General features: G+C 61.4%; 42 protein-coding genes and 1 riboswitch (2 of these 43 only partly in view). Of the genes, 32 read left to right on the forward strand and 10 right to left on the reverse strand.

Annotation, left to right across the window (positions count from 1 at the left end; translation table 11 throughout):
* On the reverse strand, positions 1 to 278 hold the beginning of the coding sequence (locus FFM53_RS23785; RefSeq protein ID WP_173883635.1) for a glycine betaine ABC transporter substrate-binding protein. Its footprint begins 724 nt before the window's first position; 278 of the gene's 1,002 nt are visible here — the first part of the coding sequence; it begins with the start codon at positions 276 to 278; its stop codon lies beyond the left edge, outside the window.
* 638 nt (positions 279 to 916) lie between these two features.
* Here FFM53_RS23785 and FFM53_RS23790 point away from each other — a divergent pair.
* The 9 genes from FFM53_RS23790 (at position 917) to FFM53_RS23830 (ending at position 25,953) form a co-directional block, all read left to right on the forward strand.
* Positions 917 to 2,371, forward strand: a complete 1,455-nt coding sequence (locus FFM53_RS23790; protein ID WP_138387509.1) for a cobyric acid synthase — start codon at positions 917 to 919, stop codon at positions 2,369 to 2,371.
* 531 nt (positions 2,372 to 2,902) lie between these two features.
* Positions 2,903 to 3,418 carry a hypothetical protein gene (locus FFM53_RS36490; RefSeq protein WP_246413055.1) on the forward strand — a complete coding sequence of 172 codons (516 nt, stop codon included), beginning with the start codon at positions 2,903 to 2,905 and terminating at the stop codon, positions 3,416 to 3,418.
* Between the two features lie 1,023 nt (positions 3,419 to 4,441).
* Positions 4,442 to 6,613: a peptidase domain-containing ABC transporter gene (locus FFM53_RS23800; RefSeq protein ID WP_173883648.1), complete on the forward strand. Its 2,172-nt coding sequence runs from the start codon at positions 4,442 to 4,444 to the stop codon at positions 6,611 to 6,613.
* Positions 6,610 to 8,055, forward strand: coding sequence for an HlyD family type I secretion periplasmic adaptor subunit (locus FFM53_RS23805; RefSeq protein WP_138387465.1), 1,446 nt, complete (start codon positions 6,610 to 6,612; stop codon positions 8,053 to 8,055). Before FFM53_RS23800 ends, FFM53_RS23805 begins: the two co-directional genes overlap by 4 nt.
* Before the next feature lie 35 nt (positions 8,056 to 8,090).
* Positions 8,091 to 8,729: a hypothetical protein gene (locus FFM53_RS23810; protein WP_138387466.1), complete on the forward strand. Its 639-nt coding sequence runs from the start codon at positions 8,091 to 8,093 to the stop codon at positions 8,727 to 8,729.
* A gap of 2,189 nt (positions 8,730 to 10,918) precedes the next feature.
* On the forward strand, positions 10,919 to 22,939 hold the full coding sequence (locus FFM53_RS23815; protein ID WP_425504959.1) for a DUF4214 domain-containing protein: 12,021 nt from the start codon (positions 10,919 to 10,921) through the stop codon (positions 22,937 to 22,939).
* 146 nt (positions 22,940 to 23,085) lie between these two features.
* Complete coding sequence (locus tag FFM53_RS23820) at positions 23,086 to 23,496, forward strand: hypothetical protein (RefSeq protein WP_138390951.1); 411 nt, start codon at positions 23,086 to 23,088, stop codon at positions 23,494 to 23,496.
* Positions 23,497 to 23,754: 258 nt separating this feature from the next.
* On the forward strand, positions 23,755 to 24,525 hold the full coding sequence (locus tag FFM53_RS23825) for an SDR family oxidoreductase (RefSeq protein ID WP_138390952.1): 771 nt from the start codon (positions 23,755 to 23,757) through the stop codon (positions 24,523 to 24,525).
* Between the two features lie 378 nt (positions 24,526 to 24,903).
* On the forward strand, positions 24,904 to 25,953 hold the full coding sequence (locus FFM53_RS23830; RefSeq protein ID WP_246413057.1) for an adenylate/guanylate cyclase domain-containing protein: 1,050 nt from the start codon (positions 24,904 to 24,906) through the stop codon (positions 25,951 to 25,953).
* Between the two features lie 28 nt (positions 25,954 to 25,981).
* Here the strand turns inward: FFM53_RS23830 and FFM53_RS23835 are convergent, their stop codons facing one another.
* Positions 25,982 to 27,772: a chloride channel protein gene (locus FFM53_RS23835; RefSeq protein WP_138390954.1), complete on the reverse strand. Its 1,791-nt coding sequence runs from the start codon at positions 27,770 to 27,772 to the stop codon at positions 25,982 to 25,984.
* 258 nt (positions 27,773 to 28,030) lie between these two features.
* A riboswitch (cobalamin riboswitch) is annotated at positions 28,031 to 28,427 on the forward strand.
* Positions 28,428 to 28,804: 377 nt separating this feature from the next.
* Here FFM53_RS23835 and cobU point away from each other — a divergent pair.
* The 4 genes from cobU to cobO are packed head-to-tail and all read left to right on the forward strand — an operon-like array spanning position 28,805 to position 35,225.
* Positions 28,805 to 29,314: a bifunctional adenosylcobinamide kinase/adenosylcobinamide-phosphate guanylyltransferase gene (cobU, locus tag FFM53_RS23840; RefSeq protein WP_138390955.1), complete on the forward strand. Its 510-nt coding sequence runs from the start codon at positions 28,805 to 28,807 to the stop codon at positions 29,312 to 29,314.
* Positions 29,315 to 29,318: 4 nt separating this feature from the next.
* The gene (gene cobW / locus FFM53_RS23845; RefSeq protein ID WP_138390956.1) at positions 29,319 to 30,368 is read left to right on the forward strand and encodes a cobalamin biosynthesis protein CobW; all 1,050 of its coding nucleotides are present in this window, start codon (positions 29,319 to 29,321) and stop codon (positions 30,366 to 30,368) included.
* A gap of 4 nt (positions 30,369 to 30,372) precedes the next feature.
* Complete coding sequence (cobN, locus tag FFM53_RS23850; protein ID WP_138390957.1) at positions 30,373 to 34,560, forward strand: cobaltochelatase subunit CobN; 4,188 nt, start codon at positions 30,373 to 30,375, stop codon at positions 34,558 to 34,560.
* 14 nt (positions 34,561 to 34,574) lie between these two features.
* Positions 34,575 to 35,225, forward strand: a complete 651-nt coding sequence (gene cobO, locus FFM53_RS23855) for a cob(I)yrinic acid a,c-diamide adenosyltransferase (protein ID WP_138390958.1) — start codon at positions 34,575 to 34,577, stop codon at positions 35,223 to 35,225.
* A gap of 5 nt (positions 35,226 to 35,230) precedes the next feature.
* On the opposite strand, the gene FFM53_RS23860 is transcribed toward cobO, so the two are convergent.
* The 3 genes from FFM53_RS23860 to FFM53_RS23870 form a co-directional block, all read right to left on the reverse strand.
* A complete protein-coding gene (locus FFM53_RS23860) occupies positions 35,231 to 36,025 on the reverse strand; it encodes a helix-turn-helix domain-containing protein (protein ID WP_138390959.1) in 795 nt (264 codons plus the stop codon).
* On the reverse strand, positions 36,025 to 36,390 hold the full coding sequence (locus FFM53_RS23865) for a nuclear transport factor 2 family protein (RefSeq protein WP_138390960.1): 366 nt from the start codon (positions 36,388 to 36,390) through the stop codon (positions 36,025 to 36,027). The genes FFM53_RS23860 and FFM53_RS23865 overlap by 1 nt, the downstream gene beginning before the upstream one ends.
* Positions 36,391 to 36,499: 109 nt before the next feature.
* Entirely contained in the window at positions 36,500 to 37,285 is a 786-nt protein-coding gene (locus FFM53_RS23870; protein ID WP_138391009.1) for a TSUP family transporter, read from the reverse strand.
* A 100-nt stretch (positions 37,286 to 37,385) separates the two neighbouring features.
* Between FFM53_RS23870 and FFM53_RS23875 the strand changes: the two genes are divergently transcribed.
* The 8 genes from FFM53_RS23875 to FFM53_RS23910 all read left to right on the forward strand — a co-directional run bounded on the left by FFM53_RS23875 (position 37,386) and on the right by FFM53_RS23910 (position 44,122).
* Positions 37,386 to 37,805: a cobalamin biosynthesis protein gene (locus FFM53_RS23875; protein ID WP_138390961.1), complete on the forward strand. Its 420-nt coding sequence runs from the start codon at positions 37,386 to 37,388 to the stop codon at positions 37,803 to 37,805.
* Between the two features lie 70 nt (positions 37,806 to 37,875).
* Entirely contained in the window at positions 37,876 to 38,829 is a 954-nt protein-coding gene (locus tag FFM53_RS23880) for a nucleoside hydrolase (RefSeq protein ID WP_138390962.1), read from the forward strand.
* Positions 38,830 to 39,018: 189 nt separating this feature from the next.
* Positions 39,019 to 39,858: a uroporphyrinogen-III C-methyltransferase gene (cobA, locus tag FFM53_RS23885; protein ID WP_138390963.1), complete on the forward strand. Its 840-nt coding sequence runs from the start codon at positions 39,019 to 39,021 to the stop codon at positions 39,856 to 39,858.
* Positions 39,855 to 41,162 carry a cobyrinic acid a,c-diamide synthase CobB gene (locus tag FFM53_RS23890; protein ID WP_138390964.1) on the forward strand — a complete coding sequence of 436 codons (1,308 nt, stop codon included), beginning with the start codon at positions 39,855 to 39,857 and terminating at the stop codon, positions 41,160 to 41,162. Before cobA ends, FFM53_RS23890 begins: the two co-directional genes overlap by 4 nt.
* Positions 41,159 to 42,241 (forward strand): threonine-phosphate decarboxylase, encoded by a 1,083-nt coding sequence (locus FFM53_RS23895; protein ID WP_138390965.1) that lies wholly within the window; start codon positions 41,159 to 41,161, stop codon positions 42,239 to 42,241. The genes FFM53_RS23890 and FFM53_RS23895 overlap by 4 nt, the downstream gene beginning before the upstream one ends.
* Entirely contained in the window at positions 42,238 to 43,218 is a 981-nt protein-coding gene (gene cbiB / locus FFM53_RS23900) for an adenosylcobinamide-phosphate synthase CbiB (RefSeq protein WP_138390966.1), read from the forward strand. The genes FFM53_RS23895 and cbiB overlap by 4 nt, the downstream gene beginning before the upstream one ends.
* 136 nt (positions 43,219 to 43,354) lie before the next feature.
* The gene (locus FFM53_RS23905) at positions 43,355 to 43,555 is read left to right on the forward strand and encodes an ECs_2282 family putative zinc-binding protein (RefSeq protein WP_003540491.1); all 201 of its coding nucleotides are present in this window, start codon (positions 43,355 to 43,357) and stop codon (positions 43,553 to 43,555) included.
* Positions 43,556 to 43,693: 138 nt separating this feature from the next.
* On the forward strand, positions 43,694 to 44,122 hold the full coding sequence (locus FFM53_RS23910) for a L,D-transpeptidase (RefSeq protein WP_129420337.1): 429 nt from the start codon (positions 43,694 to 43,696) through the stop codon (positions 44,120 to 44,122).
* A gap of 32 nt (positions 44,123 to 44,154) precedes the next feature.
* Here the strand turns inward: FFM53_RS23910 and FFM53_RS23915 are convergent, their stop codons facing one another.
* The gene (locus FFM53_RS23915) at positions 44,155 to 44,877 is read right to left on the reverse strand and encodes a Crp/Fnr family transcriptional regulator (protein WP_138390967.1); all 723 of its coding nucleotides are present in this window, start codon (positions 44,875 to 44,877) and stop codon (positions 44,155 to 44,157) included.
* Positions 44,878 to 45,290: 413 nt separating this feature from the next.
* Here FFM53_RS23915 and FFM53_RS23920 point away from each other — a divergent pair, with 413 nt between their 5' ends.
* From FFM53_RS23920 to FFM53_RS23950, 7 genes are all read left to right on the forward strand, one after another.
* Positions 45,291 to 45,569, forward strand: coding sequence for an acyl carrier protein (locus tag FFM53_RS23920; protein WP_003540486.1), 279 nt, complete (start codon positions 45,291 to 45,293; stop codon positions 45,567 to 45,569).
* Between the two features lie 203 nt (positions 45,570 to 45,772).
* Positions 45,773 to 46,255: a 3-hydroxyacyl-ACP dehydratase FabZ family protein gene (locus FFM53_RS23925; RefSeq protein WP_003540474.1), complete on the forward strand. Its 483-nt coding sequence runs from the start codon at positions 45,773 to 45,775 to the stop codon at positions 46,253 to 46,255.
* Complete coding sequence (locus FFM53_RS23930; protein ID WP_138390968.1) at positions 46,252 to 47,457, forward strand: beta-ketoacyl-ACP synthase; 1,206 nt, start codon at positions 46,252 to 46,254, stop codon at positions 47,455 to 47,457. Before FFM53_RS23925 ends, FFM53_RS23930 begins: the two co-directional genes overlap by 4 nt.
* A gap of 12 nt (positions 47,458 to 47,469) precedes the next feature.
* Positions 47,470 to 48,756, forward strand: a complete 1,287-nt coding sequence (locus tag FFM53_RS23935) for a beta-ketoacyl-ACP synthase (protein WP_003540471.1) — start codon at positions 47,470 to 47,472, stop codon at positions 48,754 to 48,756.
* Between the two features lie 56 nt (positions 48,757 to 48,812).
* On the forward strand, positions 48,813 to 49,841 hold the full coding sequence (locus tag FFM53_RS23940) for a zinc-binding dehydrogenase (protein WP_138390969.1): 1,029 nt from the start codon (positions 48,813 to 48,815) through the stop codon (positions 49,839 to 49,841).
* 4 nt (positions 49,842 to 49,845) lie between these two features.
* On the forward strand, positions 49,846 to 50,781 hold the full coding sequence (locus FFM53_RS23945) for a lipid A biosynthesis lauroyl acyltransferase (protein WP_138390970.1): 936 nt from the start codon (positions 49,846 to 49,848) through the stop codon (positions 50,779 to 50,781).
* Between the two features lie 250 nt (positions 50,782 to 51,031).
* Positions 51,032 to 51,748, forward strand: a complete 717-nt coding sequence (locus FFM53_RS23950) for a PAS domain-containing protein (RefSeq protein WP_138390971.1) — start codon at positions 51,032 to 51,034, stop codon at positions 51,746 to 51,748.
* Between the two features lie 167 nt (positions 51,749 to 51,915).
* Here FFM53_RS23950 and FFM53_RS23955 read toward each other — a convergent pair whose 3' ends face one another.
* The 3 genes from FFM53_RS23955 to FFM53_RS23965 all read right to left on the reverse strand — a co-directional run bounded on the left by FFM53_RS23955 (position 51,916) and on the right by FFM53_RS23965 (position 53,533).
* The gene (locus FFM53_RS23955) at positions 51,916 to 52,275 is read right to left on the reverse strand and encodes a VOC family protein (protein ID WP_138329151.1); all 360 of its coding nucleotides are present in this window, start codon (positions 52,273 to 52,275) and stop codon (positions 51,916 to 51,918) included.
* Positions 52,276 to 52,674 carry a polyketide cyclase gene (locus FFM53_RS23960; RefSeq protein WP_020050326.1) on the reverse strand — a complete coding sequence of 133 codons (399 nt, stop codon included), beginning with the start codon at positions 52,672 to 52,674 and terminating at the stop codon, positions 52,276 to 52,278.
* Between the two features lie 70 nt (positions 52,675 to 52,744).
* A complete protein-coding gene (locus tag FFM53_RS23965) occupies positions 52,745 to 53,533 on the reverse strand; it encodes a helix-turn-helix domain-containing protein (protein ID WP_138390972.1) in 789 nt (262 codons plus the stop codon).
* A gap of 231 nt (positions 53,534 to 53,764) precedes the next feature.
* Here FFM53_RS23965 and gndA point away from each other — a divergent pair, with 231 nt between their 5' ends.
* Together gndA and FFM53_RS23975 are read left to right on the forward strand one after the other, a co-directional pair.
* Positions 53,765 to 55,195, forward strand: coding sequence for an NADP-dependent phosphogluconate dehydrogenase (gene gndA / locus FFM53_RS23970; protein WP_138390973.1), 1,431 nt, complete (start codon positions 53,765 to 53,767; stop codon positions 55,193 to 55,195).
* An 84-nt stretch (positions 55,196 to 55,279) separates the two neighbouring features.
* The gene (locus tag FFM53_RS23975; RefSeq protein ID WP_138390974.1) at positions 55,280 to 56,044 is read left to right on the forward strand and encodes a carbon-nitrogen hydrolase family protein; all 765 of its coding nucleotides are present in this window, start codon (positions 55,280 to 55,282) and stop codon (positions 56,042 to 56,044) included.
* A 73-nt stretch (positions 56,045 to 56,117) separates the two neighbouring features.
* Here the strand turns inward: FFM53_RS23975 and FFM53_RS23980 are convergent, their stop codons facing one another.
* The gene (locus tag FFM53_RS23980) at positions 56,118 to 56,495 is read right to left on the reverse strand and encodes a VOC family protein (protein ID WP_138390975.1); all 378 of its coding nucleotides are present in this window, start codon (positions 56,493 to 56,495) and stop codon (positions 56,118 to 56,120) included.
* 248 nt (positions 56,496 to 56,743) lie between these two features.
* On the opposite strand from FFM53_RS23980, the gene FFM53_RS23985 reads away from it, so the two are divergent.
* Positions 56,744 to 57,238 carry a GNAT family N-acetyltransferase gene (locus tag FFM53_RS23985; RefSeq protein WP_138390976.1) on the forward strand — a complete coding sequence of 165 codons (495 nt, stop codon included), beginning with the start codon at positions 56,744 to 56,746 and terminating at the stop codon, positions 57,236 to 57,238.
* A gap of 56 nt (positions 57,239 to 57,294) precedes the next feature.
* Positions 57,295 to 57,671: the 5' portion of a GNAT family N-acetyltransferase gene (locus tag FFM53_RS23990; protein WP_138329157.1), read on the forward strand. 133 nt of this gene lie beyond the right edge of the window; 377 of the gene's 510 nt are visible here — the first part of the coding sequence; its start codon is at positions 57,295 to 57,297; its stop codon lies beyond the right edge, outside the window.

The following is a 57,671-nucleotide window of genomic DNA, read 5'->3' on the forward strand; positions in this document are numbered from 1 at the left end:
AGGGACCTGACGGAATTGATCCAGTATTCCGAGGCGATGTCGGGGGTGCCTTTCTCATTCATCGAGGCGAAGGTCGGCAAGGTGTCGCCATCGACAATGGTGACGGAACAGCCGTATCCCTTTTCCAGGATGATCTTGTCGAAGCTCGCCGCAATGCCTGCCGAGGCCCATTTCATTTCGGCGATCGAAACGCTGCCGCATTCGGCGGCTTCGGCCGGCGCGACGGTAGAAAGAGCCGCGGCAAAGACGGCCGGAATCAGAAACGTCTTCATCGTCATTCCCCGAATTCTTCTTAGGCGGACGTGCAGCAGGCTCTGAAATTCACCGACAAATCCCTCCGGCACCCGAATGGAAAATGCCTGCCGGGGCGATACCGCAACAGGCTTTCCGGTTCATGGGCAAGCCATGTTCAACAATGGCGCGTTATGATGGAGCCTACGCGTTCGCTCGCAGAAATCAACCATCTTCTGCTCATGGTTGCGTGACTAAATTATTGAATTCGAAGAATTTATGTCAGCATTCCGAAATTGGCGCCCTCGGGCGAAAAGCACGCTCTTGGCGATCGGCAGCGGATCTTCGGCAGAAATTTCGGCGAGAATGTCAAAAAAGATCAAAATTAACATTTGCGTAAGCCTTCAATAACTCTCCGGTAAGAATGTGCCGTTATCAGTTGGGCGTGGCAGCAATGACCGCCGCTTCTCCGGTTCAGGTAGTGCGTACCGGAGAAAGCGAGCTTCGCCGTGTAAGGGCGAAGACGCCTGAGTTTTCGGCAAACCGCGCAGAGCCAAAGGCCATGCGCGGTTTTCGCGTTTGCGTGAGAACTTGCCCCAAGCCAAGTCTTGACCCGAGCCAAGCTTGACCCGAGGTTGCCGCCCATTGTAGGCCTCGCCTGAACGAGAGGCGAATGCGGGCCATCATGGCAAGAGCGATCATGCTGCAGGGAACCGGCTCCGATGTCGGCAAGACGGTGCTGGTTGCGGGCCTCTGCCGGCTGGCGGCCAATCGCGGGCTGACGGTCCGGCCGTTCAAGCCACAGAATATGTCGAACAATGCGGCGGTCGCCGATGACGGCGGCGAGATCGGCCGGGCGCAATGGCTGCAGTCGCTGGCCGCGCGCACGCCGTCCTCGGTGCACATGAACCCGGTGCTGCTCAAGCCGCAATCGGAAAATGGCAGCCAGATCATCGTCCAGGGCAGGGTGTTCGGACAGGCGAAGGGGCGGGACTACCAGCGGCTGAAGCCACAGCTGCTCGGCGCCGTGCTCGAAAGTTTCGAAAAAGTGGCTGCGGGCGCCGACCTCGTTATCGTCGAGGGCGCCGGATCGCCGGCCGAGATCAATCTCAGGGCCGGCGATATCGCCAATATGGGCTTTGCGACGCGGGCCGGCGTGCCTGTCGTGCTCGTTGGCGATATCGACCGCGGCGGTGTCATCGCCTCGCTGGTCGGCACGCATGCGATCCTCGAGGATGACGACCGGGCGATGATTGCGGGCTATATCATCAATAAATTCCGCGGCGACGTCTCGCTGTTTGACGACGGCATCCGCGCCATCGAAGGTTTTACCGGCTGGCCGTGTTTCGGCGTCGTGCCGTGGCTGCCGGGTGCTGCGCGCCTGCCGGCCGAGGATTCGGTCGTGCTTGAACGGTTGGCAAGGGGCGGCGCGCGCGCGCTGAAGATCGCCGTGCCGGTCCTGCCGCGCATCGCCAATTTCGACGATCTCGATCCGCTGAGGACTGAGCCGGATGTCGAGCTGGTCTTCGTACGATCAGGCGAGCGGATACCTGCCGATGCGGGCCTCGTTGTGCTTCCCGGTTCGAAATCGACGATATCGGATCTCGCCGACCTCAGGGCTGAGGGCTGGGACCGCGATCTCCAGGCGCATGTCAGGCGCGGCGGCCGGGTGATCGGCATCTGCGGCGGCTATCAGATGCTCGGCCGCATGGTGCATGATCCGCTCGGCATCGAGGGCGGGACGCTCGAGACGCCGGGGCTTGGGCTGCTCGACATCGAGACCGAGATGGCGCCGGAAAAGACCGTGCGCAACAGCCAGGCTCGCTCGACCGAATATGATGCGCCGCTTGCCGGCTACCAGATCCATCTCGGCATCACCCGCGGCCCGGATTGCGATCGGCCTTCGGCAATCATCGACGGCGCGCCCGACGGGGCGTTGTCGGCCGACGGTCGGATCATGGGCACCTATCTGCACGGCCTCTTCGGCAGCGACGCCTACCGCGCCCGGCTGCTTCAAAGCTTTGGGCTCTCGGGTGAGCGGAGGAATTACCGCGAGAGTGTCGACCAGGCGTTGGACGAGGTCGCGAGCGGGCTAGAGAAACATCTCGACCCGCGCTGGCTTGCGGGGCTGGTTGGATAGAGTAGTTCCGCTATCTCTGAAGCGAGCCGAGACTTCCCTCTTTAGGGTTTTGCCGATTCCCTAGCATCGTTTGGTGATTTGCCTGGAAAGGATATTTGCGCTTACGCAATTTACAATATGGTTATCGTATCCAATACTATTACCGGACGAGATGCGACAAAATTGCATATGGCTTTTGTTAAGAGGCCTTCATACGAAAAGAAGTCGTCGGAGGACATGAATTAAACGCTGTGAGCGAGCGCTCTTCACAGCCGTCGAAGGACAGTAACCTCCGTATGAGCAGCATCCCGCCTGGCATTGCAACGGTCCCGTTTAATCGGTCGACTCTGGTCTTCGAGTGCTTTGCCGCGTTGCGGCGTTTCATCGGATCTCCGCTGATCCGTCCCTGCTTCATCACGAACTTGCATTGGGTGGGAGCGTTTTGGGAGAGAGCGAGCCGGATGCCGAGCGCCGAGAGGAAGACGCTGCTGCGGCACCACAGACGTCGCTGTTTTTGCCGGTGCCGAGCGGACGCAGAATATCGTTTTCGCAGTGACGCCGAAGCTTGACCGAAATGCGGTGCTAGCGGATGGCTCAGATGTCCCGCGTTTACCCCGAATGTCAGCAACGGCTGAGGGAGGGGCGACGGCTATGTCCACCTCTTGCCAGGCCGGCTACAAAACTCATGGTGGTTCTCAGTGGTGGAAACAAAGAGCGAAGAAGATGGCGCCGGAAACACAATCCGCTCAACCCGATAATGGAGGTCCTTTAATGAGGTTATTCGCTAAGGTCATTAGCAACTTTAAGGATATTTTATCGGCGCGGAAATACGGAGGGGAGCTAATATACAGTATAGACATATCGGTGAACAAAAATAGAAGATCATGTATATACATAATAAAAGGAGGTGATGAAAATTATTACGGAATGATCCGTCTTCATGTAAATGAAGCGTCATTTCTTTATAAGATTTCCATCGATGAGCTGAAACTTCTTGCGATCGACATTCCAAAAGCACTCGATGCGGTAAAAACTGAAAAATCTCGAACGCTGGCACAAGGGCAATAAAAATGGGCTTCTCGTACTCGAGCAGCTTTCGGACGCAGAATTATCCTTTCCAGTTAGGAGGAGTAATATCAGGACAAGCATCGTATTGACGAAACGGTGACGGTGACAAGCGCCGATGGCCGCGGCAAGAGCGTAACCACCGATCTCGGCGGCGATGGGCTAACGGATCAGCTTGAGTATGAGTCGTTTATACTAACTATTTTGTCGATGTGTGCGGCTTATGGTTACGTTGTGGCGATTAATCCACTTTTTTCTATAACTGGGAAATCCAATAAAAATACTGAGATTGGAGATGACAATGAGCGGTAACGATCAACGAGACTCCTTTAGTGCAGCCGGTAATGCGATCGCCTTTTCCAGTTGGGCGTTTGACAATCCTCATGAAGTTTGAAGGAAGACCGCACGCATGATCTGACAGCAAGCAACTGGTCGCTTCCGCGGTGAGGTGCGCAGGGATCAAACTTGTACAAGAGTCACATTGCCTACATGCGACAAAATAGCCTCAGGACCAAAACGCACACAATATCACAGAGCCGTGATTTGACCGATAATTCTCTCCGATTAAACGTGAGGCACGCAAAACAAAATCACAGGTAGTCCTTTCTGGAAAGAATGATTACCCCACCTCTAAGTTATGAAATAACCAACTGGCGTTGACGAGCGGGGGCTCGGAGTAACCAATTCTTCTGCGCGTAGGGTCGCGGCGGGATTAGTCAGAGCCGGTTGTTTTAGGAACCTTTGTCAAAGCCGAAGGTAAACGTTCCTTTACAAGAAGAAGAGAGCCCCACCAATAAATGGAAACCCCTAAAAACCAATCAAAATAGTCAATATCTTGTGCGAGCTAGAGCGCATTTTTGGCGCTTTGCTTTTGCTCCGCACTGGATTTTCACGCCACGTCATCAACCGAGAGCGTCGCGGGTCAAAGTATCTTTCGTCAGCCTGGGCAACGGATTTTATCTCGTGTCGTACGACCCCGGGATTGTGATTGCAATATTTATACAGTCAATAGGATGTGATCTTCGTATGGGCAGCCTCGACCCCGGCATCGCAAATGCGGCCGCGCAACCGGTGGATTCCGGCCTGCGTGCTTTGTGCGGAATTGCAGCCTTTTACCGGATTGCTGCCGATCCGAACCAGCTTCATCATGAGCTTGCAATTGGCAGCGGGGTTGCTTCCGAGCTGGATCTTCTGCGGGCGGCATCAGCAGTCGGATTGAAGGCAAGGGCTGTCCGCGAATTGACCGAAGCACGCCTCAGAAATCTGCCTGTTCCCGCGATCGTGCATATGCCGGAAGGCACATTCGCCATTCTCGGCGGACCGACCCCGGCCGGCCGATACAGGGTCATTGATCCCGTAACACGCGCCGATCGTGAATTATCGGCAGCCGAGCTGCTGATCGAGACAGGTGCCCGCGCGCTTCTCGTGGCCCGGAAATTGGGAGGGGCAGGAACAGATCCCAGGACCTTCGGACTGAAATGGTTTCTGCCGTCCCTCTGGCGCTACCGCAAGCCACTTGCACACGTCCTCGTCGCCTCGCTCTTCGTTCAGATTTTTGCCCTGGTAACGCCGCTCTTCTTCCAGGTAGTCGTCGACAAGGTTCTCACGCACAAGGGCTATTCGACGCTGTTCGTTCTGGTCGCCGGAATTGCGATCATCGGTCTCTTCGATGTCGTCTTACAGTACCTGCGAACCTATGCGTTGTCGCACACGACCAACCGTATCGACGTCGAGCTGGGACAACGGCTTTTCCGTCACCTGCTTCGCTTGCCGCTCGACTATTTCGAAACGCGGTCTGCAGGCCAGACGGTCGCCCGTGTCCGGGAATTGGAAACGATCCGGAACTTCCTCACGGGGCAGGGGCTGTTTGCCGCAATCGACCTGGTATTCGCCATCGTCTTTCTCTGCATCCTGTGGCTCTACTCGTGGAGCCTGACGCTGATCGTTCTCGGCTCGATCCCGCTCTACGCCCTCGTTGGCTTTCTCGTGCGCCCACCGCTTCGCGACATGGTCAAGGAGAAGTTCAACCGTGGCGCGGTCAGCCAGCAGTTGCTCGTCGAGGCGATCATCGGCATACAGACCGTAAAAGCGGCGGCGGTCGAACCGGTCATGCAGGCGCAGTGGGAAGAAAAGCTCGCCGCCTACGTGAAGACTGCGTTTCAGACGACGCTGCTCGGCGCCGGCGGGCAGAACGTCATCCAGTACATCAGCAAGCTTACGACGGCGCTGCTGTTGCTGTTCGGTGCGCGCGCTGTCATCAACGGCGAGCTGTCGGTAGGCTCGCTCGTCGCCTTCAACATGATCGCCAGCCAGGCCACCGCACCCGTCCTCCGGCTCTCGCAGCTCTGGCAGGACTTCCAGCAAGTCCAGATCTCGATCGACCGTCTCGGCGACATTCTGAATACGCCGATGGAGCGAACGCCGGCAACGCGGCTTGCCCTTCCCGCTCCGAGAGGCCTCATCGAATTCAAGAATGTCAGTTTCCGCTACCGCCCCGGCGGTCAGGATATCCTGAAGAGCATCAACCTGCATGTCCGCCCAGGCGAGGTGGTCGGTATCGTCGGTGCTTCGGGGTCGGGTAAATCGACGCTGACGAAGCTCATCCAGAGGCTCTATCTTGCCAACGAAGGCCAAGTCTTGCTCGACGGGATGGATCTTTCGCAAATGGATCCGGCGTGGTTGCGAGGTCACATTGGCGTCGTTCTGCAGGAGAACCTGCTCTTCAATCGCACGATCCACGAGAATATCGCGCTCGCCAATCCCGCATTGCCGCGCGCCCAGGTCCTGGCGGTGGCCCGTCTTTCCGGTGCCGACGAATTCATATCGAAACTGCCGCAGGGCTATGACACCGTCATCGAGGAACGGGGCGCCAACCTGTCGGGTGGGCAGCGGCAGCGCATAGCCATCGCAAGGGCGCTCGCCACCAACCCGCCGCTCCTCATCTTCGACGAGGCGACGAGTGCCCTCGACTATGAAAGCGAGCGCGTCGTCCAGGAAAACATGCGCCACATCGTCCAGGGTCGAACCGTGATCATCATCGCCCATCGCCTTGCCGCCGTTCGAAACTGCCACAGGATTATCGGCATGGCAGACGGCCGGGTTGTCGAGATGGGAACGCATGACGAGCTTCTGCAAAAGAAGGATGGTCTCTTTGCGCGGCTCTGGACGTTGCAGCACGATACAAGGGTTCCGGCATGACTGTTGCCGCCCGCACCATCGCTGCCTCGCCTCCGCCGACACGGTCTAGATCCGACAACCAGTTCCTGGCGCCTGCACTCGAGGTACTTGAAACGCCGCCGTCCCCGGTCGGAACGGCGCTCCTTTTGATTATCTGTCTGCTCGCGGCCGTCGCGCTTGCCTGGGCATATCTCGGCAGGATCGACATCATCGCGACGGCACAGGGCAAAATCCAACCGGTCGGACGGGTCAAGGTCGTTCAGCCGCTTTACGGTGGCAAGGTCGTTGGTCTGCCGCCCGCCAATGGAACCGAAGTGCATCGCGGCGATGTGCTGTTCCAGCTGGACTCGACCGAAGCCATTGCCGACGAACGGGATGCCGAAACCGCGCTCGCGTCCGTTCAGGCAGAAGCCACGCGTCGGCGTGAGGCGCTTGTTGCCGGGGCTGCAGCGGGTGATCCGCGCGGCGCTCGCATCGACTGGGCAGCAGACGTGCCCGCGAAGCTTCGCAAACGGGAGGACGCCATTCTCGCCAGCGAGCTCGGTCAGCTCGACGCGTCGCTGACGTCATTGCGTTCCCAAATGCGCCAGAAGGAAGGGGAGCGAGACCACCTTCAGGATACGCTCGACGAGCAGGCGTCGCTCGTCGATACGCTACAACAGCGGGTCGCGATGCGCAACACGCTCGTCGGTGAGAACGCAGGGCCGATCGCCGGCGTCATCGACGCGACCGAAACCTTAAAGACGCAGCGGACACAGCTCGCGATCCAGAAGGGTCAACTTGCCGACGCCGTAGCCGGGATCGATGTCCTCGGCGCCGAGATCGAAAAGGCCCGCAGCACGTTCATCAGTGACCAGACCGAAAAACTCGGCGATGCCGAGCGGCAGGCCGAGGATCTCGAACAGCGCCTTGCAAAGAGCCGCGCCGAACTAGCGCAAATGACGGTGCGCAGCCCGATCGACGGCGTCGTCCAGGCCTCCGCGATCTCCACCGAAGGTCAGGTGGTGACGGCGGGCGAAGAGGTTCTGAGGGTCGTCCCTGCAGGGGCCACACTGGAACTCGAGGTTTATGTTCCCAATCGCGATATCGGCTTCGTTCATGTCGGCCAGCCGGCGGTGGTGAAGCTGGATGCCTTCCCGTTCACCCAATACGGCACGGTTCCGGCAACGATCACCAAGATAGCAACCGATGCCATTCCGGAGCCGGACGCCGAGCGCCGAGAGGAAGACGCTGCTGCCGCACCGCAAACTTCGCTGTTTGCGGGTGCCGAGCGGACACAGAACCTCGTTTTCGCGGTGACGCTGAAGCTTGAGCAAAATGCGGTGCAGGCGGATGGCGCGGATGTTTCGCTTTCACCGGGAATGTCGGCAACGGCCGAGGTCAGAACCGGTTCGAGGCGGATACTGGCCTACGTGTTTTCGCCTCTCGTTGAAGTGGCGAGCGATGCAATGAAGGAGCGGTAATTTGATAAAAGCAATGCGCCCCCGCAGCAACCGAGATGGTCGGTATTTTCCGTCGTCTCGTCATATTGATGGAGGATCCGAGCGTGAACGGTGATTTTGTACCTGCAAGCCCGCTTTCCCCGATCGGGCCCGTCCCCATCGTCCTGTTTCTGATCTTCCTGTTCTTAGTAGGTCGAATTCTACTTCGACGAAGCATTATTAGCTTAGATAGCGTTTTCGCGATTCTGATGGTCGCGGTGACAATTTCATCTCTCGCGTTATTTCACCGATTTCGAGCCCCTGACTATCTGCTCATCTTCTTGGTTGCGCAGATTGTAATCGCTTTGATCTTCTTCCCGATCGCCTGGTGGATGGCCCGTCGCGCTAAGGTGACTGATGAGGGATTTTTTTACCGACTCAGCAAGGTCCCGGTTGAAAGGAATATAAAGAGCGCATCGGTGGCGGCTTCAGTAGTAATAACGGCCTGCCTCGTCATATATGTCTCTGATTACAGATTAACTACGCCCTGTGAAAATGCGAAGTGTTATGCGATAGACTTTTTTATAGGATCCAGGGATAGCGGCTTCTTTAATCTTTACATGGCAAACATCTTAACGTCATTATTCTTTATTTTGTTTTTTGTGCATCTATATCACATCTATCGCAAGACAATAAAAGATCGCGAGAATTCCTGATGAACACTCTCAGTGTCACGTTCAGTTTCGATGACCTCAAGAACGAGTTCGATCAATTCAATAAAGAAGTTGGCAGAGCGGCATTTGCTGTTCAGTCGTTTATGGCCTACACAATCTCCGCAACTTACGCGGAAAGTACGCGCACTACCAAGCAATTGGGAATAAACGACATAGCTTCGGAGCTCGCCAACGGTGAGTTCGACCACATAGCGACGGCTGTCTCGGCGGACTCATCGATCAGTTCCTACGCGCGCATGGCGGCACGTTCTGATCTGCTGACCAAAAGTCTTCTCCCGGTGGACGCAATCTTCGATATCCTGTCCCATGATAAGCAATCGGCTCTGAATCGGTCTGTGGGAATTTACGTCGACGACAGCATAGCGCTCTCCGCTGGCCGCCTCGCAGTATCGCTCGCAAGCGGGGTGGCGGAAGTATCAGCCGCAGAAAATCCAGTCACTTTCGCTATTTTGGGAGGCGCAGCGGCACTCGCCTACAGTGAAGGACTCGGTCCTTCCGTTCGAAACTACGTCGCCGGACAACTCGACGCGCTGGACGAAGCCAAGTATTATGCAACCCAAGACTACAACGAGAAACAACTCGCCGCAGCAGTTCTCGATCGGCTCGGCATATCGCAGGCACCGTTATTAGATGCGGACACACTCGACGTGTACGACCCTTATGCTGGTCTTAGCGTCAGCAGTGGATTCGGATTGCCCGCGAACCAGGTGGCATCTACCGACTTTGCAGCCGATCCCAGCAGTAATTTCACCGACCCGGCGAATTTTGGCTTCACCACTCTAAGCAATACACCGAAATCTTGGGACTACTTCTATACGGACGACTGGACCAACGGCGGCTCCGATAATAGTGACTCCGCCCCCTCGATATCCGGCTCTTCATCAAGCAGCGAAGACATGGGTGACAATTACAGTTCGGATGACAGCGACGGACCGTCACAATCATCGTCTGGCGGGCAAAGCAGCCGCTCGACCGATAGGCAGGAAGACTATCTTGGAGGGCTCAATATCGGCGACTACGAGCCTCCCCGCGATGCAACGCCAGACGTTGGCCCGCCTTCCTATGACGCCAACGGGAATTTTCCGGAGATCGACGACGGCGTCGGCGAAGATGATGAAGATCCAAGTGATGATGACGACGACAGTGGCGACGACGAACCAATCGTTCTCGACCTGGACGGCAACGGCATAAAGCTGACGCAGCAGACCTCGTCGATCACCTATTTCGACATGGCCGGGGATGGCAAGAAGCATCTGACCGCATGGGCAGCGGCCGGCGACGGCGTGTTGGCGATCGATGCGAACGGCGACGGCAAGATCGACCAGAAGAGCGAGATCGACTTTACGGCATGGGACCCGACGGCGGCGACCGACATGCAGGCGCTGCGCGATGTCTTCGACACCAATCATGATGGGAAGCTCGATGCCGGCGACAGCCGTTTTGCCGACTTCAAGGTCGTCGTCACGCAGGCCGATGGCACGCAACAGCTGAAAACCCTTTCGGACCTTGGTATCACGTCGATCGATCTTATCTCGAACAACCAGGCAACCACTCAGCCCGACGGCTCTGCCATCAGCGGCACCGCGACATTCCAGCGAAGCAACGGTTCGACCGGCACGGCGGCGGACGTGTCGCTGGCCTTCGACAAGACCGGCGTCGTCACGTCAACCTCGACGTCGCACTCCGCAGACGGGTCGACCGTCATCGACACGAAGGTCAGCGGCACTGATGGAAGCCTTCAGTCCGAGCGCATCCTGACAACCTCGGCAGACGCTCGGACCCGCACCCTGACGACCGATACGGATGGCGACGGCATCATCGACGAGCGGCAAACCGATGTGATCACCGTTGCAAGCGACGGCAGTCGGACGGAGGTGCTCGCCGACTTTGATCATGGCGGCTCGATCCTGACCGACCGCACGACCACAGTGACCAGCGCTGACGGCAAACTCGTTACCATCTCCAGAGATCAGACGGGAGGCGGCTTTACCACCCAGCGGGAGACCGATGCCACCGCAGCGAACGGTACGCTGACCGTTACAGTGACCGATCTGAATGCCGATGGCTCGGAGAAGGATCAGACGACAACGATAACCAGTGCGGATGGTTTGACAAAGACGAAGACCGTGGACTCCACAGGACGCGGCATCGTCGATGCCACCACGACCGATATGATATCGGTGGCGAACGGCGGAGCACGAACTGAAGACGTCAGCGAATATGCCGGCACGGGTACGGCAGGCGCCAGCCGTATCGACGAAACGGTGACGGTGACAAGCGCCGATGGCCGCAGCAAGAGCGTAACCACCGATCTCGACGGCGATGGGCTAACGGATCAGCTTCAGTCAAACGTCATTGTCGTCAACACCGATGGTACGTCCGAGGCCACGCAGATTGTGAAGAGCGCTGACGGAACCCTGCTCAGCAAGACCGTCACGACGCTCACCGCCGACTCCCTCGTTCGTTCAACCAACACGGATGCCGACGGTGACGGTGCCTTCGAACTGACCCACCAGGACAGCACTGTGATTGCCGCCGATAGCAGCCGGGTCGAAACTGTCACTGACAAGAACGACGATCTGACGTTGCGGAATCGAACAGTGACGGCCTGGAGCGCAGATGGGCGCAGCAGGACGGTTCAGACCGATGCGAATGGTGACGGAGGATCCGATTCCGTCGAAACGATCGTGGTGGCCGGCGACGGAACGATCACGGATACGCTCTCGACCTTCAACCCGGCAGGAACCGTTTTATCATACGAGACGGTGACGACGACGTCGGCCGATGGATTGTCAAAGAACATACGGTCCGATGAGAATGGCGACGGGAGTTTCGACAAGCAATTGGATACCGCGACCGTCATCAACACCGACGGCTCCTCGACGACCACGGTTACGAACTGGAACGGCGATCACAGTGTCCAGACGGGCAAGACCATAACCACGGTCAGCGCCGACGGAAAAACCACCATCGTCGATACTTATCTTGGCGCCGGCAGTTCGAAAGATACTTCAGAACGAGATACGACCGTACTGAATGCAGACGGTTCCCAGACGCATATGGTCGTCAAAGCCGCTGGCGCCACGTCGGCGCAAATCGGCAAGACGGTCACCGTCACCAGCGCCGACCGCCGGAACGTCACGACCAGCACCTATCTCGATCAGTTCTCCAGTCCCGAACAGGTCACGATTTCAAACATCGCCGCCGATGGCAGCGAAACGACCTCGTCGTCGACTTACAGCGCCGATGGACAGCATTTGCTCCAATCTTCGTTGACGACGACGAGCGCCGATCGCCTGACGACCATTGCCACGACGGACAGCGATGGGGATGGAGACATCGACCGGCACAGCAGCGACGTGATGGTGCTCAACGCGGACGGAAGCCGGGTTGAGACTGTCTCCGATTATGCCGGCACGGCTGTTGCTGCCGCCAATCTGACCGACAGGCGCGTGACCACCACGAGCGCGAATGGCCGCCAGATCACCGTTCAGTCCGATCTCGATGGCGACGGAACCTTTGACAGCGTGACCCGTGACGTCACTTCCTTTAACCCGGACGGGTCGAAGGTGGAGATAGTTTCGGACTATGCGGGCAACGGCACGACGCTTGTCGATCGAAACACCATCACGACAAGCCATAGCGGATATAGCAAGGTGACGACGCTCGATGCCGATGGTGACGGACTTGTCGACACGACCGTGACCGACGTCACGGCGCTTAACGCCGACGGCTCGACCACCGAAGTGATCACGGTTGAAGACGGCTCTGCACTCCGCAGCAAGGTGGTAACGATCGAGCAGGCAGACGGCCGAACGAAAACGTTCGATACGGATGCGAACGGCGACGGCGGGTTCGACACCGTCGAGGCGGTCACTGTTGCCGCCGACGGTAGCACGATCGATAGTGTCTCGACCTTCAGCCCGGACGGAACGATCCTCGAAAAACGCGTCGTCACGACGACGTCGGCCGACGGTCTTGTAAAGACGGTGGAAACTGATGCCGATGGCGACGGCGACTTCGACAGCCGGTCGGTGACGGCAACCACGACAAATGCCGACGGGTCATCGACGGTCACCATTACTCGCAGCAACGGGAATGGAAGCACGCAGACCGGAAAGACCGTGACGACGATCGGCGCGGATGGTCAAACACTCACGACCGACACCTATATCGGCAGCGACTCCGCCGTCGACAAAACGGTTCACGAGGCCCGCACGCGCAATGCAGACGGTAGTATCCTCGACATTCAGGACGGTGTCGCCGGTGTCAATCGCCTGAAATACGTCCATACGCTGACGACAGCGAGCGCCGATGGCCGCAGCAGTACAAGTGATCTCTCGAACGGTATTCCGCCAACCAATGCGCAGACGACCGTCAACTCGGTCAATAGCGATGGTTCGCAGGTCACGATCGTCGAAAGCTACGGCATCAACAATCCGGTCGCGTTCAACGAAATCAAGACGACGACCGTCAGTGCCGACGGGTTGACGAAAACGGTGAAGAACGATTTCACCAACAGCGATGACACCGACTCATACAGCGAAACGATTTTCGATGGGACGGTGCTCAACGCCGACGGCTCGCGTACCGAGACGCTGCGCGATACCAATACAACAGGCCAGGTTATCGACCAGGTCATCAAGACGACCTCGACCAATGGCGACCTTGTCACCCAGCAGTGGAGCGGCAATCATAGCTGGGCGACAAGCGCGCTTACGGTCCGCAATAGCGATGGCAGTACCACGACCACGACGAGCGCCGGCACGGCGCTGTCGGGTTCCGGCGTCACGGGGCTCGTCGACCAGGAGGTCCAGACGGTTTCGGCAAACGGCCTGACAAAGACCACTGCGATCGCGCTCTCAACGAAGAATGCGAAGACCGATACCTCGATCCAGAATGTCGACGGCAGCAAGACGGAGACTGTCCAACTTTCGAATACGGTCACCGGCCATCTGCTGCGTTCGGAGACGACCGCAGATAGCGCCGACGGCCTGTCGCATACGGAGAGCCGAGACAGCGATGGCGACGGCGTTGCCGATCACAGCGAAACGACTGTGACAGCCGGCAATGGTGTCAAGACGACGACGATCTCCAATTTCAATTCCGACGGCACTCTCAAGGATCGCTCGACGACGTCAGCCAGTGCGAACGGTCTGGAGACCGATTACAGTTTCGATTCGGACGGGGACGGCGTGATCGATCGCAGGCGAACGGATGTTGCCGTTCTCAACCCGGACGGCAGCCGTACCGAGACCATTACCGATCTCGCCCCCGATGGTATTGCCGTCCTCGACAAGGTGACCAGCACCACGAGCGCCGATGGGCTGAGCAAGACACAACTCTCTCAGCTCGACGCAGCCGGACGTGTCTCGGAATCACAGATCGACACCACGGCCGTCGATGCCAATGGAGAACTGGTCGAGTCGAGCACGACCAGTTACCAGGACGGCAGCAAGCGCAGCGGCTTTGTCCGTTTGACGAGTGCAGACGGACTCGAAATCGTCACCGATTTCGATCACGATGGTGACGGCGTCATCGACGAGAGCCAGCTGTTCAACACCGATGCGGCAGGAAACACCTATCAGTCGCTCGACTATCCGACCGGAAAGTCCTGGCGCACGGGGGCCGCGGACAGTTCGGCCGACGGCTTCGTTATCAACGTCGATGACGACGGGCGCAGCACCGACGTAACGATTTTGTCGCCGGACACGCCGTCCGATCCAACGAGCGCGCCTACCGATCTCGGCGACGAGTTCATCTCGGTCTCCGCCGAGGCGAACGGCTCCTATAGCTGGGAAGCGGTTTCGACAACCGGTTCGGTCACTGCCTATGTCCGGCACGGGATCGATCCGGATGGTATCGATACCATCACCTGGTCGAATGTGCGTGGTCTCAGCGGATCGGCGCAAATCGAGATGACCGAGGAAAACCTCGACGTCGCCGAGATGCAGCGGATCTACGATGTCGTCTTCGACCGCGACATGCAGAACTCCGAGCGCGAGCAGCTAGGGACCTACCTGACCCAGGGTGCGCTCAATACGACGCAACTTGCGACCGACCTCATCGCAAGCGCAGCCTTCACGTCGAACTACGGGACCTTGTCGAACGTAGGCTTCGTCGAAGTGCTCTATCAGAACGCCTATGGACGCAATGCATCCGTCAGTGAGATGCAAACATGGCTCGGCAAGCTGAGCTCCGGCGGCATTACGCGGGCGGGCCTGGTCCTTGCGATTTCGGAGAGCGCCGAACATCAGGTCGTCGGCAATGACCACGTCACGACCAATGTGACTTCGGGCAAATATCTACATTCGACAGACAAGGCCGCGGCGACCGAAACTGTTGATCGTCTTTATCGTGTCCTGCTCGGCCGCGATCCGTCAGGAAGCGAAGCCGCCACGAAGGCAACCGCAATCACCGGCGGTACCGAAACCCAGTTCCAGGTCGCCAATGACATTCTGGCCTCCTCGGCTTTCACGACGCTCTATGGCGGCCTGTCAACGGCAGATCTCGTCAATCAGCTCTTCCTCAATGCCCTCGGCAGGGTGCCGACCGCGTCGGAGGCATCTTTCTGGATGTCAGCACTCGGATCCGGCACCACCAAGGCTGACTTCGCGGTCGCTCTTGCGGTCAATCAGTCCTATCTGTCATCGACGACGGGGAGCGGCATCGACGTTGTCGGCACCGCCGGCACCGATATTCTGACGGGCGGGACCGGCGACGACACGATCGATGGCGCGGCCGGCAACGATGTGATCCTCGGCTTCGCCGGAAATGATACGATTGTCGGGGGAGCGGGTGCCGATACGATGATCGGCGGCGCTGGCGACGACACCTATGTCGTCGACAATGCGGGCGATGTGGTCACGGAGAATGCCGGCGAGGGCAATGATACGGTGAAGACGGCGCTGGCGAGCTACACGCTCGGCGCCAATGTCGAGAACCTCGTCTACACCGGGACGGCAGCCTTCACCGGCACCGGCAACGAGCTTGCCAATGCGATCACGGGCGGGGCAGGCGCCGATACGCTCGACGGCGGGGCGGGGGCCGACACGCTGACCGGCGGCGCTGGCAACGACACCTATGTCGTCGACAATGCAGGCGACGTGGTGGTCGAAGCAGCCGGGGCCGGGACCGACACGATCAAGACCACGCTCAACAGCTATTCGCTGGCATCTCTAGCGAATGTCGAGAACCTGACCTTCACCGGCACGGGTGACTTCATCGGGTCAGGCAATGCTGCGGTCAATGTGATCACCGGTGCCGCCGGCAACGATATCCTGGACGGCGGCGCAGGTGCCGACACGATGGTCGGCGGTGCGGGCAACGACATCTATATCGTCGACAATACAGGCGATGTGGTGACGGAAGCGGCCAGTGCCGGGACCGACACGATCGAGACGAGCCTGGCGATCTACTCGCTGGCCGCACTCGCCAATGTCGAGAACCTCACTTACACCGGCACAACGGCCTTCACCGGCACCGGCAATGCGTCTGCGAACGTCATCACCGGTGGAGCCGGCAACGATACGCTCGACGGCGGAGCAGGTGCCGACACGCTGATCGGCGGCACCGGCGACGACATCTATGTCGTCGACAATGCCGGTGATGTGATCACGGAGAATGCCGGCGAGGGCACCGACACGGTCAAGACGGCGCTCGCCTCCTACACGCTGGCCGCCAATGTCGAGAACCTGGTCTATACAGGCACCGGAACGTCGGCGATCTTTGCCGGCACAGGTAATGCGCTCGACAACGTCATCACCGGAGGTGCGAATGCCGACACGCTGTCTGGCGGGGCGGGCAATGACACGCTGGACGGCGGGGCCGGAGCAGACCACCTGATCGGCGGCACTGGCGACGACATTTATGTCGTCGACAATGCCGGCGATGTGGTGACGGAGAATGCCGGCGAAGGCAATGACACGATCAGAACGAGCCTGGCGACCTATTCGCTGGCCTCGCTCGCCAATGTCGAGAACCTGGCCTACACCGGGACCGCTGCCTTCACCGGCACCGGCAATGCCGTGGCCAATATCATTACCGGCGGCTCGGGCAACGATACGCTCGACGGCGGCGCGGGGGGCGACACGCTGACCGGCGGAGCGGGCAACGACACCTACATTGTCGACGATGCGGGCGATGTGGTCGTGGAAGCGGCGGGCGGCGGCACCGACATCGTCAAGACGGTGCTTGCAAGCTATACGCTGGCAGCCAATGTCGAGAACCTCACCTATACCGGATCGTCAGCCTTTGCCGGCACCGGCAACGAGCTCGCTAATGCGATCACGGGTGGCGCTGGTGCCGATACGCTTGCGGGCGGAGCCGGCAACGATACGCTCGATGGCGGCGCAGGTGCCGACACGCTGATCGGTGGCAGCGGTGACGACACCTATATCGTCGACAATGCCGGCGATGTCGTCACCGAGAATGCCGACGAGGGCACCGATACGGTCAAGACCTCGCTGACCACCTATACGCTCGGCGCCGATGTCGAGAACCTGACCTATACGGGCACGGCGGCCTTCACCGGCACCGGCAATGCGCTCGACAACCTCATCACCGGTGGGACCGGCGCCGATCACCTGGCAGGTGGCCTCGGCAACGACACCTATGTCGTCGACAATGCTGGCGACGTGGTGACGGAGAATACAGGCGAGGGCATCGACACGGTCAGGACCTCGCTTGCCAGCTACACGCTGGCCGCCAATGTCGAGAACCTGATCTATACTGGTGCTGCAGCCTTTGCCGGGACCGGCAATGGCCTCGACAACATGATCACCGGCGGTGCCGGCGCCGACACGCTGACGGGTGGGGCCGGCAACGACACGCTCGACGGCGGGGTTGGTGCCGACAAGCTGATCGGCGGCACGGGCGACGATACCTATGTCGTCGATAATGCCAGCGACGTGGTGACCGAGAATGCCGGCGAGGGCACCGACACGATCAGAACGAGCCTGGCGACCTATTCGCTGGCCGCGCTCGCCAATGTCGAGAACCTGACCTACACCGGCACGGCCGCCTTCACCGGCACCGGCAATGCGTCTGCGAACATCATCACCGGTGGAGCCGGCAATGACACGCTCGACGGCGGAGCCGGTACCGACACGCTGATTGGCAGCACCGGCGATGACACTTATGTCGTCGACAATGCCGGCGATATCGTCGTCGAGAACACCGGCGAAGGCATGGACACCATCAAGACATCCCTCACAAGCTATACACTCGGGGCCAATGTCGAAAACTTGACCTTCACAGGAACGGTGGCCTTTACCGGCACGGGTAACGAGCTCGACAACGTCATCACTGGTGGGACCGGCGCCGACCATCTCATTGGCGGGCTTGGAAACGACACCTATGTCATCGACAATGCCGGCGACGTGGTTACTGAGAATGCCGGCGAGGGCAATGATACGGTGAAGACGGCGCTTGCGAGCTACACGCTCGGTGCCAATGTCGAGAGCCTCGTCTACACCGGGACGGCAGCCTTTGCCGGCACCGGCAACGAGCTTGCCAATACGATCACGGGTGGGGCGGTCGCCGATACGCTCGACGGCGGAGCGGGTGCGGACACGCTGACGGGCGAGGCTGGCAACGACATCTATGTCGTCGACAATATCGGCGACGTGGTGGTGGAGGCCGCGAGCGCCGGCACGGACACGATCAAGACCACGCTGAACAGCTATTCGCTGGCGTCGCTGGTCAATGTCGAGAACCTGACCTTCACCGGATCGGGCGACTTCACCGGGTCAGGCAATGCCGCGGTCAACGTCATCACCGGTGGCACCGGCAATGACATCCTCGACGGCGGAGCAGGTGCAGACACGCTAGTCGGCGGCGCGGGCAACGATATCTATATCGTCGACAATGCTGGCGATGTGGTGACGGAAGCCGCAAGTGCGGGAACCGACACGATCGAGACGAACCTTGCGACCTATTCGCTTGCGAGCCTGGCCAATGTCGAGAACCTGACTTTTGCCGGTACCACACCCTTCACCGGCACCGGCAATGCGTCGGCGAACGTCATCACCGGTGGAGCCGGCAACGATACGCTCGACGGCGGAGCCGGTGCCGACACGCTGATCGGCGGCACCGGCGACGATATCTACGTTGTCGACAACGCCGGCGACATCGTCACCGAGAATGCCGGTGAAGGCACAGACACGGTCAAGACTGCACAGACGAGCTATACGCTTGGATCGAATGTCGAGAACCTGGTCTATACCGGGACGACGGTTGCCTTTGCAGGCACCGGCAACGAGCTCGACAATGTCATCACTGGTGCCTCGGGTGCCGACACGCTAACCGGCGGCGCCGGTAACGACACACTCGATGGTGGAGCAGGAGCAGACCACCTGATCGGCGGCACTGGCGACGACATTTATGTCGTCGACAATGCGGGCGACGTGGTGACGGAGAATGCCGGTGAAGGCAATGATACGGTGAAGACGGCGCTGGCGAGCTACACGCTCGGCGCCAATGTCGAGAACCTCGTCTACACCGGGACGGCAGCCTTCACCGGCACCGGCAACGAGCTTGCCAATGCGATCACGGGCGGGGCAGGCGCCGATACGCTCGACGGCGGGGCGGGGGCCGACACGCTGACCGGCGGCGCTGGCAACGACACCTATGTCGTCGACAATGCAGGCGACGTGGTGGTCGAAGCAGCCGGGGCCGGGACCGACACGATCAAGACCACGCTCAACAGCTATTCGCTGGCATCTCTAGCGAATGTCGAGAACCTGACCTTCACCGGCACGGGTGACTTCATCGGGTCAGGCAATGCTGCGGTCAATGTGATCACCGGTGCCGCCGGCAACGATATCCTGGACGGCGGCGCAGGTGCCGACACGATGGTCGGCGGTGCGGGCAACGACATCTATATCGTCGACAATACAGGCGATGTGGTGACGGAAGCGGCCAGTGCCGGGACCGACACGATCGAGACGAGCCTGGCGATCTACTCGCTGGCCGCACTCGCCAATGTCGAGAACCTCACTTACACCGGCACAACGGCCTTCACCGGCACCGGCAATGCGTCTGCGAACGTCATCACCGGTGGAGCCGGCAACGATACGCTCGACGGCGGAGCAGGTGCCGACACGCTGATCGGCGGCACCGGCGACGACATCTATGTCGTCGACAATGCCGGTGATGTGATCACGGAGAATGCCGGCGAGGGCACCGACACGGTCAAGACGGCGCTCGCCTCCTACACGCTGGCCGCCAATGTCGAGAACCTGGTCTATACAGGCACCGGAACGTCGGCGATCTTTGCCGGCACAGGTAATGCGCTCGACAACGTCATCACCGGAGGTGCGAATGCCGACACGCTGTCTGGCGGGGCGGGCAATGACACGCTGGACGGCGGGGCCGGAGCAGACCACCTGATCGGCGGCACTGGCGACGACATTTATGTCGTCGACAATGCCGGCGATGTGGTGACGGAGAATGCCGGCGAAGGCAATGACACGATCAGAACGAGCCTGGCGACCTATTCGCTGGCCTCGCTCGCCAATGTCGAGAACCTGGCCTACACCGGGACCGCTGCCTTCACCGGCACCGGCAATGCCGTGGCCAATATCATTACCGGCGGCTCGGGCAACGATACGCTCGACGGCGGCGCGGGGGGCGACACGCTGACCGGCGGAGCGGGCAACGACACCTACATTGTCGACGATGCGGGCGATGTGGTCGTGGAAGCGGCGGGCGGCGGCACCGACATCGTCAAGACGGTGCTTGCAAGCTATACGCTGGCAGCCAATGTCGAGAACCTCACCTATACCGGATCGTCAGCCTTTGCCGGCACCGGCAACGAGCTCGCTAATGCGATCACGGGTGGCGCTGGTGCCGATACGCTTGCGGGCGGAGCCGGCAACGATACGCTCGATGGCGGCGCAGGTGCCGACACGCTGATCGGTGGCAGCGGTGACGACACCTATATCGTCGACAATGCCGGCGATGTCGTCACCGAGAATGCCGACGAGGGCACCGATACGGTCAAGACCTCGCTGACCACCTATACGCTCGGCGCCGATGTCGAGAACCTGACCTATACGGGCACGGCGGCCTTCACCGGCACCGGCAATGCGCTCGACAACCTCATCACCGGTGGGACCGGCGCCGATCACCTGGCAGGTGGCCTCGGCAACGACACCTATGTCGTCGACAATGCTGGCGACGTGGTGACGGAGAATACAGGCGAGGGCATCGACACGGTCAGGACCTCGCTTGCCAGCTACACGCTGGCCGCCAATGTCGAGAACCTGATCTATACTGGTGCTGCAGCCTTTGCCGGGACCGGCAATGGCCTCGACAACATGATCACCGGCGGTGCCGGCGCCGACACGCTGACGGGTGGGGCCGGCAACGACACGCTCGACGGCGGGGTTGGTGCCGACAAGCTGATCGGCGGCACGGGCGACGATACCTATGTCGTCGATAATGCCAGCGACGTGGTGACCGAGAATGCCGGCGAGGGCACCGACACGATCAGAACGAGCCTGGCGACCTATTCGCTGGCCGCGCTCGCCAATGTCGAGAACCTGACCTACACCGGCACGGCCGCCTTCACCGGCACCGGCAATGCGTCTGCGAACATCATCACCGGTGGAGCCGGCAATGACACGCTCGACGGCGGAGCCGGTACCGACACGCTGATTGGCAGCACCGGCGATGACACTTATGTCGTCGACAATGCCGGCGATATCGTCGTCGAGAACACCGGCGAAGGCATGGACACCATCAAGACATCCCTCACAAGCTATACACTCGGGGCCAATGTCGAGTTCCTCACCTATACCGGGACTGCCGCCTTCACAGGGACCGGCAACGAACTCAGCAACACGCTGACGGGCGGCGCCGGCGCCGATACGCTTGTTGGCGGCGGCGGTGATGATTTCCTCGACGGTGGGGCGGGAGCCGATCATCTGATCGGCGGCATCGGCGACGATGACTATGTGGTGGACAATGTCGGCGACGTGGTGACGGAAAATGCCGGCGAGGGAAGCGATACGATCTTCACAACGCTTGCGACCTATTCATTGGCAGGCGTCGCCGATGTTGAGAACCTGACCTACACCGGGACGGCGGCGTTTAACGGTACAGGCAACGCGCTGAATAACGTCATCAGGGGTGGCGATGGTGTAAACATTCTGGATGGTGGCGCCGGTGACGACACATTGATGGGCGGCTTTGGCAACGACACCTTCATCGTTGACAGCCTGAACGACGTAATCATCGAAAATGCCGGAGCCGGGACCGATGTGATCAAGACGGCGCTTGCCAGCTACTCGCTGGCCGCAATCAGCAATGTCGAAAACCTCATCTATACCGGGGCCGCTGATTTCATGGGGACGGGCAATGAGCTTGCCAATACGATTACTGGCGGCGTTGGCAACGATGTCCTGGATGGGGGAGCCGGCATCGATACGCTGATCGGCGGTGCGGGCAATGATACCTACATCGTCGACAAAGCCGGCGATGTGGTCACCGAAGCTGCCAACGCCGGGATTGATACGATCAAGACGGCGCTCGCCAGCTATACTCTGGCCTCGCTCACGAATGTCGAGAACCTCGTCTATACCGGCTCCTCGGATTTCGTGGGAACCGGAAATGCGTCTGCGAACGTCATCTCGGGCGGGTCGGGCAATGACACGCTTGATGGTGGAGCCGGCGCCGATACGCTGACGGGTGGTACCGGAAATGACATTTATGTCGTCGACAATATTGGCGACATCATCGTCGAGAATGCCGGCGAAGGAACCGATACGGTCAAGACGTCTCTGACGAGCTATACGCTTGGATCGAATGTCGAAAACCTGACCTATACCGGAACGGCGGCGTTCACCGGCACCGGCAACGCGCTCGATAATGTCATAACCGGCGGCAGCGGCGCCAATCGACTGTCAGGTGGTGGGGGTGACGACATCTTGATCGGCGGCGCGGCTGCGGACACGTTCGCCTATGGCGCCAACGGTGGCATAGATACGATCGTGGGCTTTACCGCTTCCGGAACTGCCCACGATGTGCTCGCTGTCGATAGCTCGGTCTTCGCCGACTGGGCGCATCTTTTGGCTGCCTCCACACAATCGGGCAGCGACATGATCATCACGGCAGACTCGGACGACAAGATCATCCTCAAGAACGTGGCGGTTGCGAGCCTGCAGCCGGCGAACGTTCAGTTCCTGTGAGGAGGAAAGGGGCAATCATCCGGCATGTCAGAACCTGGCTGGTCTATCGAGTGCAGTGGAGCGCGCGGCCAAATGCCTCACCAAGTTGCCCTGAATTCCGAGCGTAGTTATCGAGAGCAGCATTGAGTGAAGGAGTTCACAGTCGCATGTTTAAGTTCGCCGCCTTCTTTCCCGTCGCACTCGGTTTATCGTTGGCCAGTTGCTCAACCGTCTCCGGCGGCATTAAAGAAGCAAGCCATCGGTTCACCGCGGTCAGCGGGGAACGCACACGCCTGCATCAAGCCTGGCATGTGAAGCGTGACTGCAGCGCCGATACGCCACCGAACGTTCGCGTGATGACGCCGCCAGCCCATGGCAAGATCGACCTCGTGGTTCAGGATGTTTATCCGAACGCCAAGGGCGAGGCAGCGAAATGCAATGGGATAAAAACCGGCGGCGTGGTCTCCTATTACACCTCCGCGCCTGGCTACGTGGGAATGGACAAGGCAACGGTCCGGGAGTCCTACGGCAATGGTCGAGTATTCGACCTCGAGCTTGAATTCAACGTTGTTCGGTGAATTTATCTCGATCGAGATACCCGCTATTGCCAAGGGCCGGCGTTCCGCGCCACCGACGTGGCCGACCATCCGACCCTTGGGCCACCGACCTGGGTCGAGCCGCGGGTCTCAACCCGTCCTTCGGACCCCGCTGGGGAGAAGAGGGAGCCAAGCCAGACCTCCTGATGCCACAGCATAACATCTCGTTCTGCTATTGCCAAATTAGTTGACTGAGTCCATTAATTGCAGCGATGGACGAGGTCGAGAGCGACGAAAATCATGAGCATATTGGACAGATTTTCACTGGCAGGTCAGGTGGCGCTGGTGACCGGCGGCGGGCGTGGTCTGGGCTTCGAGATGGCGCGCGCCCTTGCCGAGGCCGGCGCGCATGTCATCGTCAACGGACGCACGGCGGCGACGCTGGAAGGCGCCGTAAAGACCATCCGTGCCGCGGGCGGCACGGCGGAGGCCGCCGCATTCGATATCGCCGAGCGCGAGGCACAGCGTGCTGCGATGGCCGATATCGACAAGATCCATGGTCGCCTCGATATTTTGATCAACAATGTCGGCGCCCGCGACAGGCGGCCGCTGGCCGAATTCGACGATGATTCCATCATCGAGCTGCTGCGCACCGACCTGGCGGCGGCGATGACGCTGTCGCGGGACGCTGCCGTGCTGATGAAGCGACGCAATCACGGCCGCCTGATCGCGGTGACCTCGATCAGCGGCCATGTCGTCATGCCCGGTGACTGCGTCTATCCGGCAGCCAAGCAGGGACTGACCGGACTGATGCGCGGCATGGCGGTCGAATTCGGCCCGCACGGCATCACCAGCAACGCAATTGCGCCCGGCTGGTTTGCCACCGAGACGAACGCGGCGATGGCTGCGAACGAGGAATTGATGCCCTTCGTGCGCCAGCGCATCCCGGTCCAGCGCTGGGGACGGCCGGACGAGATCGCCGGCGCGGCGCTGTTTCTGGCAAGCGACGCCGCTTCCTTCGTCAATGGCCACGTACTGACGGTGGACGGCGGCATGACGGTGAGGATGTGAGATATCCGCAGGCGCTGCGGCACCGTCTTTCATTTCTGCCGCACTCTCCACCGCTTCTCGTCGGCAGGCAATAACGGCAACGGCAGGTATTATTCCTTCAGCATGCCCTGTGGTTGTCGTTGCCGGAGTCAGTGGCTAGAAATATCTGCCTGACTCGACTATTGGTTGACTTGGCGCCGCCCCGGTTGGCCATCGCCGTCCATTTGCCCGATTTCCGACCATAAACTGCGTCGGTCATTTGGAGGTTCGGAAATTAACAATCATATTCAGTGGCTTATAGAACACGGAATCACAGCTGAGCATATTGGCGAGCTGATAGCCGGATTGTGCGATCGGCTGATCGCGGATGGCTTTCCGATCTGGCGGGGAAGCATTTCAATGCCGTCAATTCATCCCATGTATGGCGGCGTCTCGGCCAATTTCGTGCGCGGCGGTGCGACCACGATCGAGAATGCCGAATATGGCACTGCGGGAGTGCTGAATTTCGAGAAGACCCCGATCTATTTTCTTTTGGGTCGTGGCGAAACGTCAGGTCGATGGAACATCGCCAAGGGCGAGGGTGTCGATAACTACCCGCAGCTTGCGGAATTCGCGCATGGCGGCGGCACGGATCACCTGGTCAGCCTGCTGGAGTTTCCGAAGGAGGCTGCGCTGCGCGGGGTCAGTCTGTCTCTCACAAGCGACAGGCCGGGCGGATTTTCTGATGATCAACTGGCGATCGTCGCGAAGCTCTTCCCGGCGCTGGGGCTGGCTTGTTATCGTATCGCGGCAACGAAAACCGCATCGGATATCCTCGCCGTCTATACAGGCGCCAAGACAAGTGCACGCATCCTTGCAGGCGATATTCAGAGGGGAAAGGGAGGGGCGATCAATGCGGCGATCCTGCTTGCGGACCTGAGAAACTTCACGGCGCTGACCGAGGTTTATCAGCCGGGCGAAATCGCCGGGTTTCTGAATGAACACTTCGAGCTGATCGGCTGGCATGTCGAGGAAAATTCGGGCGAGATCCTCAAGTTCATGGGCGATAGCGTGCTGGCGATCTTTCCGACCGATGCTGAAGATCCGCAAAAGGCCTGCATGGCCGCACTGGCTTCCGCAAGGAATATTCTGGAAGCCAACAAGGTGCTGAACGGTCAGCGGAGGAATGAGGGAGGTCCTGACATCGGCGTCGATGTCGTGCTGCATCTTGGCGAGGTCTTCTATGGAAATATCGGCGCACGCGGCAGGCTTGATTTCACGGTGATCGGCAGCGCCGTCAACGAGGCCTCGCGCCTCGAAAAACTCTGCGGCACGCTCGGCCATCATCTTCTGATGTCGGAAAGCTTCGCCGTCACTTGCGCCGTCGCCAACGAATGTCTGGGATCCTTCGAGTTGCGCGGGGTTTCGAAAGCGGTAAACGTGTTCAAGCTTGCCGACGCCGTATCCTGAAGCGTCGATCCGATCGGCGCGACGGCGCTCAGATCTCGCCTGAGACCTCGCGGCGGCGGCGGTCGAGTTCTTCGCTGTAGCGGCGCAGCGTATAGCTTTCGCTGAGCTGGCCGATCACCTTGCGTTCGATCAGGTTGTTGACGACGGCGAGTGCTTCGCTTTCGCTCTTGTCGAAGATCGCCGCCGCCTGCTTGGCATTCATCTGCGGCTGCAGGAAGTCGTTGCGGTAGTGGATGAAATCGGCAAGCGTCTTGCCCTCGTCCTGGGCGTCGGTCGGGTTGGCGTAGATCTCCGGCACCAGCACGAGGCCTGCATATTTGTCGCTCTCCTCGACGAGGATGACGCGCTGGGTCGAGCCGATTGGGAAGGCCTGCTTGAATTCCTCCAGAGAGATGCCCGCCCTTGCCGTCTTGACGTCGGCGCGCATCAGCTTGTCGACCGTCAGGTTGCGGATCCAGCCGACGTCATGGGCGCTGCGGATGCTTTCTCCGCGCAGATGGAACCGCCATGTGGCGAAGGAGTAGCCGAAGGTCGAACGCACGACGAGCGAGGAGGTGATGACGGCAGCGAGCACCAGTGCCGTGATCGGAAAATCGCCGGTGATTTCGAGCGCCAGGAACGTCATGGTCAGCGGCCCGCCGATGACGGCGACGGCAAGCGAACTCATGCCGACCACGGCATAGATGACGGGCGTCAGCGTCGCATCGGCGAAATAGGGGCCGCAATAGGCGAAGAGCTTGCCGAGCAGGGCGCCCATGAATAGCGAGGCGAAGAACAGTCCGCCCCTGAAGCCGGAGCCGATCGAGATCGCCGAGGCGAAGGATTTCAAGAGGAAGAGGCCGATCAGCGTCGGGATCGCCACGTCACGGGAAAGGTTGAGATGCAGCGCACCGTGGCCGGCCGAGAGCACCTGAGGCGAGATCATCGCCAGCAGCCCGACGATGATGCCGCCAAGCGCCGGGCGGAAGGGTGGGGCGATCGAACTCTTGCGCGCCAGCTCCTCGACAAAGGCGACGCCCTGCATGATCAGGATGCCCACACCGGCGCAGAAAGCGCCGAGCAGAAGTGCTGGGATATAATCGGCCGGCACGACCGAACCGAAGCTGCCGATATCGATGGTGAAATCGCTGCCGGCGAGCAGCCTTGCGATCAGGGTGGAGACGAGGGCGGAGACGACGACAGGGGTCAGCGAGACGATCGTATAGGTGCCGATGATCAGCTCGAAAGCATAGAAGGCGCCGGTCAGCGGCGCGTTGAAGGCAGCGGCGATGGCGCCCGCCGCGCCGCAGCCAACGAGGGTGCGCAGGTCCGAGCGGCGAAGCTGCAGCTTCAGACCAAATTTGGAAGCGAGCCCGGCGGCAAGCTGGGTATAGCCGGCCTCCAGTCCGACCGAGGCGCCGAAACCGTTGGAGATCAGGTTCTGCACGGCAACGATGATGCTGTCGGTCAAGGACAGGCGGCCGCCATGCAGCGCATTGGCCTCGATCGGGTCGACCATCGGTTTCTTGCGGCGTTTCGCCAGCACTAGAAGCAACAGGCCGAGCAGAGCGCCGCCGATAACCGGGGCGGTGAGCAGCAGCAGCTTGTTCTCGATCTCGGACGAGCTCAACCGTTCGCTGTCGGCGATGCCGAAGACCAGCTGATGCAGCTCGTTGGAGACGTAGCTCATGCCGGTGACGGCGAGACCTGAGATGACGCCGACGACGGCGCCTGCCAGCGACAGGCCGACCTCGCTACGGCGGGCCAGCGCCCGCAGGCGTCCCGGATCGAAGAAAACACGCAGCGCGCGGAAACGGCGCCGATCCAATTTCATAAGCATGGCTAGACAACTAGGCGGGGAGAGGCCCGGTCAAGGGCAGAGATGGTCGCGCAGTCCGCTTGCGACGCAATTGCGGCGAAAAGCCGGCGGTTGGAACAAATTTCGATGAAGTAAGTCTCTGATAAATGACGATATTTTAGGTAGGGTAAGTCGTGTTTGGGTGGCCACACCTCGGAACCGGCGATCGGGCGGCCGCCAAGGCCGGTTGACTTCACCCCTGCGCTTGCCTAACCATCCCTCAACGGATGGTCTCCCGACCATCCTGACATAACGGATGGTTTCGGATCGGTGTTGCGCCCTTCCGGATGAAAAGGGAATGTGACGGGGCGGACCCAAGCCGGGCGCCTTCATCACAGCCGACCCCGCGACTGTAGAGCGGTCAGGGTCTTCCATCCGGCTTCTAGCTCTTCCGGCCGGCGGCTTGCAATAATGCAGGCGGGCGGGATGGGCGACATGCCGGAAAAGCCACTGGATATGCATGGTGATCAACCGGGGTCGGACGCCTCTCAAGTCTACGAATCGTCCACCTTTTCACCGATGCAGCCGGGAAGGCGAGGATGATCCGCTGGCACGATCAGGGCGACCGGTTTCCGGTCTGCCCCGATCGCGGCCGATAACCGCGAGCCAGGAGACCTGCCATGCGTGCCGGGCGAGAAGCCCACACCTGGGCAATATGCCCGTTGCCAGCACGGAGGTTGTCTTGGCTGAACGATTGAATTCGGCGCGGCCTGGTGCGGCGCACGCCACGCCTCCAAGCAGCGCTGCAAGAGGAGTGTTTTCGGCCGCTTATGTCGAATGCTGGGTACCCCCCTCTGTCCTGCCGGACATCTCCCCCACAAGGAGGGAGATCGGCAAGCAGCACGACCGTCGTGTTACATCAATTGTTTGGAGAAAAGCTCTCGGCGATTCAATCTCCCCCCTTGTGGGGGAGATGTCCGGCAGGACAGAGGGGGGCGTCACACCCTCAGTAGCCGAGAAAGGTGCATTCGGAGCAAGCCACGACTACGCACTCTCCCCGAGGGGCGTTTGAGTATGACCGCCACCTTCATCCTCGGCGGCGCACGCTCCGGCAAATCCCGTTTCGCCGAATCCCTCGTCACAGCGACCGGCCTCGACCGTCACTATGTCGCGACCGGGCGTGCCTGGGACGAGGAGATGCAGGCACGCATCACCCAACACAAGGCCGATCGCGGACCGTCCTGGACAACGCATGAGGAGCCGCTCGATCTCGTCGGCAAGCTCTCCGCCATCGACGGGGAGGGGCGCATCGTGCTCATCGATTGCCTGACGCTCTGGGTCACCAATCTGATGATGGAGGAGCGGAACACGGCGGTGGAATTTGCCGCCCTTGCCGATTTCCTGCCCGCCGCGAAAGCGCGGCTCGTTTTCGTTTCCAATGAGGTCGGTCTCGGCATCGTGCCCGACAATCGCATGGCGCGGGATTTTCGCGATCATGCCGGCCGGCTGCACCAATCGATCGCGGCGAAGGCCGCCGAAGTTTATTTCATCGCGGCAGGCCTGCCGCTGAAAATGAAGGGTTAAGTCTATGAACCAGCAGAAGATTCCCGCAACCGTCATCACCGGCTTCCTCGGCGCCGGCAAGACGACGATGATCCGCAACCTGCTCACCAATGCCGGCGGCAAGAAGATTGCGTTGATCATCAACGAATTCGGCGATCTCGGCGTCGACGGCGACGTGCTGAAGGGCTGCGGTGCGGAGAATTGCACCGAGGACGATATCATCGAGCTGACCAATGGCTGCATCTGCTGCACCGTTGCGGACGACTTCATTCCGACGATGACGAAGCTGCTCGAGCGCGAGCAGAGGCCCGACCATATCGTCATCGAGACTTCGGGCCTTGCTTTGCCGCAGCCGCTGGTCGCCGCCTTCAACTGGCCCGACATTCGCACCCAGGTGACCGTCGACGGCGTCATCACGGTGGTCGACAGCGCCGCCGTTGCCGCCGGCCGTTTCGCCGATGACCATGATGCCGTCGATGCGCGCCGCGCCGAGGATGAATCGCTCGATCACGAAAGCCCGATCGAGGAGCTGTTCGAGGACCAGCTGACCTGCGCCGATCTCATCGTGCTCAACAAGACAGACCTGATCGATGCCGCCGGTCTTATCAGGGTACGCGACGAGGTCGCCTCCCGCACGGTACGCAAGCCCGTGATGATCGAGGCGCGGAATGGCGAGGTGTCGGCCGGTATCCTGCTCGGTCTCGGCATCGGCACAGAGGACGATGTCGCCAATCGCAAGTCGCATCACGAGCTGGAGCATGAGGACGGTGCGCCGCATGACCATGATGAATTCGACAGCTTCGTCGTCGAGCTCGGACCCATTGCCGATCCCGCTGGCTTCGTCGAAGCGCTTAAGGGCATCATTGCCGCCCATGACGTGCTGCGCCTCAAGGGTTTCGTCGATGTCTCGGGCAAGCCGATGCGCCTCCAGATCCAGGCCGTCGGCAGCCGCATCGACCATTATTTCGACCGCGCCTGGACGCCAAGCGAAAAGCGCGCCACGCGCCTTGTCGTCATCGGCCTGCACGAAATGGATCAGGACGCGGTGAGGGCGGCGATCGAAGCGCTGGCATAGACCCATGCATCTGCTTCTGGCCCAGCAGGGAACGATCAGCGACGGCGAGGAGGCAATCGACCTCGGGCAGACGCCGGGCGATATCCTGTTCCTGTCGGCGGCCGACAGCGAGCTTGCCGCGATCGCGGCCGCCCATCGCGAGCGCGGGGCGGGGCCTTCGCTGCGGCTCGCCAGCCTGATGAGCCTGAAGCATCCGATGTCTATCGACACCTATGTCGAGCGCACCGCGCGGCATGCCAAGTTGATTGTCGTGCGGGCGCTCGGGGGCGCCAGCTATTTCCATTATGCGCTGGAAGCGCTGCATGCGGCAGCGTCCCGCGCCGGGGCGCTGATTGCGGTGCTGCCGGGCGATGCGAAACCGGATGCCGGGCTGGTTCCTTTCTCCAATATCGATCTCGATGATCTCAACGCGCTCTGGGCCTATCTGATTGAGGGCGGCGATGCCAATGCGCGGGCCTTTCTCGATTATGCCGGGGCGATGTTGGCAGGCACGGAGAAGCCGGCACCGGCGGCACCTTTGATGAAAGCCGGTATCTGGTGGCCGGGGCGTGGACTGATCGGGGTTGAGGAGTGGCGGCTGGTTTCTGCTGCCGTGGTGTCTTCGCGTGTGGCTGTCCGTTTGTCGGTTGAGCTAGGGACACCCCCCTCTGTCCTGCTGGACATCTCCCCCACAAGGGGGGAGATCGGCAAGTCGCTTGGGCTTCCCACAAAAGAAACGCTTGAAGACGCGGCATCTTCTGCCGAGGAGATGGAACGAGACCTCTCATCCTCGATCTCCCCCCTTGTGGGGGAGATGTCCGGCAGGACAGAGGGGGGTATCTCAAACTCGGCAGAGAAGATGGGATTCGAACCCACATCTTCCCCCATCGTCGCCATCAGCTTCTACCGCGCCTTGGTGCAGAGCGGCGAGACGGGGCCGATAGAAGCTCTCATCGGAGCGCTGACGACACTCGGCCTGCGCCCGCTGCCGGTCTTTGCCTATAGCCTGAAGGATTCGGTTTCGACAGGCATTCTCGAAAGCGTGTTTTCGGCGTTGAAACCCGATGTCGTCATCAACACGACCGGCTTTGCGGTCTCGGCACCCGGTGCCGACCGGCAGCCGACGGTGCTGGAGGCGAATGAGGCGATCGTGCTGCAGGCGATCCTGTCGGCCTCGTCGAGAGAGGCATGGGCGGCTTCCTCGCAGGGCTTGTCGGCGCGCGATCTGGGCATGAACGTGGCGCTGCCTGAAGTCGATGGCCGGGTGCTGGCGCGGGCGATCTCCTTCAAGACGGCGGCGCGCTACGATGCTGCCGTCGAGACGAATATTGTCGCCAGCGAACCGGATGCTGGCCGGGTGCGCTACACGGCGGAGCTCGCCGCCAACTGGGCGCGGCTGCGGAAGACATCAGCCGGCGACCGGCGCATTGCGCTCGTCATGGCGAATTATCCAAACCGCGACGGTCGGCTCGGTAACGGCGTTGGACTCGATACGCCGGCCGGGACCATCGAGGTGCTGAAGGCTATGCGGGCGGCGGGGTATCCGGCCGCCGAGATTCCGGCCGACGGCGACGCGCTGATACGGCATCTGATGGAAGGGCCGACTAATTCCGGTTCCGACGGAAAGATCATCCGCGAGACGCTTTCCCTGAGTCGCTACAACGGCTTCCTGGAATCTCTTCCCAATAAGATTCAGGATGAGGTGAGAGCCCGCTGGGGCGATCCCGAAGATGATCCGTATTTTCGCGAAGGCGTCTTCGCCCTGCCTTTCGCCCGTTTCGGCGATGTGCTCGTCGGCATCCAGCCGGCGCGCGGCTACAATATCGACCCGAAAGAGAGCTATCATTCGCCGGATCTCGTGCCGCCGCACGGTTATCTCGCCTTCTACGCTTTCCTGCGCCGCGCGTTCGGCGCCCATGCCGTCATCCATATGGGCAAACACGGCAATCTCGAATGGCTGCCGGGCAAGGCGCTGGCGCTGTCGGAAAGCTGCTATCCCGAGGCGATCCTCGGGCCGCTGCCGCATCTCTATCCCTTCATCGTCAACGATCCGGGCGAGGGTACGCAGGCCAAGCGCCGCAGTGCTGCCGTCATCATTGACCACCTGACGCCGCCCTTGACGCGGGCGGAGAGCTACGGGCCGCTGAAGGATCTGGAGGCGCTGGTCGACGAATATTACGAGGCCTCCGGCAGCGATCCCCGCCGCATTCGTCTGCTCAGCCGTCAGATCCTCGATCTTGTCACCGATATCGGCCTCGACCGGGATGCCGGGATTGCCAAGGGCGAAAGCGAGGGCGAGGCGCTGAAGAAGCTCGACGCCTATCTCTGCGACCTCAAGGAAATGCAGATCCGCGATGGACTGCATGTGTTCGGCGTTTCGCCCGAGGGGCGGTTGCTGACGGACCTCACCGTGGCTTTGGCGCGGGTGCCGCGCGGGCTGGGTGAGGGTGGGGATGCAAGTTTGCAGCGGGCGATCGCGGCGGATGCTAGATTGGGCGGCGGCGTGGGGGGGATACCCCCCTCTGTCCTGCCGGACATCTCCCCCATAAGGGGGGAGATCGGCAAGTCGCTTGGGCTTCCCGAAAAAGAACTGTTTGAAGATGCCGCAGCTTCGACGCATGAGATTGAGCGAGGCCTCTCATCCTCGATCTCCCCCCTTGTGGGGGAGATGTCCGGCAGGACAGAGGGGGGTGCCTCCATCTTCGACCCTCTCGATTGTGACATGGCCGCCGTCTGGACCGGCCCACGTCCTGATATCCTCGCAGATATTCTTGACGCCCCATGGCGGACCAACGGAGACACCGTCGAGCGCATCGAACTGCTCGCTGCAAAGTTCGTCTCCGGCGAGATAGAGTGCCCAGCCCTCTGGTCTCAAACCGGGTTGGTAGTCTCCGAGATTGAAACCCGCCTCAAACCTTCCATCCTCGCCTGCGGCCCGGCCGAAATCGTCGGCCTGCTCAAAGGCCTCGACGGCCGCTTCGTCGCACCCGGCCCCTCCGGCGCGCCGACGCGTGGACGGCCCGATGTGCTGCCGACGGGCCGCAATTTCTACTCGGTCGACAGCCGTGCGGTGCCGACGCCGGCCGCCTACGAACTCGGCAAAAAATCGGCGGAACTGCTTGTCCGCCGCTATGTGCAGGATCATGGCGAATGGCCTGTCTCCTTCGGGTTGACGGCCTGGGGCACGTCAAACATGCGCACTGGCGGCGACGATATCGCCCAGGCCCTGGCGCTGATCGGCGTCAAGCCGCTCTGGGACATGAGCTCGCGCCGCGTCACCGGCTATGAGATCATTCCGCCGGCGATGCTCAGGCGGCCGCGGGTCGACGTGACGCTCCGCATTTCCGGCTTCTTCCGCGACGCCTTTCCCGAGCAGATCGCGCTGTTCGACAAGGCGATCCGTGCCGTGGGCGCGCTTGAAGAGGACGAGGTCGACAATCCGATCGCGACGCGCATGCGTGGCGAAGCGGCAAGGCTTGCGGCTGCCGGTCTTGACGAAGTCGCGGCAAGGCGCCGGGCGGGTTACCGCGTTTTCGGCTCGAAGCCCGGCGCCTATGGCGCCGGGCTGCAGGCACTGATCGACGAAAAGGGCTGGGAGCGGCGCGCCGATCTCGCCGAGGCCTATCTCGTCTGGGGCAGCTATGCCTATGGTGCCGGCGAGGAGGGCAAGGCCGAACGCGGCTTGTTCGAGGAGCGGCTGCGCTCGGTGCAGGCTGTTATCCAGAACCAGGACAACCGCGAGCACGATCTGCTCGATAGCGACGACTACTATCAATTCGAGGGCGGCATGGCCGCCGCCGCCGAGCAGCTCGCCGGCGCGCGTCCTCCGATCTATCACAACGACCATTCCAGGCCGGAAAAGCCGGTGATCCGCTCGCTGGAAGAGGAAATCGGCCGCGTCGTGCGCGGGCGTGTCGTCAATCCGAAATGGATCGCGGGCGTCATGCGCCACGGCTACAAGGGCGCCGCCGAGATCGCCGCCACCGTCGATTATCTCTTCGCCTTTTCGGCGACGACGGGCGCGGTCGGCGAACACCATTTCGAGGCCGTCTACCAGGCCTTTGTCACCGATCCGGCCGTGCGTGACTTCATGATCGAGAAGAACCCGGCGGCATTCGACGAGATGAGGGAGCGGCTCAGCGAAGCAATCGACCGCAGCCTCTGGACGCCGCGCAGCAATTCGGCCCGGTTCGACCTGGCCGCCAGACAATAGAATGAGGTGAACCAATGAGCGACGAAGCACCAGAGAACGAGATCCCGGGAAACGAAACCGGAAAAGACGACGCGCGCCACGCCGAGAAGATGGCGAAGAAGAAAGCCGCGCGCGACAAGATCATGGCCACCAAGACGGATGGCAAGGGGCTGATCATCGTCCATACCGGCAAGGGCAAGGGCAAGTCCTCGTCTGCCTTTGGTATGATCTTCCGCCACATCGCCCATGGCAAGCCGTCAGCCGTCGTGCAGTTCATCAAGGGCGCGATGTGGACCGGCGAGCGCGACCTGATCGAGAAGCATTTCTCCGATCTCTGCCAGTTCCACACGATGGGCGAGGGTTTCACCTGGGAAACGCAGGACCGCGCCCGCGATGTCGCCGCAGCGGCCGCCGCTTGGGAAAAGGCCAAGGAACTGATCCGCGACGAGCGCAATTCCATGGTGCTGCTCGACGAGATCAATATCGCGTTGCGCTATGACTATCTCGACATCAACGAAGTCGTCGCCTTTCTGGAGAGCGAGAAGCCCCATATGACGCATGTCGTGCTGACGGGGCGCAACGCGAAGGAAGAATTGATCGAAATCGCCGATCTGGTAACCGAGATGGAGCTCGTCAAACACCCCTTCCGCTCCGGCATCAAGGGTCAACCGGGCGTGGAGTTCTGAGACGGTCAGTTGAGCGCGAGGCTGCGCAGGATGGCGGCCGTTTCGTCGTCTGCCGGGAAGAAGGATTCGACCGCGAGTTCCGACAAAGTGATGTCGACGGGGGTGCCGAAGACCGTCGTTGTCGAGATCAGCGAAAGCAAGCCGGCCTTGGTCGAAAGCTGAAGGGGAACAGCGATGCCGGCATAGTCGGCATGGACCTCGCCAGCAGTTTTAGGCGCTGGATAGGACAGCAACTCCTTCAAAAGCTTGTCCAGCATTGGATCACCCGAAGCCGAGAACTGTTGGCGCAGCCTGCCGATAAGGTGGGCGCGCCACTCGGAGAGGTTTTTGATATGGGGCGCCAATCCTTGTGGATGCAGGCTGAGGCGCAGTACGTTGACGGGCGGCGTGAGCAGGGACTGGTCGGCAACGGCTGAGAGCAGCGGAGCGATGGCCGCATTGGCTGCGATGAGTGTCCAATGGCGGTCGACGGCGATTGCTGGGAAGGGCTCGTGCCCTTTCAGCACCATGTCGATGGCGCGACGGGCCGGTTCCAGTGCAGGATCGTCGAGCGCGCGTTCGGCAAAAACAGGAGCGAAACCCGCCGCGAGCAGCAGCGGGTTCCGATCGCGAAGGGGCACGTCGAGCCGTTCGGCAAGATGCAGCAGCATGTCGCGGCTCGGTGTCGAGCGCCCGCTCTCGATGAAGCTCAGATGCCGCTGCGAGATCTCCGCCTCCAGCGCGAGGTCGAGCTGGCTCATGCGGCGGCGCTGGCGCCATTCGCGCAGATGGTCTCCAAGGGAGCGGGCGGTCGGCGTCATCAGGCGGCTTCCGGCAATTGGTCGATGAAACCGCGGACGGATTTCAGCTTGCCGCCTTCTAGCTCGGCGAAATCCGTGCCCTTGATCAGCGCTTCACCATTTTCCGGGCCGAGGCCCCAGGAGAAGCGCAGGTTGTCGCCGTAGCCGTCGGCCGCCCCGATCAGGGCGAAGCGGAAGCCGGGGAAGCGGCTTTGCACGGCCTCGACCAGCGAATTGATCTGCTCATGGCCTTCGCCGCGCATCAGTGGGTCGATATAGGTGGCGGCTTTGCTCCAGCTCTCGGCGATGAGAGCGCGGCGGCGGGCGGCGTCCGTCTCATTCCAGATGGCGAGATAGTGCTCTGCGTTGGTGTTTGCGTCGTTCATCAAGTCATCTCCTTTGATCGCCCGTCAATTCCAGGCAGCTCGATCATGCGGGAAGGCGATGCATCTTATCAATTACGCCAGAGGTAATGGAAGATGGTCGAGGGTTCGGTCAGACGCTGAGCCAGACACGCAGCGGATTTGCCGGGTCGGCGAGCAGCTTTACCGCAAGGGCGACGCAGACGATCACGAGCAGCGGCTTGATGAGCTTTGCGCCGATGCGCATGGCAAACCGCGAGCCCAGCTGCGCGCCGAGGAACTGGCAGGTACCCATCAACAGGCCGATCTTCCAGAGTATTGCCCCGAAGCTTGCGAAGACGATCAGCGCGCCGAAATTCGAGCCGAGATTGAGAAGCTTGGTGTGGGCCGTCGCCTTCAGCATGCCGAAGCCGGCGAGCGTGACGAAGGCCAGCATGAAGAAGGAGCCCGTGCCGGGGCCGAAGACGCCGTCATAGAAGCCAATGACAGGTACCAGCGTCAGGCCGAAGGTAAAGGGCGTCACGCGGCGGTGCGTGTCGAGGTCGTTGAGGTTCGGCTTGACGGCGAAGAAGATGGCGATCGCCACCAGGAGCACCGGCATGATGGCCTGCAGCGCTTGGCCTGGAACGATGGTGGCGAGTGCCGCGCCGAGCGCCCCGCCCATGATGGCCATCAGCGCCATCGGCAATTGTTCCGCAAGCTGCACATGGCCCTTGCGGGCGTAGGCGATCGTGGCCGAGGCGGCGCCGAAGAGGGACTGCACCTTGTTGGTGCCGAGGGTCTGGAGCGGCGGAATGCCCGCGATCAGCATGACGGGAACGGTGATGAGGCCGCCGCCGCCGGCAATAGAATCGACGAAACCGGCAAAGAAAGCCGCTGCGCAGAGCAGCAGAAGCAGATCGAAGGCGATATCGGGCAAGGTGGTATTCCGGGGAGGGATTTCGGACGGCCTTGTTGCATTTGCCGTCCCAAGCTGCAATGGCTGCAACGACATGGGCAGGGCGTATTTGACGGTTTCCATGAGCGATATCTCTTTCGATACGGCGAGGCTCCACGTGCTCGGCCTCGGCTGCGAGCGTGGGACGTCGCCTGCCGAGGTGCTGGCGCTTGCGATCGAGGCGCTCGATGTAGCCGGTATTGGCGCGGCGGAACTCGCAGCCATTGCCTCGATCGACAGCCGAAGACTGGAGCCGGCGATCCTTGCTGTTGCCGCGCATTTTTCCGTGCCTGCCGTCTTCTTCGGCGCGCCGCGGCTGGAGGAGGAGACGCCGCGGCTCGCGAATCCCTCTGCGATCGTCTTTGCCCGCGTCGGCTGCCATGGGGTCGCCGAGGCCGCTGCGCTTGCAGCTGCGGGACCGGATGCCGAGCTTGCTGTCGCCAAGATCAAATCTGCACATGCGACAGCGGCAGTTTCCCGCAGCGGGTTGCAGAAAGCCTAGTGGACGTTATGTTGGCGCCAATTCGCGGCGCCGTCCGGCAGCTTCACGGTTCACATCTAGAGGATATCTCATGCACAAGGTCATTTATGACACCGACCCTGGCGTCGACGACGCCATGGCGCTTCTCTTCCTGCATCGTCATCCCGAAATCGAGCTTCTCGGCATCACCACGGTTTTCGGTAATGCCTCGGTCGAGACGACGACGCGCAATGCGCTCTTCCTCAAGCGCGAATGGAATATTCCGGCACCCGTTTCCAAAGGCGCCAGCGTCACCATCGATTCCGCGCGCGCGGAGCGGCCGTGGCCGGCCATGGTGCATGGCGAGAACGGCCTCGGCGATATCGATGTGCCCGAGACGATCGACCTGCCGCTCGATCCGCGCCCGGCGCATCGCTTTATCATCGACACGGTGCGCGCCCATCCGGGCGAAGTACGCCTCGTCGCCGTTGGCCGAATGACCAATCTGGCGATGGCGCTGAAGGAAGACCCCGAGATTGCGACGCTGGCCAAGGACGTCGTCATCATGGGCGGCAATTTCTATGTGCCGGGAAATGTCTCGCCGGTCGCCGAGGCCAATATCCACGGTGATCCTGAGGCTGCCGACATCGTCATGACCGCACCCTGGAAGGTGGCCGTCATCGGCCTCGACGTCACCGCGATTACCACGATGAGCCGCAGCTATCTCGGCGAGATGGCGGCGAGGGGTGACAAGGCGGTCAAGCAGCTCGACGCACTCTCGCAGTCCTACATCGATTTCTACAAGCACGCGGTTGAAGACGGCATGATGGTGCATGACAGCTGCGCCTGTGTCTATGTCGTGGTGCCGGAGCTGTTCTCGTCAATATCGGGTGCGGTGCGTGTCGTCTGCGGCGGCATCGCCGATGGCCAGACGATCGTCAGGCCAGATGGGCGGCGTTTTCCGCCTGATGGCGCTTGGGATGGCTTGCCGAGCCAGGTGGTCTGCACCGGCATTGAGTCGGAGAGGGTCCTGGACCTCATCCGCAATACACTGCTTGCAGCCTGACTAGCTTGAAGGCCGGCAGCATCGCGGCCGGCCTTCGGGATATATTGCAATATATTCATTGCGTTATGAGGGTTCTCCGAGGATTTGAATCCGACACTTCACAAAGTGAGTCATGCTCATCTCAGCAACTTCAAGTGAGGTGATGGGCGCGGCGTTGACCTTGCCCTTTGCGGGGCCTAGATCAGCAACATGATCGATGCCGCATTCTCCCATCTTCCGGCGCTTGAGCCGGGCAGCGTCTGGCTCGTCGGGGCCGGCCCCGGTGATCCCGGCTTGCTGACGCTGCTCGCCGCCAAGGGACTTTCCGAGGCCGACGTCATCGTTCACGACGCGCTGGTCAACGAGGAATGCCTGGCGCTGGCAAGGCCGGAAACGCTGGTGGAATATGCCGGCAAACGCGGCGGCAAGCCTTCGGCGAAGCAGCGCGACATCTCGCTGCGGCTGGTGGAGCTTGCGCGCGCCGGCAAGCGAGTGCTGCGGCTGAAGGGCGGCGATCCCTTCGTCTTCGGTCGCGGCGGCGAAGAGGCGCTGACGCTGGTCGAGCACAACATCCCTTTCCGCATCGTGCCCGGCATCACCGCCGGCATCGGCGGGCTCGCCTATGCCGGCATCCCGGTGACGCATCGCGACATCAACCATGCCGTGACCTTCCTCACAGGCCATGATTCGTCAGGTATCGTGCCCGACAGGATCAACTGGGAGGCGATCGGACGGGGCTCGCCTGTCATCGTCATGTACATGGCGATGAAGCATATCGCCGAGATCAGCGCCCGTCTGATCGCCGCAGGCCGGCTGCCATCCGAGCCCGTCGCCTTCGTCTGCAATGCCGCCACCGGCCGGCAGCAGGTGCTGGAGACGACGCTCGGAGAGGCGACCGAGGCTGTTGCCGCTTCAGGGCTCGAACCGCCGGCCGTAGTCGTCGTCGGCGAGGTGGTGCGGCTCAGAGCTTCACTCGATTGGCTCGGTGCACTGGCTGGGCGGCGCTTGCTGCCCGATCCATTCCGCCGGTCCGGCAAGGTGCGGGCATGAGCGGCCTCCTGATCGCAGCACCTTCCTCCGGCGCCGGCAAGACGACGGTGACGCTCGGTCTGCTCCGGGCGCTTCGCCGGCGCGGCATCGCGGTCGCGCCCGGCAAGGCCGGCCCCGACTATATCGATCCTGCCTTCCATGCGGCAGCGAGTGGCACGCTCTGTCTGAATTTCGATCCCTGGGCGATGCGCCCGGAGCTGATCTCGGCCAATGCGGCCCTTCACCGCTCCGGCGACCGCATCCTCGTCATCGAGGCGATGATGGGGCTTTTCGATGGGGCGGCCGACGGAAAGGGAACGGCGGCCGATCTGGCGGCCCAGCTTGGGCTTTCCGTGGTGTTGGTCGTCGATGCCTCGCGCATGTCGCAGTCGGTGGCGGCGCTGGTTACTGGTTTTGCCGGTTTCCGTGCCGATGTGCGGGTTGCCGGTGTCATCCTCAACAAGGTCGGCAGCGAACGGCACGAGGCGATGCTGCGGCAGGCGCTCGAAGCTATCCGTATGCCTGTCATCGCCGTCATCGGCAGCGACAAGGCGCTTTCCCTGCCGGAGCGCCATCTCGGCCTCGTCCAGGCCGGCGAACATGCAACCCTCGACAATTTCATCGACCATGCGGCGGATGCCGTCTCCGAGGAATGCAATTTTGAATTCCTGCTGCGCATCGCCAGACAGGGGCTTAACCGGCCATCGGCCGCCAATATCGACCGGTTACCGCCGCTGGGTGCCCGCATCGCCGTGGCGCGCGATGTCGCCTTTGCCTTTTCCTACGAGCATATGCTGCTCGGCTGGCGCCGCCGGGGTGCTGCGATTTCCTTTTTCTCGCCGCTCGCCGACGAGGCGCCGGCTGGTGATGCCGATGCGATCTATCTGCCCGGTGGTTATCCCGAGCTGCATGCCGGGCGGCTGGCAGAGGCGCAGAATTTCCGCGCCGGCATGCTCGATGCGGCAGCGCGCGACATCCGGATCTATGGCGAATGCGGCGGCTACATGGTGCTTGGCGAGGGCCTGATCGATGCGAAGGGGCATCGCCACGAGATGCTCGGCCTGCTGCCCGTCGTCACCACCTATGCCGAGCGAAAGCGTCATCTCGGCTATCGCCGTGTTGTGCCCCTCGACGGCGCCTTCTTTGCGCGGATGATGACGGCCCATGAATTCCACTATTCCAGCGTCGTCTCCGAGGGCGAGGGCAAGCGGCTTTTTCAGGTGCAGGATGCGCTCGGAACCGATCTGGGTGCCGCCGGTCTCAGGCGCGACCAGGTGGCAGGCTCCTACATGCATCTGATCGATCTTGCCGGAGCCGCCGCATGAGCGCACCGATTGTCCACGGCGGCGGCATCACCGCGGCTGCCGCTACCTTCGGCGGCAGGCCGCACGACTGGCTCGATCTTTCCACAGGCATCAATCCGTGCCCCGTCGCGCTGCCTGACATTCCGGCGCGAGCCTGGCACCGCCTGCCGGACAGGCACCTCGTCGATGAGGCAAGGCGCGCGGCGCGCGACCACTACGGCAGCGGCGAGATTCTGCCGCTACCAGTGCCCGGCACACAATCGGTGATCCAGCTTCTGCCACGTCTGGTCGAGGGTAGGCTGGTTGGCGTTACGGACGACCGAGTCGATGTGACGGACAACAGGGTTGCCGTGACGGACAACAAGATTGCCGTGACGGACAACAAGATTGCCGTGGTATCGCCGACCTATGGCGAGTATGCGCGCGCCTTCGCCTCGGCCGGTTTTGCCATCGATGTGGTAGACGATATTGCCGCGATCGGAGCCGGACATCGGTTGGCCATCGTCGTCAATCCGAACAATCCTGATGGACGGGCATGGCCGGCCGAAACACTGATTGCCCTGCACGACAGGATGAAGGCAGCAGGCGGGCTTCTCGTCGTCGATGAGGCCTTCGGTGATACCGATCCGGCGCTCAGCCTTGCATCCCGTGCGCCGCAGCTTTCCAACCTCATCATCTTCCGCTCCTTCGGGAAGTTCTTCGGATTTGCCGGCCTCCGGCTCGGTTTCGCGATTGCGCGCGGCGATATTCTCGCGCGTTTCGAAGACTGGCTCGGACCTTGGGCGGTCTCAGGACCGGCCCTTTCGATTGCAGGTTCGCTGCTGCGATCGGATGTTTCTGCTATCTGCAGCCGCATCAATGAACGTTGCGCCGGTCTGCATGCGGTGCTGAAGGGCGCCGGGTTGCGGATGGCTGGAGGAACAGCGCTCTTCACCCTTGTCGCCGATGCGAGAGCCGGCGACATTTACACGCATCTCTGCCGCCATCATATTCTCGTCCGCAAGTTCGACTATGCGCCGGATTGGCTGCGTTTCGGGCTGACGCCCGTTCCGGCGGCCGACAGGCGGCTTGGCGAAGCCCTTCAGAGATTTGAGCGATGACGATCGACGAAAACCTTCTCGTACTGCTTCTGGCGCTGCTGCTCGACCGAATCGCCGGCGATCCGCAATGGCTGTGGTCGCGGGTGCCGCATCCCGTCGTCATCTTCGGCGCGGCGATCTCCTATGCCGACCGGCAACTCAACCCGACAAGCCTGACCGGCTCGCAACGCCGAATGAACGGTATCGCCGCCATCCTGGTGCTGCTTCTGGTGGCGATAGCCGCAGGCTTCGTGTTCAACCGGTTTTTCGCGCTGTTTGGCCTTGCCGGCATCTTGCTGGAGACCGGGCTGGTGGCGATCTTCCTGGCGCAGAAAAGCCTTGCCGATCACGTCGCGGCCGTCGCCGTCGCCTTACGCGACGAGGGGCTTGCCGGCGGGCGGACCGCCGTTTCCCGCATCGTCGGACGCGATCCCGAGACGCTGGATGAGCCAGCCGTCTGCCGCGCGGCGATCGAAAGCCTTGCCGAGAATTTCTCCGACGGCGTCGTCGCACCGGCGCTCTGGTATGCCGTCTTCGGCCTGCCGGGGCTCTTCGCCTACAAGATGCTGAACACGGCGGATTCGATGATCGGCCATAAGTCGGAAAAATACATCGACTTCGGCTGGGCGGCCGCCCGGCTCGACGATATCGCCAACTGGCCGGCCGCGCGCCTCTCCATACTGCTGATTGCCGCCGGCGCCTGGATCCGGCGGGGAACAAGCGCCGGGCGCGAGGCGATCCGGGTGGCGATGCGCGACGGGGCCTTGCACCGTTCGCCGAACTCCGGCAGGCCGGAGGCAGCAATGGCAGGCGCGCTGAATGTCCAGCTCGCCGGCCCGCGCATCTATGACGGCGTGATCGTGCGCGAGCCGATGATCAACGACACCGGCCGCGACGTGGCGACCTCAGGCGATATCGAGGACGGCGTATCGGTATTTTACGCCAGCTGCATGGTGCTCGCTGGTACTACGTTCGGGTTGTTTCTGTGTTTTCTGTAGGGTTGCGCCGTGCACGCGGGATAGGGTGTGCCGTGAGAGGGGGTGCGACACAGCACACCCACGCCGCCGGTAGACAGCCCCCACTCAAACGTTTATTCCGACCGCCTCATATCTCCATCAGATTGGAAGCAGAGCGATGACAGTTCAGGTTGAATTACCGTGCCCGAAGTGCAAGAGCACCAAGATGAAGTTCGAGCGTCCCGAGATCCGGGAGACCGACATCATCACCTGTGCGGCCTGCGGCCATAATCTCGGCACCATGGCCTCGATCCGCGAGAAGATGAACAAGGCCTACCAAGGGCTCAATCAGGCTGGGGCGAAGCGCAAGCTTCAGTAAGCCTGCGGCGACCCGCTTGCTGCCATGCGCCGTTAAAATTGTGATTACCATTCGGATTAAAGCAATCTAATAAGTATTGCCGTAGTCTCTCTTTCGTGAGGGCGCAATTAAGCTGCGCGAGTTCGAAGAGGGGTTATGATGAAGACGATTTTGGCGGCTGCGGCCGCAAGTTTATTGCTGCAGTTTTCTCCTGTTGCCGCTCAGGCAGCAACGCTGGTCGCCAATATCAGCATCGGCAAGCAGACGATGACTGTTTCCGAGAACGGCTTCGTCAAGTATCGCTGGAAGGTTTCGACCGCGCGCAACGGCTATGTCACGCCGACCGGTTCGTGGCGCGCCAAGTGGCTGTCGCGCGATCACCGCTCCAGGAAATACGACAATGCGCCGATGCCCTACGCCGTGTTCTTCAACGGCGGTTATGCCGTTCACGCCACCTTCGACCTGAAGCGCCTGGGCCGGCCGGCCTCGCATGGCTGTGTTCGCCTGCATCCCGATAATGCTGCCCAGTTCTTCTCGCTGACGCGGCAGGCCGGCCTTGCCAATACCCGCGTGGTCATTACGCGCTGATCTCGGATCAGCAAATCGACAGCTGATCCCTTTTATGCGCTGATCATCCGCTCCAGCTCATCCATGTCTGGAACGATGATATGTCGGAAGTTCTCGATGCGAATGACGCCGCTCTTGCGCAGCCTGGTCATCTGACGGCTGACGGTTTCGATCGTCAGCCCGAGGAAATCGGCGATCTCGGCGCGGGATAGCGGCAGGTCGAAGGCGGTGCTTGTGGCCGTTTGTGGTTCGGCGTGGGTGGCGATGAGGTGGAGCAGGCTTGCGACCTTCTCCTCGGCGGTGCGCCGGCCGAGCGTCAGCATCCATTCGCGCGCGGCATCCAGCTCCTTCAGCGCCTGATCGTGCAGGCTGCGCTGCAGTTCCGGCGTCTCCGATATCATGCGGTCGAGCAGGTTGCGCGGGAAGACGCAGATTTCGGAATCGGTCGCAGCCTCGGCCGACAGCGTGCTTTCGCGCACGAAAGGCCTGCCGACGAAATCGGGGGCGAATTGCAGGCCGACGATCTGCTGGCGCCCGTCCGGCATCACCTTGCAGAGTTTCACCACCCCGCGCATGATGTTCGAATAGAAAGAGCTTTCCGAGCCTTGAGCGATGATCTCGCTGCCGGCATCGACCTTGCGGCGCAGCGAGTGGCGGCCGAGCTCCCGGAGCTGGCTGCTCGACAGCGCGCCGCAGACGACGCCGTGCCGCGCCTGGCAGGAACGGCAGGCGATGAGAGTGCCGGCGTCGAAAACCTCACTGCGTGCGACGTCCATGTCCTGATCCCTTCGAAATCCGCGCCTGCTGGGCATGCCCTAGACGATTACGCCGCGATTGCGGGTTCGGCTATCCCGATTTCTTCCGGCGCAGCTTGATGATTATCAATTTCGCCGGGACCGCGATTTGATCCAGATCAAAGTTTCGGTGCCATGGCTGTTGTTGGAAGCGCCTGCGTCGACACGAGGCCGTCCGCGGCTATGATTCGGACGGCTTCTTCGCCCCGCCGGCGGGGCGGGCTTTCTGAAGCGGCATCGCCTCGCGCCCTGGGTGACGGCAAAGGCCGGCATTCCATTGCTGTTTAGGCAACACCCAGCCGCCAAATTGCCGCTACGCCGGGACGAAAGCATTGGCTTTTGAAATGGATTTGCCTATGAGGGGGTTTAAATCGTCATTTCATGAGGTACAGCGCGTGACCGCTACATTCGATAAAGTTGCCGACATTATTGCAGAAACCAGCGAGATCGACCGCGCGACGATCACGCCGGAGAGCCATACGATCGACGACCTTGGTATCGACAGCCTCGATTTCCTCGACATCGTCTTTGCGATCGACAAGGAATTCGGCATCAAGATCCCGCTCGAAAAGTGGACGCAGGAAGTCAACGAAGGCAAGGTTTCCACCGAAGAATACTTCGTGCTGAAGAACCTCTGCGCCAAGATCGACGAGCTCAAAGCAGCCAAGGCCTGAGCGATATAACAGTCTTTTTTGAACGCCCTGCCGCCCTGAATATGGCGGCCGGGCGGTTTCGTTCCTAACTAGTGCATGCCGCCCAAAAGTGCGCAGCGGTTTTGGGACAACGGCATGCATAAAACAAAGACCTAAAGTGCGAACCAGACGCGCTTTAGGCGTCACTGGCGGGCGGATCTGGCCTGTCGGGCCGGAGGATCCGAATGCTGCTGGAATATTTCCAGATGATTGACCGCGTCGAAGCGGTGGACCTGAAGAAGGGCACGCTCAAGGCGCGATCCGTCGTGCCGGCGAAGAGCCCCGTCTTCGAGGGTCATTTTCCCGGCATGCCGCTCGTTCCCGGCGTGCTCCTGATCGAGACCATGGCCCAGGCCTCCGGCATGCTGGTGCTTGCCGTCACCAATTTTGCCGCCATGCCCTTCCTGATGACAGTCGACGGCGCCAAGATGCGCACCTTCGTCGAACCGGAAGCCGTGCTCGACATCGAGGCGGTGCTGGAGCATGACGGTTCGGGTTTCGCGGTCACCAAGGCTAAAATCACCAGCGGCGGCAAGAAGGTCTGCGATGCGCAGCTGAAATTGCGCACCATGCCGTTTTCCGAGGTGCCGCTCGGCGATATCGTGAAGAAACGTGCCGGCGAGATCGGGCTTCTCGAAGCGATCGCGGCGCAGGGAGTGATTGGATGAGCAAGGCTGCAAACGACGTCGTCATCTCGGGCATAGGCATCGTCACCTGTCAGGGCGTCGGCAAGGATGCGCATATCGCGCTGCTTTCGGCCACGAGCACTCCGAAGGCGATCGTCGAGACCGAGAAGTTCAAGCCCTATCCGGTGCATCCGCTGCCTGAGATCGACTGGTCGCAGCAGATCGCCAAGCGCGGCGATCAACGCCAGATGGAGAACTGGCAGCGCATCGGCGTCTTCGCCGCCGGCCTTGCGCTCGACGATGCCGGCTTCAAGGACGATAGCGAGGCCTGCGGCACGATGGACATGATCGTGGCGGCCGGCGGCGGCGAGCGCGACATCAATGTCGACACACTGATCGTCGACGAGGCGCTCAAGCGCAATGACCGCGAGTTGCTGCTCAACGAGAAGCTGACGACCGAGCTGAGGCCGACACTGTTCCTCGCCCAGCTTTCCAACCTGCTCGCCGGCAATATCTCGATCGTGCACAAGGTCACCGGCTCGTCGCGCACCTTCATGGGCGAGGAAGCGGCCGGCATATCCGCCGTCGAGACCGCCTTCTACCGCATCAAATCAGGCGAATCCTCGCATGCGCTTGTTGGAGGCGCCTTCGCGGCCGAGCGGCCCGACATGATCCTGCTCACCGAAGCGATCGGCGCCCATGCGCGCGGCGATTGGGTGCCGCTCTGGTCGCGTAGACCCAGCGACGGCGGCGGCATGATCACCGGTTCGGCAGGCGCCTTCCTGGTGCTGGAATCCCGCAAGCATGCCGAGGCCCGCGGTGCCCATATCTATGCCGTCATCGACGCGGTCGAGGGCGATCGCGGCAACCGCAATTCCGGCAATCTCGAAGTCCGGCTGGAGCGGCTTTTGGCGCCGGCTGCCGGGCTTGCCACTGAAAGCACGGCGATCTTTTCCGGATCGACCGGCATGCACGATCTTGCCGCCCGCGAGCGGGCGGTGCTCGAGCATCAATTGCCGGACGTTGCGATCCGCGGCTTCGGCGGCGTCACCGGCCATACGATCGAGACACAGTTCACGCTGGGTCTGGCGCTTGCAGCCCTTGCCGTCGACGGCAAGGCCAAGGTTCCGCCCTTCGATGCCGCCCATGAGGCGCCGATGCGGGCAGGCGCAACCGCCGCCGTCGTGACCATGGTCGGACACCAGCGCGGCGAGGGCGTTGCCGTTCTTTCCGCAGATGCGTGAGGAGTGAGAAATATGACAGCTTCCGCTTATAGAGATCACCTCGGCCGTCCGATCGTGGCTGTTACCGGCATGGGCATCATCACCTCGCTCGGCCAGGGCCTCAGCGACAACTGGGCAGCGCTTTCGTCAGGCACGTCGGGCATCCACGAGATCAACCGCTTCCCGACCGAGGGCTTGTCGACGCGGATCGCCGGCACCGTTGATTTCATCGGCATTCCGGTGCCGAACGCCGTCGAGCGCTCCTATGCCTTCGCCCGCGAAACGACGATCGAGGCGCTTGCCGATGCCGGCCTTTCCGGCGATTTCAACGGCCCTCTGTTTCTTGCCGCCCCGCCGATCGAGCCGGAATGGAGCGCGCGTTTCGAACTTGCCGACCGTTCGCCGGCTTCCGACCATCCAGGGGATGCCTATGAGCGCTTCCTGACGGCGTTGCGCCAGCGTCCGGACCCGGCCTTCCATGAGGCGGCCCTGTTTGGCGCTATTTCCGAGCGCCTTGCCGACCGGTTCGGCACCCGCGGCCTTCCCGTCACGCTTTCGACCGCCTGCGCCTCCGGCGTCACGGCGATCCAGCTCGGCATCGAGGCGATCCGCCAGGGCCGCACGGATCGCGCGCTGACGGTCGCGACCGACGGATCGCTGAGTGCCGAAGCGCTGATCCGCTTCTCGTTGCTGTCAGCCCTTTCGACGCAGAACGATCCGCCGACCAAGGCTTCCAAGCCGTTCAGCAAGGATCGCGACGGCTTCGTCATCGCCGAAGGTGCAGCGACCCTGGTGCTGGAATCGCTGGAATCGGCGGTCGCGCGCGGCGCCAAGGTGCTCGGCATCATGAAGGGCGCCGGCGACAAGGCGGACAGCTTCCACCGCACCCGGTCGTCGCCCGACGGCGGCCCGGCAATCGCGACGATCCGCGCGGCCCTTGCCGATGCCGGCATCGACGAGAGCGGCATCGGCTACATCAATGCGCACGGCACCTCGACGCCGGAGAACGACAAGATGGAGTATGGCGCGATGTCGGCCGTGTTCGGCGATCGGCTTGTCGGCATTCCGGTTTCATCGAACAAGTCGATGATCGGCCATACGCTGACGGCGGCGGGCGCCGTCGAGGCGGTGTTCTCGCTGCAAACGATGCTGACCGGGACGCTGCCGCCGACGATCAACTATAACAACCCCGATCCGTCGATCGTTCTCGATGTCGTGCCGAACAAGAAGCGGGAAGCCCAGGTTTCGGCCGTGCTTTCCAACTCCTTCGGCTTCGGCGGGCAGAATGCCAGCCTTGTCATGGCGCTCGAACCGGCTTAAGCGGTTCCCGACAAATTCAGGATGATAAGAACGCCTTCGGGGCGAGGGATTTTGCCATGCGCGCTTTGCAACTGATCGACGACCGCAAGCTTGAGATCACCGATCTGCCGGAACCGGACGCTCCTGGTGCCGGCGAGGTGACGCTGCGCGTCAAGGCGGTGGCGCTCAACCATATCGACGTCTGGGGCTGGCGCGGCATGGCATTCGCCAAGCGCAAGATGCCGCTGGTTATCGGTGCCGAAGCTTCTGGCGTCGTCGAGGCGATCGGGCCGGGCGTCGCCAACGTGCTGCCGGGCCAGCTCGTCGCAATCTACGGCGCGCGCACCTGTGGCCTCTGCCGTCCCTGCCGCGAAGGCCGCGACAATCTCTGCGAACATGTTTCCGGCGTGCATGGCTTCCATCTCGACGGCTTCGCACAGGAGAAGGTCAACCTGCCGGCGCGCCTGCTGGTGCCTGCCCCTCCCGGCGTCGACGCGATCGGCGCGGCGCTTGCTCCTGTCACCTTCGGCACGGTCGAGCACATGCTGTTCGACAATGCCAAGCTTGAGCCGGGCGAGACGATCCTCGTCCATGCCGGCGGCTCCGGCATCGGCACGGCGGCGATCCAGCTCGCCAAGAAGATCGGCTGCACCGTCATCACAACGGTCGGTTCGGACGACAAGATCGAAAGGGCCAAGGCGCTCGGCGCCGATCACGTCATCAACTATCGCACCGACCGTTTCGAAGGCGTGGTGCGCAAGCTCACCAAGAAGAAGGGCGTCGACGTCGTCTTCGAACATGTCGGCAAGGACACCTGGGCAGGCTCGATGCTCTGCATGAAGCGCGGCGGGCGCCTCGTCACCTGCGGCTCGACCTCGGGTGTTTCCACTGAGATGAACCTGATGATGCTGTTCCAGCAACAACTCAAGCTCTTCGGTTCCTTCGGCTGCCGCATGGAGAACATGGCGGATGCGATGCAGAAGATGGGCCGCGGGCTCGTCCATCCCGTCATCGATACCGAGGTCAGCTTCAGTGATATCGACCGGGCGCTGGAGCGGATGGAATCGCGCCAGATCTTCGGCAAGATCATCCTGAAGATGGATTGACCGCGTGAAGCTGTTCATCACCCGGTTCGTTCTGGCGCTCAGGAATTTCCAGCAATGGCTGGTGGCTCAGCTGATGTTCGGCTTCATGAATTTCCTGAAGCTGTTTCCGGCCGACGGCGCGATCCGCTTCGCCGACAGGATGATGCGACGCCTCGGCCGGCTGACCAGCCGCCACAGATTGATGCTGACCAATCTGCGCAACGCCTTTCCCGAGAAGAGCGAGGCCGAGATCGAGGAGATCGCGCTCGCCAGCTGGGGCAATATGGGCCGGCTTGCTGCGGAATACGTCTTCCTCGACCAGTTGTTCGACTATGATCCTGAAAAGTCGGAGCCGGGCAGGGTGGAGGTGTCGGGCGTCCCGATCTTCCTCGACCTGCGTGACAATCCGCGCCCCTTCATCGTCTTTACCGGCCATACCGCCAATTTCGAGCTGCTGCCGGTAGCGGGTGCTGCCTTCGGGCTCAACGTCACCGTGCTCTTTCGGCCGCCGAACAATCCTTATGTCGCCAAGAAGGTGTTCGACTTCCGCAGCGCCCGCATGGGCAAGCTGGTGCCCTCGCATGCCGGCTCCTCCTTCGCGCTCGCCCGTCAGCTGGAAGCAGGCCAGGGGGTGGGCGTGCTGGTCGACCAGAAATTCCGCAAGGGGCTGAAGGGCACCTTCTTCGGGCGCGACGTCAAGACCAATCCGCTGCTGCCGAAGCTGGTGCGCCAGTTCGACTGCGAAGTCTATCCGGCGCGCTGCATCCGGCTGCCCGGAAATCGCTACCGGCTGGAAATCGAGCCGCGGCTGGACATGCCGCGCGACGCCAAGGGCAATCTCGACCTGCCGGCCGCCGCCCAGCTGCTCAACGACAAGGTGGAAAGCTGGGTGCGCGAATATCCGGAACAGTGGCTCTGGTATCACGACCGCTGGCAGATCAAGCAGACGCTCGCGCCTTAGAACAGTATTGATTTCAGCCGCCATGATGCCGAAAACCGCTCACACTTTTCGGCATCATGCTCCAAAAACGTCCACCCTCATTTATCAGCGGTGAAAAGCGGCAGGTGCTCTCGGATTGAAACTGAGGGCACTTCATGTTACCCGTCACCACCAGGACGCGAATAATGTCTACCGGAAGGCGCATTTTTGGGAAATGCAGCCATGTGAGGTTTCGGACTTGTCTCTTGGGACAATGGGAGTGGGAGGCGTCTTGCTGGAGCTTTTTCGAGCTTTTTCTTTGCGTTGCGTGCAAATCGAGGAAGCCATACGACTGGGCGACGACCAGCGCGTCACGGCGCTCGACCGTCATGTCGAGCCGCTGGTCGAGGCAATCCTCGCCTGCCGGGCAGCCAATCTGCTCGAAGTCTACATGCAATTGCAGTTCGTGAGCCACCTGATCAGCCAGGATGCCGACGACAGCGCCAGCGTCACGGAGCACACGTCGGTGCTCTCCTATTTGCTCGACCGCTATTTCGGGGCGCATGGGCCGGACTGGCGCGTGCCTTCGCCGCAGGATGTGCGCATCGAGCCGCCGCCGGCCTATGTGCCTGATACAGACAATGGCCAGTTCCTCAACGCGGTGATCCTCGAAAGCCTGCCGGATCGCGTGGCGGTGCTGACCAGGGACTATCGCTACCTCTATTCCAATCCGGCCAACAGCGCCCATCTCAATAGGAAGCCGATGGAGCTCATCGGCCGCCACCTTTCCGAATTTATCGGCGAGGAGCGGTTTGCCGAATGCGCCAAGCATAAGCTCGACGCCTGTTTTGCCGGCGAACAGATCGACTATTCCTATGCGCGCTCGGCCGGCAGCGGCGAATCGCGGCAGGTGCGCTGTCGCATGTCGCCGCTGCGCGATGCCGGCGGTACGGTGATCGGCGCCCTGCTCGTCATGGAAGATCTCGACCGGCTGTCGCAGGCCGCCTGATCCCGGTCGGCAGCCTTAAGCAGCCTGATCCCGGTCGGCAGCCTTAAGCAGCCTGATCCCGGTCGGCAGCCTTAAGCAGCCTGATCCCGGTCGGCAGCCTTAAGCAGCCTGATCCCGGTCGGCAGCCTTAGGCAGCCTGACCAACTCGGCTGCCTCGGGTAGTCTGGCTAAGCAGCCGCCCAGACGGCGAGCTCGTAACCATCGCGGTCGAGGAAGTGGAAGCGACGGCCGCCGGGAAAATCGGTGATCGGCCGGCAGATCGTGCCGCCGGCTCTTTCGACTGAGGTCAGCACTTCTTCCAGATCACTGGCATAGACGACGACCAGCGGGCCGCCCGGCCGCACGGGGCCGAAATCGGTAAAGCCGCCCTTTAGCCGGCCGTCGTCGAATTCGCAGTAGTTCGGGCCGTAATCGGTGAAGCGCCAGCCGAAGGCCGAGCCGTAAAAGGCTTTGGCGGCGGCGATGTCGGCGACGTTGAATTCGACATAGTCGATGCGGCGGTCGTGGTTTTCTGTCTTCTCGGCCATCTATCTCTCCATCAGGGCTTTCAGCATGGCGAGATCCTTCTCGACATGGGCAGCATCGGCGGAAAACTGCGCATCGGTCATGCCGGGCAGACGCAGCAGCGTGAACATGACCTCGCAGCCATCGCCGTTCGGCACGATGCGCAGGGCATTATAGACCCTGAGTCCGGATTCGATCGTCACCGTATGGTCGATCACGCCAAATTCATTGGCAGGCACGAAGCTCACCCTGATTTTTCCGAGAGCGCCATCGGCGATCCAGTCGGCACCATCCGGATCGAGCCCGGTCGCAAGGCCGGAGGCCCAGAGCGGCATGTTCTCCGGCTTGCCGGCGAATTCATAGACGTCGCGCCAATCGCGCTCGATCGACCGGTGGATGATTTTCGCGGGCATTGTCGTCATGGCTTGCAGGTCCCTGTCATTTGGTTTCGTCAGAGTAACAAACCGGCCGGCAGCGTCTTGAACAAAACGGTCAGCCGGCTCTCTTCCGCATGCTGAGCTGGTCGAGAATGACGGCGGGCGTCAGCGTAGATAGCTCACCGACCTCCCGCGTCATGTGGGGCTGGTCGGCAAAGCCCGCTTCGAGCGCAAGCCGGGCAAGCGGCATCGTGCCCGACTTGCGGCAGAGGTCGAGGAAACGCTGGAACCGACGGATCCGTTCCAGCGTCTTTGCGCCGTAGCCGAAATGATGGTGGCAGCGACGGCGCAACTGCCTTTCGCTGATGCCGAGCCGGTCGAGAAGGCCGGACGGGCGACCGTCGTCAGCGGAGGCGAAGATCATGGCGGCGTCGCGGGCGGGCTCCTCCGCATCGCGCGCGGTCTCTTCAAGCAGGCGGCCAAACAGCGCCGTCGCGGCCGAGGGGTCGGGACAATCCGCAAGCCGCGCTTCGAATTCGGCGGTGTCTTTCCGGCCGATGTCGGCAAGGGGCACCGAACAGCCGACCAGTGCCGAGAGCGGCGTCTTCAGCCAGGGTGCTGCAGCGCCGGGCGCAAAACGTGCGCCGATGACAGTCGTGCCCGGCTGGATGACGGGAAAGGCCGCCGTCCTGTCGGGACCGGCGACGACCAGCCGGCCGTCGATCCAGAGGAGATCGCAATAGCCATCCGGCACGATCGCCACCATTGCCGGCGGTCCGTTGTGGAGCGCATGAGACCAGAGCCGGCTGAAATGGCGTCGCAGCGCCGGCGGCGGCGCGTATTCGCGGTAGTGGCCGGCGCGGGCCGCCAGGAGGGCCATGTCTTTTCGCTTTTCCGATGCCAATGCGATATCTCCCGAGGCACTGATGATAACATGAGATAGGGCAATACGGGCAGGACGCGCGAAAAACTTGCGGCTTCGGATGAAGAGGCAGCCGGTGGGTTGTCGGACAAGCGGGGATATTGCAAGCCTCATTTCATTGGCTTTTGCGAACCGATTAGACCCTTGCGAGACTTGCCGTTTGACCGAGACAGTGCCACAACACCGGTCCAATTGACACATCGGAGGTTTGTCGTGGAAAAGGCAGAAATCGGACTGATCGGCCTTGCGGTCATGGGCTCCAACCTGGCGCTCAACATCGCGGAGAAAGGCAATAAAATCGCGGTGTTCAACCGCACGCCGGAGAAAACCGACGAATTCTACGAAAGCGCCGGCGATCTGAAGAAGCAGATCATTCCCTGCAAGACCATCGAGGAATTCATCGATGCGATCCGGCCGCCGCGCCCGATCATCATCATGATCAAGGCGGGCGAGCCCGTCGACCAGCAGATGGAGCTGCTGCGCCCGCATCTCTCCAAGGGCGACATCATGATCGATGCCGGCAACGCCAATTTCCGCGACACTGTCGCCCGCTTCGACCGGCTGAAGAATACCGATCTGACCTTCATCGGCATGGGTGTTTCCGGCGGCGAAGAAGGTGCGCGCCACGGCCCGTCGATCATGGTCGGCGGCACCGAAGAGTCCTGGAAGCGCGTCGAGAAGGTGCTGACCTCGATTGCCGCGCGCTACAATGACGAGCCCTGCGTCGCCTGGCTCGGCAATGACGGCGCCGGCCATTTCGTCAAGACCATCCACAACGGCATCGAATATGCTGACATGCAGATGATCGCCGAAATCTACGGCATCCTGCGCGACGGCCTCGGCAAGAGCGCCTCCGAAATCTCCAGCATCTTCGGCGAATGGAACAAGGGCCGGCTGAACTCCTACCTGATCGAAATCTCCGAGAAGGTGCTTGCCGCCACAGATCCGGTTTCCGGCGGCCCAATGGTCGACATGATCCTCGACAAGGCCGGCCAGAAGGGCACTGGCAAGTGGTCGGCGATCGAAGCGCAGAACATGGGCATTCCGGCAACGGCGATCGAAGCCGCGGTCGCCGCCCGCAGCCTCTCTTCGATGAAGTCGCAGCGCGAAGCCGCTGAAAAGATCTTCGGCACGCAAGCGGTGTCCTTCCCGATCGCTTACGGCCCCGAGCTCAACAAGGATCTCGAACTGGCGCTGTTTGCCGCGAAGATTGGCGCCTATGCGCAGGGCTTCGCGGTGATGGCGGAAGCATCGCGCGAGTTCAACTGGTCGCTGCCGATGCCGACGATTGCCAGGATCTGGCGCGCCGGCTGCATCATCCGCTCGCAGTTCCTCGACGAGATCACCTCGGCCTTCACCAAGGCGCCGGACGCTGCCAACCTCATCGTCACGCCAGCCTTCTCCGACATGGTCAAGGAATCGATCCCGGCGCTGCGCCGTGTCGTTGGTGCCGCGATTGCCGCCGGCCTGCCGGTGCCGGCGCTGACCTCTGCGCTGACCTATTTCGACGCCTATCGCCAGGGCAGGGGAACGGCAAACCTTATCCAGGCACAGCGCGATTTCTTCGGCGCCCACGGCTTCGACCGCCTGGACGGCAAGGACTTTCACCACGGCCCCTGGGGCAGCGGTGCTTCGACCTTCTGAGGTCTACCGATTTTTCAAGGAGAGGCCCGGCCACTGCGCCGGGCCTTTTGCTGAGATGCCGCGGCCGAGAACCCGGAGATCTAAGTGACGAGCATTCGGATAGCCGCCGCGCAGACGCCGGAATTTCGGGAGAATGTCGGGGCGGCCTTGGACCATGCGGTTAGGGTCGCTGCGCTCGCCGAGGCTGAGGGGGTTGCCCTGCTGGTCTTTCCAGAAGGTTTTCTGCAGGGTTATCTGACCGATGAACGATCGGCGCGGCGTGTTGCCCTCGATCTCGCATCAGCCGAGTTCGCGGCGGTCCTGGATCGGTTGCCGAGGTCGGGACCGATGCTGGTCATGGGGCTGATCGAGATCGATGACGGGCGATTGTTCAACACCGCCGTCGTCGTCCAGCGCGGCTTTCTCCTCGGCCGCTACCGGAAGGCCCACCTGTTGCGAGGCGAACGGGCTTTCGAGGCTGGAAAAGACAGTCCGCTGTTTGCGATCGGTACCCTGCGCTTCGGGATCAACATCTGCTACGACACCAATTTTCCGGAGGCAGCCGCAAAGGTCGCCGCGTCTGGCGCGTCGCTGATCTTATGCCTCTCCAACAACATGATGCCACGGGAGAAGGCGGAAATATTCAAGCCAATGCATAACGCCGTTCGCGGCGAAAGATGCCGTGAGACAGGCCTGTGGCTGATATCGTCCGACGTAACGGGTGAGCGCGACGGCCGCATCGCCTGGGGACCGACGGCCGTGCTGAATCGGCAAGGGCAGCTCGTGGCGCAGCTCCCGCTGGAGGAGCCCGGCTTGCTGGTCTTCGACTTTCCCTGTGATGGACAAGATGCAGGGGCTCGACTCAAATGACGAGCATTGCGGAATTCGGGATTGTGCGAAAGTTGGATGGGGACTGTATCCCCACCCACTTCTCATGGCTGGGCTAGATCGGTTGGCCAACGTCAATACGGTTGCCGTCGGGGTCTTCAAACACGAAGGCCCGCAATCCGTAGTCCTTGTCCTGAAGGCTCTTGATGATTCTCAGCCCATATTGCTGGCAAACCGCGTGCAGGGCATCGACATTGTCGACCATCAGGTGGGCAACATTGAAGTCCGCAGCCTTGTGGTTCGGCTGCAAGGTGAGATGCACCTCGCCCTGATCGCGCTTCAGGATCATGAAGCCGACAGGATTGCCGTTCTCGAATATTTTCTTGAAGCCGAGGACATTGGCGTAAAAATCATAGGCCTTGGTCATGTCCTTGACCGGCAGCATGGCGGCAATTCGTCCGAAACGAACACCGTGATCGGCGATATCATTCATCGCAGAACCTCTGATTGCGGAGACGCAAATACCCTTCGGACGGTGCCGACAGAGATGGTACGCTCCGATGTTTCGATCAGCAGGACGGTGCCCACGAGCCTAGGTCTATAGCCTCGAAATCTTCTGCGGAAGAGGGTAGCGGAATCCCCGCGAGATTTTTCTGGGATCTACGACACTTCGTTTCAGTGGGATAAGACACTGTTTGTACGGGCAGCACTGACGACAACGCGCTTGAGGAATTGACAGAGATGCTTATCCGATACGAAACGCCTGATGATATCGATGCGATCCATGATCTGACCTCGACCGCATTCAAGCCGATGCCCTACAGCGACGGTACGGAAGCGGAGATTGTCCGCAGACTTCGCGCGGCGGGCGATCTCAAGATATCGCTGGTGGCCGAGCAGGGCGGCGAGATTCTCGGGCATGTGGCGTTTTCGGCGGTGACGATCGACGGTGCGCATGACGGCTGGTTCGGGCTGGGGCCGATATCGGTCAAGCCGGAGAGACAGCGGCAGGGTATCGGCAAGGCGATGATTGCACGGGGTCTCGAATTGTTGAACGAGATGGGCGCCAGTGGATGCGCCCTGATCGGAAATCCCGAGATATACAGCCGTGTCGGTTTCAGCAGCGATGGACAACTGACGTATCTCGACCTCGATACGCGGCTGGTGCAGCGGATTGTCTTTCGCGGACCTCCGCCAAGCGGGACGTTGCAATTCGCTCCGGCATTTGAAAGCTAGAATATTCCGTTCAACGGCCAAAACTCCAAACCCAAGCTGACAGAGAAGGTGACCACATGTCCGAAGCGGGCGCGATGACCATTCGAACCGAGCGTCTCAAGCTCCGCATGCCTGGTATCGGCGATTTCGCCGCCTATGCTGAGATCATGGCGTCGCCGCGATCCGTCGGAATGGGCGGCCCGTTCGATCTGCGCGCGGCTTGGGGGATGTTCTGTCACGACGTCGCTCTTTGGCAGCTTTTCGGGCACGGAGCGCTGATGATCGAGCTTGGCGAAACCGGCGAATGCATCGGTCAGGTGGGGATCAATCACGGACCGCTCTTTCCCGAAAAGGAATTGGGCTGGTTCGTCTACGAGGGATACGAGGGTAGAGGCTATGCGACCGAAGCGGCGCTCGCGCTGCGCAACTGGGCCTTCGCGACGCTCAAGCTGCC

The organism is Rhizobium indicum (assembly GCF_005862305.2).
In the GTDB taxonomy this organism is placed as follows: Bacteria; Pseudomonadota; Alphaproteobacteria; order Rhizobiales; family Rhizobiaceae; genus Rhizobium; species Rhizobium indicum.

Excerpts from the sequence above, each read along its gene's own strand:
- FFM53_RS23800 (WP_173883648.1), top strand. The coding sequence starts at position 4,442 with ATGGGCAGCCTCGACCCCGGCATCGCAAATGCGGCCGCGCAACCGGTG.
- FFM53_RS23940 (WP_138390969.1), top strand. The coding sequence starts at position 48,813 with ATGCGCGCTTTGCAACTGATCGACGACCGCAAGCTTGAGATCACCGAT.
- FFM53_RS23935 (WP_003540471.1), top strand. The coding sequence starts at position 47,470 with ATGACAGCTTCCGCTTATAGAGATCACCTCGGCCGTCCGATCGTGGCT.
- FFM53_RS23825 (WP_138390952.1), top strand. The coding sequence starts at position 23,755 with ATGAGCATATTGGACAGATTTTCACTGGCAGGTCAGGTGGCGCTGGTG.
- FFM53_RS23805 (WP_138387465.1), top strand. The coding sequence starts at position 6,610 with ATGACTGTTGCCGCCCGCACCATCGCTGCCTCGCCTCCGCCGACACGG.
- FFM53_RS23925 (WP_003540474.1), top strand. The coding sequence starts at position 45,773 with ATGCTGCTGGAATATTTCCAGATGATTGACCGCGTCGAAGCGGTGGAC.
- FFM53_RS23860 (WP_138390959.1), bottom strand. The coding sequence starts at position 36,025 with ATGACGCCGACCGCCCGCTCCCTTGGAGACCATCTGCGCGAATGGCGC.
- cobO (WP_138390958.1), top strand. The coding sequence starts at position 34,575 with ATGAGCGACGAAGCACCAGAGAACGAGATCCCGGGAAACGAAACCGGA.
- cobA (WP_138390963.1), top strand. The coding sequence starts at position 39,019 with ATGATCGATGCCGCATTCTCCCATCTTCCGGCGCTTGAGCCGGGCAGC.
- FFM53_RS23985 (WP_138390976.1), top strand. The coding sequence starts at position 56,744 with ATGCTTATCCGATACGAAACGCCTGATGATATCGATGCGATCCATGAT.
- FFM53_RS23930 (WP_138390968.1), top strand. The coding sequence starts at position 46,252 with ATGAGCAAGGCTGCAAACGACGTCGTCATCTCGGGCATAGGCATCGTC.
- cobW (WP_138390956.1), top strand. The coding sequence starts at position 29,319 with ATGAACCAGCAGAAGATTCCCGCAACCGTCATCACCGGCTTCCTCGGC.
- FFM53_RS23815 (WP_425504959.1), top strand. The coding sequence starts at position 10,919 with ATGATATCGGTGGCGAACGGCGGAGCACGAACTGAAGACGTCAGCGAA.
- cobN (WP_138390957.1), top strand. The coding sequence starts at position 30,373 with ATGCATCTGCTTCTGGCCCAGCAGGGAACGATCAGCGACGGCGAGGAG.
- FFM53_RS23875 (WP_138390961.1), top strand. The coding sequence starts at position 37,386 with ATGAGCGATATCTCTTTCGATACGGCGAGGCTCCACGTGCTCGGCCTC.
- FFM53_RS23865 (WP_138390960.1), bottom strand. The coding sequence starts at position 36,390 with ATGAACGACGCAAACACCAACGCAGAGCACTATCTCGCCATCTGGAAT.
- FFM53_RS23980 (WP_138390975.1), bottom strand. The coding sequence starts at position 56,495 with ATGAATGATATCGCCGATCACGGTGTTCGTTTCGGACGAATTGCCGCC.
- FFM53_RS23905 (WP_003540491.1), top strand. The coding sequence starts at position 43,355 with ATGACAGTTCAGGTTGAATTACCGTGCCCGAAGTGCAAGAGCACCAAG.
- FFM53_RS23915 (WP_138390967.1), bottom strand. The coding sequence starts at position 44,877 with ATGGACGTCGCACGCAGTGAGGTTTTCGACGCCGGCACTCTCATCGCC.
- FFM53_RS23835 (WP_138390954.1), bottom strand. The coding sequence starts at position 27,772 with ATGCTTATGAAATTGGATCGGCGCCGTTTCCGCGCGCTGCGTGTTTTC.
- FFM53_RS23895 (WP_138390965.1), top strand. The coding sequence starts at position 41,159 with ATGAGCGCACCGATTGTCCACGGCGGCGGCATCACCGCGGCTGCCGCT.
- FFM53_RS23880 (WP_138390962.1), top strand. The coding sequence starts at position 37,876 with ATGCACAAGGTCATTTATGACACCGACCCTGGCGTCGACGACGCCATG.
- cobU (WP_138390955.1), top strand. The coding sequence starts at position 28,805 with ATGACCGCCACCTTCATCCTCGGCGGCGCACGCTCCGGCAAATCCCGT.
- FFM53_RS23820 (WP_138390951.1), top strand. The coding sequence starts at position 23,086 with ATGTTTAAGTTCGCCGCCTTCTTTCCCGTCGCACTCGGTTTATCGTTG.
- FFM53_RS23890 (WP_138390964.1), top strand. The coding sequence starts at position 39,855 with ATGAGCGGCCTCCTGATCGCAGCACCTTCCTCCGGCGCCGGCAAGACG.
- FFM53_RS23810 (WP_138387466.1), top strand. The coding sequence starts at position 8,091 with ATGGTCGGTATTTTCCGTCGTCTCGTCATATTGATGGAGGATCCGAGC.
- FFM53_RS23955 (WP_138329151.1), bottom strand. The coding sequence starts at position 52,275 with ATGGCCGAGAAGACAGAAAACCACGACCGCCGCATCGACTATGTCGAA.
- FFM53_RS23910 (WP_129420337.1), top strand. The coding sequence starts at position 43,694 with ATGAAGACGATTTTGGCGGCTGCGGCCGCAAGTTTATTGCTGCAGTTT.
- FFM53_RS23830 (WP_246413057.1), top strand. The coding sequence starts at position 24,904 with ATGCCGTCAATTCATCCCATGTATGGCGGCGTCTCGGCCAATTTCGTG.
- cbiB (WP_138390966.1), top strand. The coding sequence starts at position 42,238 with ATGACGATCGACGAAAACCTTCTCGTACTGCTTCTGGCGCTGCTGCTC.
- FFM53_RS23960 (WP_020050326.1), bottom strand. The coding sequence starts at position 52,674 with ATGACGACAATGCCCGCGAAAATCATCCACCGGTCGATCGAGCGCGAT.
- FFM53_RS23790 (WP_138387509.1), top strand. The coding sequence starts at position 917 with ATGGCAAGAGCGATCATGCTGCAGGGAACCGGCTCCGATGTCGGCAAG.